This window comes from Pseudoalteromonas sp. 23_GOM-1509m (assembly GCF_000518425.1).
GTDB classification, from domain to species: Bacteria; Pseudomonadota; Gammaproteobacteria; order Enterobacterales; family Alteromonadaceae; genus Pseudoalteromonas; species Pseudoalteromonas tetraodonis.
The window spans coordinates 517,134-574,804 of the sequence record NZ_KI912432.1; the positions used below are offsets into that span (position 1 = coordinate 517,134).

Annotated in this window: 52 protein-coding genes and 1 tRNA gene (2 of these 53 cut by a window edge); 17 read left to right on the forward strand and 36 right to left on the reverse strand. The window is 39.6% G+C overall.

The window, feature by feature from the left end; all coding sequences use genetic code 11:
• The 4 genes from N523_RS0112975 to yfaE all read left to right on the forward strand — a co-directional run.
• A protein-coding gene (locus tag N523_RS0112975; protein ID WP_028835281.1) for an HAD family hydrolase crosses the window boundary here: on the forward strand, positions 1 to 449 show its 3' portion. 232 nt of this gene lie to the left of the window's left edge; 449 of the gene's 681 nt are visible here — the last part of the coding sequence; its start codon lies off the left edge, out of view; the stop codon is at positions 447 to 449.
• 1,064 nt (positions 450 to 1,513) lie between these two features.
• Entirely contained in the window at positions 1,514 to 3,796 is a 2,283-nt protein-coding gene (gene nrdA, locus N523_RS0112980) for a class 1a ribonucleoside-diphosphate reductase subunit alpha (protein ID WP_028835282.1), read from the forward strand.
• A 73-nt stretch (positions 3,797 to 3,869) separates the two neighbouring features.
• Positions 3,870 to 5,000 carry a class Ia ribonucleoside-diphosphate reductase subunit beta gene (gene nrdB, locus N523_RS0112985; protein ID WP_013464873.1) on the forward strand — a complete coding sequence of 377 codons (1,131 nt, stop codon included), beginning with the start codon at positions 3,870 to 3,872 and terminating at the stop codon, positions 4,998 to 5,000.
• A complete protein-coding gene (gene yfaE, locus N523_RS0112990) occupies positions 5,000 to 5,272 on the forward strand; it encodes a class I ribonucleotide reductase maintenance protein YfaE (RefSeq protein ID WP_008112475.1) in 273 nt (90 codons plus the stop codon). Before nrdB ends, yfaE begins: the two co-directional genes overlap by 1 nt.
• Before the next feature lie 97 nt (positions 5,273 to 5,369).
• On the opposite strand, the gene N523_RS0112995 is transcribed toward yfaE, so the two are convergent.
• The 3 genes from N523_RS0112995 to N523_RS0113005 all read right to left on the reverse strand — a co-directional run bounded on the left by N523_RS0112995 (position 5,370) and on the right by N523_RS0113005 (position 7,028).
• Entirely contained in the window at positions 5,370 to 5,966 is a 597-nt protein-coding gene (locus N523_RS0112995) for a DUF1287 domain-containing protein (protein WP_028835283.1), read from the reverse strand.
• Positions 5,967 to 5,993: 27 nt separating this feature from the next.
• On the reverse strand, positions 5,994 to 6,467 hold the full coding sequence (locus N523_RS0113000; protein WP_028835284.1) for a hypothetical protein: 474 nt from the start codon (positions 6,465 to 6,467) through the stop codon (positions 5,994 to 5,996).
• A 135-nt stretch (positions 6,468 to 6,602) separates the two neighbouring features.
• Positions 6,603 to 7,028: a tetratricopeptide repeat protein gene (locus tag N523_RS0113005; RefSeq protein WP_008112472.1), complete on the reverse strand. Its 426-nt coding sequence runs from the start codon at positions 7,026 to 7,028 to the stop codon at positions 6,603 to 6,605.
• 208 nt (positions 7,029 to 7,236) lie between these two features.
• On the opposite strand from N523_RS0113005, the gene N523_RS0113010 reads away from it, so the two are divergent.
• Positions 7,237 to 7,626 carry a YkgJ family cysteine cluster protein gene (locus N523_RS0113010; protein WP_008465669.1) on the forward strand — a complete coding sequence of 130 codons (390 nt, stop codon included), beginning with the start codon at positions 7,237 to 7,239 and terminating at the stop codon, positions 7,624 to 7,626.
• A 173-nt stretch (positions 7,627 to 7,799) separates the two neighbouring features.
• Positions 7,800 to 10,190, forward strand: coding sequence for a TonB-dependent receptor (locus N523_RS0113015; protein ID WP_028835285.1), 2,391 nt, complete (start codon positions 7,800 to 7,802; stop codon positions 10,188 to 10,190).
• Between the two features lie 78 nt (positions 10,191 to 10,268).
• Here N523_RS0113015 and N523_RS0113020 read toward each other — a convergent pair whose 3' ends face one another.
• The 6 genes from N523_RS0113020 to N523_RS0113045 all read right to left on the reverse strand — a co-directional run bounded on the left by N523_RS0113020 (position 10,269) and on the right by N523_RS0113045 (position 15,069).
• Positions 10,269 to 10,886: an FKBP-type peptidyl-prolyl cis-trans isomerase gene (locus tag N523_RS0113020; RefSeq protein ID WP_028835286.1), complete on the reverse strand. Its 618-nt coding sequence runs from the start codon at positions 10,884 to 10,886 to the stop codon at positions 10,269 to 10,271.
• A gap of 69 nt (positions 10,887 to 10,955) precedes the next feature.
• Positions 10,956 to 11,279: a hypothetical protein gene (locus N523_RS0113025; protein ID WP_036950527.1), complete on the reverse strand. Its 324-nt coding sequence runs from the start codon at positions 11,277 to 11,279 to the stop codon at positions 10,956 to 10,958.
• Between the two features lie 114 nt (positions 11,280 to 11,393).
• A tRNA-Ser gene (locus N523_RS0113030) sits at positions 11,394 to 11,484 on the reverse strand.
• Positions 11,485 to 11,582: 98 nt separating this feature from the next.
• Complete coding sequence (locus N523_RS0113035) at positions 11,583 to 11,960, reverse strand: hypothetical protein (protein WP_024601029.1); 378 nt, start codon at positions 11,958 to 11,960, stop codon at positions 11,583 to 11,585.
• A 203-nt stretch (positions 11,961 to 12,163) separates the two neighbouring features.
• On the reverse strand, positions 12,164 to 12,712 hold the full coding sequence (locus N523_RS0113040; protein WP_013464866.1) for an NAD(P)H nitroreductase: 549 nt from the start codon (positions 12,710 to 12,712) through the stop codon (positions 12,164 to 12,166).
• Positions 12,713 to 13,107: 395 nt separating this feature from the next.
• Positions 13,108 to 15,069 (reverse strand): oxidoreductase, encoded by a 1,962-nt coding sequence (locus N523_RS0113045; protein ID WP_028835288.1) that lies wholly within the window; start codon positions 15,067 to 15,069, stop codon positions 13,108 to 13,110.
• A 322-nt stretch (positions 15,070 to 15,391) separates the two neighbouring features.
• On the opposite strand from N523_RS0113045, the gene sppA reads away from it, so the two are divergent.
• Entirely contained in the window at positions 15,392 to 17,257 is a 1,866-nt protein-coding gene (gene sppA / locus N523_RS0113050) for a signal peptide peptidase SppA (protein WP_008112457.1), read from the forward strand.
• Positions 17,258 to 17,327: 70 nt separating this feature from the next.
• Positions 17,328 to 18,338: an asparaginase gene (gene ansA / locus N523_RS0113055; RefSeq protein ID WP_028835289.1), complete on the forward strand. Its 1,011-nt coding sequence runs from the start codon at positions 17,328 to 17,330 to the stop codon at positions 18,336 to 18,338.
• 66 nt (positions 18,339 to 18,404) lie between these two features.
• On the opposite strand, the gene gndA is transcribed toward ansA, so the two are convergent.
• Positions 18,405 to 19,778 (reverse strand): NADP-dependent phosphogluconate dehydrogenase, encoded by a 1,374-nt coding sequence (gndA, locus tag N523_RS0113060; RefSeq protein ID WP_013464864.1) that lies wholly within the window; start codon positions 19,776 to 19,778, stop codon positions 18,405 to 18,407.
• A 350-nt stretch (positions 19,779 to 20,128) separates the two neighbouring features.
• On the opposite strand from gndA, the gene pyk reads away from it, so the two are divergent.
• Complete coding sequence (gene pyk / locus N523_RS0113065; protein ID WP_008112452.1) at positions 20,129 to 21,565, forward strand: pyruvate kinase; 1,437 nt, start codon at positions 20,129 to 20,131, stop codon at positions 21,563 to 21,565.
• A 62-nt stretch (positions 21,566 to 21,627) separates the two neighbouring features.
• Here pyk and N523_RS0113070 read toward each other — a convergent pair whose 3' ends face one another.
• The 10 genes from N523_RS0113070 to thrS all read right to left on the reverse strand — a co-directional run bounded on the left by N523_RS0113070 (position 21,628) and on the right by thrS (position 32,064).
• Positions 21,628 to 22,452 carry a LytR/AlgR family response regulator transcription factor gene (locus N523_RS0113070; protein WP_008110464.1) on the reverse strand — a complete coding sequence of 275 codons (825 nt, stop codon included), beginning with the start codon at positions 22,450 to 22,452 and terminating at the stop codon, positions 21,628 to 21,630.
• Positions 22,449 to 23,522, reverse strand: a complete 1,074-nt coding sequence (locus tag N523_RS0113075; RefSeq protein WP_008110465.1) for a sensor histidine kinase — start codon at positions 23,520 to 23,522, stop codon at positions 22,449 to 22,451. Before N523_RS0113075 ends, N523_RS0113070 begins: the two co-directional genes overlap by 4 nt.
• Before the next feature lie 258 nt (positions 23,523 to 23,780).
• Positions 23,781 to 25,337: a SulP family inorganic anion transporter gene (locus tag N523_RS0113085; RefSeq protein WP_008110467.1), complete on the reverse strand. Its 1,557-nt coding sequence runs from the start codon at positions 25,335 to 25,337 to the stop codon at positions 23,781 to 23,783.
• A gap of 114 nt (positions 25,338 to 25,451) precedes the next feature.
• Positions 25,452 to 25,910 carry an Lrp/AsnC family transcriptional regulator gene (locus N523_RS0113090; RefSeq protein ID WP_008110469.1) on the reverse strand — a complete coding sequence of 153 codons (459 nt, stop codon included), beginning with the start codon at positions 25,908 to 25,910 and terminating at the stop codon, positions 25,452 to 25,454.
• A gap of 84 nt (positions 25,911 to 25,994) precedes the next feature.
• Positions 25,995 to 26,636 (reverse strand): MBL fold metallo-hydrolase, encoded by a 642-nt coding sequence (locus tag N523_RS0113095; protein ID WP_028835290.1) that lies wholly within the window; start codon positions 26,634 to 26,636, stop codon positions 25,995 to 25,997.
• 1 nt (position 26,637) lies between these two features.
• Positions 26,638 to 28,455: a M14 family metallopeptidase gene (locus tag N523_RS0113100; protein ID WP_028835291.1), complete on the reverse strand. Its 1,818-nt coding sequence runs from the start codon at positions 28,453 to 28,455 to the stop codon at positions 26,638 to 26,640.
• Between the two features lie 287 nt (positions 28,456 to 28,742).
• Positions 28,743 to 29,105: a 50S ribosomal protein L20 gene (gene rplT / locus N523_RS0113105; RefSeq protein WP_008110477.1), complete on the reverse strand. Its 363-nt coding sequence runs from the start codon at positions 29,103 to 29,105 to the stop codon at positions 28,743 to 28,745.
• Positions 29,106 to 29,120: 15 nt separating this feature from the next.
• Positions 29,121 to 29,321, reverse strand: a complete 201-nt coding sequence (gene rpmI / locus N523_RS0113110) for a 50S ribosomal protein L35 (RefSeq protein WP_004587840.1) — start codon at positions 29,319 to 29,321, stop codon at positions 29,121 to 29,123.
• Positions 29,322 to 29,533: 212 nt separating this feature from the next.
• A complete protein-coding gene (infC, locus tag N523_RS0113115) occupies positions 29,534 to 30,094 on the reverse strand; it encodes a translation initiation factor IF-3 (RefSeq protein ID WP_008110479.1) in 561 nt (186 codons plus the stop codon).
• A gap of 59 nt (positions 30,095 to 30,153) precedes the next feature.
• A complete protein-coding gene (gene thrS, locus N523_RS0113120) occupies positions 30,154 to 32,064 on the reverse strand; it encodes a threonine--tRNA ligase (RefSeq protein WP_028835292.1) in 1,911 nt (636 codons plus the stop codon).
• 565 nt (positions 32,065 to 32,629) lie between these two features.
• Between thrS and N523_RS0113125 the strand changes: the two genes are divergently transcribed.
• Complete coding sequence (locus N523_RS0113125) at positions 32,630 to 33,076, forward strand: DUF3010 family protein (protein WP_008110482.1); 447 nt, start codon at positions 32,630 to 32,632, stop codon at positions 33,074 to 33,076.
• 331 nt (positions 33,077 to 33,407) lie between these two features.
• Positions 33,408 to 35,141, forward strand: a complete 1,734-nt coding sequence (locus tag N523_RS0113130) for an AMP-binding protein (protein WP_028835293.1) — start codon at positions 33,408 to 33,410, stop codon at positions 35,139 to 35,141.
• A 45-nt stretch (positions 35,142 to 35,186) separates the two neighbouring features.
• On the opposite strand, the gene N523_RS0113135 is transcribed toward N523_RS0113130, so the two are convergent.
• From N523_RS0113135 to N523_RS0113165, 7 genes are all read right to left on the reverse strand, one after another.
• Positions 35,187 to 36,293, reverse strand: a complete 1,107-nt coding sequence (locus N523_RS0113135) for a GGDEF domain-containing protein (protein ID WP_028835294.1) — start codon at positions 36,291 to 36,293, stop codon at positions 35,187 to 35,189.
• A gap of 180 nt (positions 36,294 to 36,473) precedes the next feature.
• Entirely contained in the window at positions 36,474 to 37,826 is a 1,353-nt protein-coding gene (gene gdhA, locus N523_RS0113140) for an NADP-specific glutamate dehydrogenase (RefSeq protein WP_028835295.1), read from the reverse strand.
• A gap of 386 nt (positions 37,827 to 38,212) precedes the next feature.
• Entirely contained in the window at positions 38,213 to 38,686 is a 474-nt protein-coding gene (locus N523_RS0113145) for a DUF1456 family protein (protein ID WP_024601041.1), read from the reverse strand.
• A gap of 98 nt (positions 38,687 to 38,784) precedes the next feature.
• Positions 38,785 to 40,029, reverse strand: a complete 1,245-nt coding sequence (locus N523_RS0113150) for a lipoprotein-releasing ABC transporter permease subunit (protein ID WP_028835296.1) — start codon at positions 40,027 to 40,029, stop codon at positions 38,785 to 38,787.
• Entirely contained in the window at positions 40,019 to 40,717 is a 699-nt protein-coding gene (gene lolD, locus N523_RS0113155) for a lipoprotein-releasing ABC transporter ATP-binding protein LolD (protein WP_028835297.1), read from the reverse strand. The genes N523_RS0113150 and lolD overlap by 11 nt, the downstream gene beginning before the upstream one ends.
• Positions 40,710 to 41,927: a lipoprotein-releasing ABC transporter permease subunit gene (locus N523_RS0113160; protein ID WP_028835298.1), complete on the reverse strand. Its 1,218-nt coding sequence runs from the start codon at positions 41,925 to 41,927 to the stop codon at positions 40,710 to 40,712. Before N523_RS0113160 ends, lolD begins: the two co-directional genes overlap by 8 nt.
• A gap of 136 nt (positions 41,928 to 42,063) precedes the next feature.
• Positions 42,064 to 42,936, reverse strand: coding sequence for a LysR family transcriptional regulator (locus tag N523_RS0113165; RefSeq protein ID WP_028835299.1), 873 nt, complete (start codon positions 42,934 to 42,936; stop codon positions 42,064 to 42,066).
• Between the two features lie 130 nt (positions 42,937 to 43,066).
• Here N523_RS0113165 and N523_RS0113170 point away from each other — a divergent pair, with 130 nt between their 5' ends.
• On the forward strand, positions 43,067 to 44,188 hold the full coding sequence (locus N523_RS0113170; protein ID WP_028835300.1) for an S-(hydroxymethyl)glutathione dehydrogenase/class III alcohol dehydrogenase: 1,122 nt from the start codon (positions 43,067 to 43,069) through the stop codon (positions 44,186 to 44,188).
• A 66-nt stretch (positions 44,189 to 44,254) separates the two neighbouring features.
• Entirely contained in the window at positions 44,255 to 45,097 is an 843-nt protein-coding gene (gene fghA / locus N523_RS0113175; protein WP_028835301.1) for an S-formylglutathione hydrolase, read from the forward strand.
• On the opposite strand, the gene N523_RS0113180 is transcribed toward fghA, so the two are convergent.
• A complete protein-coding gene (locus N523_RS0113180; protein WP_028835302.1) occupies positions 45,051 to 45,425 on the reverse strand; it encodes a hypothetical protein in 375 nt (124 codons plus the stop codon). The genes fghA and N523_RS0113180 overlap by 47 nt on opposite strands.
• A gap of 220 nt (positions 45,426 to 45,645) precedes the next feature.
• Between N523_RS0113180 and N523_RS0113185 the strand changes: the two genes are divergently transcribed.
• Positions 45,646 to 46,830, forward strand: coding sequence for a DUF1624 domain-containing protein (locus N523_RS0113185; RefSeq protein ID WP_028835303.1), 1,185 nt, complete (start codon positions 45,646 to 45,648; stop codon positions 46,828 to 46,830).
• Positions 46,831 to 46,899: 69 nt separating this feature from the next.
• On the opposite strand, the gene N523_RS0113190 is transcribed toward N523_RS0113185, so the two are convergent.
• Positions 46,900 to 48,807 (reverse strand): beta-ketoacyl synthase, encoded by a 1,908-nt coding sequence (locus tag N523_RS0113190; RefSeq protein ID WP_028835304.1) that lies wholly within the window; start codon positions 48,805 to 48,807, stop codon positions 46,900 to 46,902.
• Positions 48,808 to 48,935: 128 nt separating this feature from the next.
• On the opposite strand from N523_RS0113190, the gene N523_RS0113195 reads away from it, so the two are divergent.
• Positions 48,936 to 49,946 (forward strand): GlxA family transcriptional regulator, encoded by a 1,011-nt coding sequence (locus N523_RS0113195; protein WP_008110511.1) that lies wholly within the window; start codon positions 48,936 to 48,938, stop codon positions 49,944 to 49,946.
• Here N523_RS0113195 and N523_RS19680 read toward each other — a convergent pair.
• Positions 49,935 to 50,981, reverse strand: coding sequence for a GGDEF domain-containing protein (locus tag N523_RS19680; protein ID WP_028835305.1), 1,047 nt, complete (start codon positions 50,979 to 50,981; stop codon positions 49,935 to 49,937). The genes N523_RS0113195 and N523_RS19680 overlap by 12 nt on opposite strands.
• A 232-nt stretch (positions 50,982 to 51,213) precedes the next feature.
• On the opposite strand from N523_RS19680, the gene N523_RS0113205 reads away from it, so the two are divergent.
• Positions 51,214 to 52,443 carry a sensor domain-containing phosphodiesterase gene (locus N523_RS0113205; RefSeq protein WP_028835306.1) on the forward strand — a complete coding sequence of 410 codons (1,230 nt, stop codon included), beginning with the start codon at positions 51,214 to 51,216 and terminating at the stop codon, positions 52,441 to 52,443.
• 12 nt (positions 52,444 to 52,455) lie between these two features.
• On the opposite strand, the gene N523_RS0113210 is transcribed toward N523_RS0113205, so the two are convergent.
• The 3 genes from N523_RS0113210 to N523_RS0113220 are packed head-to-tail and all read right to left on the reverse strand — an operon-like array spanning position 52,456 to position 55,524.
• Positions 52,456 to 52,968, reverse strand: a complete 513-nt coding sequence (locus N523_RS0113210; protein WP_013464839.1) for an MgtC/SapB family protein — start codon at positions 52,966 to 52,968, stop codon at positions 52,456 to 52,458.
• 16 nt (positions 52,969 to 52,984) lie between these two features.
• Positions 52,985 to 54,130, reverse strand: a complete 1,146-nt coding sequence (locus N523_RS0113215) for a GNAT family N-acetyltransferase/peptidase C39 family protein (RefSeq protein ID WP_036950535.1) — start codon at positions 54,128 to 54,130, stop codon at positions 52,985 to 52,987.
• Positions 54,130 to 55,524 carry a RimK family protein gene (locus tag N523_RS0113220; protein ID WP_028835308.1) on the reverse strand — a complete coding sequence of 465 codons (1,395 nt, stop codon included), beginning with the start codon at positions 55,522 to 55,524 and terminating at the stop codon, positions 54,130 to 54,132. Before N523_RS0113220 ends, N523_RS0113215 begins: the two co-directional genes overlap by 1 nt.
• Positions 55,525 to 55,839: 315 nt before the next feature.
• Between N523_RS0113220 and N523_RS0113225 the strand changes: the two genes are divergently transcribed.
• A complete protein-coding gene (locus tag N523_RS0113225; RefSeq protein ID WP_013464836.1) occupies positions 55,840 to 56,175 on the forward strand; it encodes a zinc ribbon domain-containing protein YjdM in 336 nt (111 codons plus the stop codon).
• Between the two features lie 148 nt (positions 56,176 to 56,323).
• Here N523_RS0113225 and N523_RS19685 read toward each other — a convergent pair whose 3' ends face one another.
• The 3 genes from N523_RS19685 to N523_RS0113240 form a co-directional block, all read right to left on the reverse strand.
• The gene (locus N523_RS19685; protein ID WP_231485830.1) at positions 56,324 to 56,665 is read right to left on the reverse strand and encodes a hypothetical protein; all 342 of its coding nucleotides are present in this window, start codon (positions 56,663 to 56,665) and stop codon (positions 56,324 to 56,326) included.
• Positions 56,666 to 56,893: 228 nt separating this feature from the next.
• A complete protein-coding gene (locus tag N523_RS19090; protein ID WP_231485832.1) occupies positions 56,894 to 57,274 on the reverse strand; it encodes a hypothetical protein in 381 nt (126 codons plus the stop codon).
• Between the two features lie 104 nt (positions 57,275 to 57,378).
• On the reverse strand, positions 57,379 to 57,671 hold the 3' portion of the coding sequence (locus N523_RS0113240; protein WP_013464833.1) for a GreA/GreB family elongation factor. It continues 184 nt past the right edge of the window; 293 of the gene's 477 nt are visible here — the last part of the coding sequence; the start codon falls outside the window, past its right edge; it ends in the stop codon at positions 57,379 to 57,381.

Sequence of the window (57,671 nt, forward strand, 5' to 3'; positions counted from 1 at the left end):
AGCAACTTTTACAAGCGCTAGTTACGCAATACGCTGCCAATATTGCCACCCATACCCGATGTTTTGTAGGAATAGAGCAATTACTAATCGCACTTGATAACAAAGCAATACCCTGGGGAATTATGACTAATAAGCCCGGATTTTTAACTGATCCTTTAGTCAAGGCGATTCCTGCATTAAAAAATGCACGTATTGTGGTGAGCGGCGATACTTTAGCGCAATCCAAACCCTCACCCCTTCCTTTACTGTATTGCGCTGAGCAAATGAGTGTAGATCCTTCGCGTTGCTTATATATAGGTGATGCGCAGCGTGACATTCAAGCAGGTAAAGCAGCCAATATGCACACCGCAACCGCACTATGGGGATATGTACCGAGTGTTGACAAGGCATTGGCTTGGAATGCGGATTTTAATTGGCACAGTCCCATAGATGCATTTAACCACATATAGTGTCATGTTAATTAATAAACACTACATATTGTGATTGTGTTAGTTTTTACGCAAAGCTTGATGATAAAAAAGCAGACAAAATTTATTTTTAAAAAGCGTAAATTTAATCTTTCCTTAGTTGGTTTTTACAAATTTCAACTTAACCGAATGATCAAAGGTTAATGCCTACTAACACAATTGCGTTATCCCAACGTTATCCACAATGAGAGCGGTTTCTGTGCCTTGCAAAAGAATTCTTACCACATTAAGCTTTCTATTAACACTTTGATGGAATAGATATTTCAACTAGGTGGAGGGACTAGCATCATACTCAAGACTTGAATATGATGCTAGTAAAGACACTTGCTAAAATATTAGGAAAGCGTCCAAGTTTGGAAAGTTGAGCGTATCTTATTCTGATAATATCGGCAAGTGATAGGATAAAATATAGGATGACTAAAATTGAAGGTCAATATTTCTATAGAGATTTCAGACAATGTAATAATGATTGTTTCTAAAGTTATTATAACGTTGAGTGGTTTATTTATAATCTAAATTTACATGGGCTAGTTAATAGCCCATTTTTAGATTTTACATCTCAGTGCCAGTTTGTTCGGGATAAGGGTCTTATCTTAATCATATCAGTTTGACTAAACAGCTAGTGCCAACAATCAAACTAAACCACATATAGTGTCATGTTAATTAATAAACACTACATATTGTGATTGTGTTAGTTTTTACGCAAAGCTTGATGATAAAAAAAGCAGACAAAATTTATTTTTAAAAAGCGTAAATTTAATCTTTCCTTAGTTGAACCGCCAGATGATCAAAGGTTAATGCCTACTAACACAATTGCGTTATCCCAACGTTATCCACAATGAGAGCGGTTTCTGTCCCTTGCAAAAGATCCCAGACCACACTATCTTGTGATCTCTAATTTGAACAACACCAGATATTGTGGCTAAATGTTATTCAATTAAATTCACCAAACCGGTGAAAATAACAATAAACGAATAGGCACTGCGCTTTTTTAGGTGCACGCATTGGTCAAAAATATTTAATTCCCAAGGAATACAGGCAAAGCTATGAACCAACAGTTATCTGTAAGCAAACGTGACGGTCGTAAAGAGCCACTCGATCTTGATAAGATCCATCGCGTTATTGAATGGGCCGCCGAAGGTTTAAATAACGTTTCGGTTTCACAAGTTGAACTTAAATCGCATATTCAATTTTATGACGGTATTCGTACTAAAGACATCCACGAAACGATTATTAAAGCCGCTGCGGATCAGATCTCAAAAGAATCACCTGATTATCAGTATCTTGCTGCTCGTTTAGCTGTATTCCATTTACGTAAAAAAGCCTATGGCCAGTTTGAGCCACCGCGTCTTTTTGACCACGTTACTAACATGGTTGAACAAAAACGCTACGATGCACATTTACTTGTTGATTACACAGAGCAAGAATTAGATGAGCTAGATGCGTACTTAGATCATTCTCGCGATCTTAACTTTAGCTACGCAGCAGTAAAACAGCTTGAAGGTAAATACCTAGTTCAAAACCGTGTAACGGGTGAAATTTACGAAAGCGCGCAGTTTTTATATATCTTAGTGGCTGCAAGCTTATTCTCTGATTACCCTCGTGATACACGTATTGATTACATCAAACGTTTTTATGATGCGGTTTCATTATTTAAAATTTCTTTACCTACGCCAATTATGTCGGGTGTACGTACGCCAACGCGTCAGTTTAGCTCATGTGTACTTATTGAGTGTGGCGATAGCTTAGACTCAATTAACGCTACATCATCAGCAATTGTTAAATACGTTTCTCAACGTGCTGGTATTGGTATTAATGCAGGTCGTATTCGTGCACTAGGTAGCCCTATTCGTAACGGTGAAGCGTATCACACTGGCTGTATTCCGTTTTATAAGCACTTTCAAACAGCGGTTAAAAGCTGTTCGCAAGGCGGTGTACGTGGTGGCGCAGCAACCCTTTTCTACCCGCTTTGGCATTTAGAAGTTGAAAACTTATTAGTACTTAAAAACAACCGTGGTGTTGATGATAACCGCGTACGTCACTTAGATTACGGCGTACAGTTTAATAAACTCATGTACTCACGTTTAATTAAAGACGATTACATTACGTTATTCAGCCCCTCTGACGTGCCTGGCCTTTACGATGCATTTTTTGAAGACCAAGACGAGTTTGACACGCTATATGTAAAATATGAGCAAGACGAGTCAATTCGTAAAAAACGAATTAAAGCAATTGAGCTGTTCTCTATGTTTGCTCAAGAACGTGCTAGCACGGGTCGTATTTACTTACAAAACGTTGACCACTGTAATACACACAGTCCGTTTATCTCAAAAGTGGCTCCAATCCGTCAATCTAACTTATGTTTAGAAATTGCCTTACCGACTAAGCCTCTTAGCAACGTGAATGATGAAGAAGGTGAAATTGCACTTTGTACATTATCTGCGTTTAACTTAGGTGCCATTGAGTCTTTAGATGAACTAGAAGAGTTAGCTGAGCTTGCAGTACGCGCACTTGATAACCTACTTGATTTCCAAGACTACCCAGTACCTGCAGCTAAAAATGCAACTATGGGACGTCGTACGCTAGGCATAGGCGTTATTAACTACGCATACTACCTAGCTAAAAACGGTAAGCGTTATTCAGATGGCAGCGCAAATGCGCTTACGCACAGAACATTTGAAGCAATTCAGTACTACCTAATGAAAGCGTCTAATGAGCTGGCAAAAGAACGTGGTGCCTGTCCTAAATTTAACGAAACAACGTACTCACAAGGTATTATGCCAACGGATACGTACAAGCGTGATTTAGATAAAATTTGTGATGAACCACTTCATCTTGATTGGGACGCGTTACGTGCCAGCATTAAAGAGCACGGTATGCGTAACTCAACACTGAGCGCATTAATGCCCTCAGAAACATCATCGCAAATATCTAATGCAACCAACGGCATTGAGCCACCGCGTGGCCATATTAGTGTTAAAGCAAGTAAAGACGGTATTTTAAAGCAAGTTGTCCCTGAGTACGAACGCCTTAAAGATAGCTATGAGTTACTGTGGGATATCCCATCAAACGATGGTTACTTACAATTAGTAGGAATAATGCAGAAATTTATCGACCAAACGATTTCAGCAAATACTAATTATGATCCAAATAAATACGAAGGCGGTAGAGTACCTATGAAAGTCTTATTAAAAGACTTACTTGGTGCCTACAAGCTAGGTGTTAAAACGCTGTACTACCATAACACCCGTGATGGCGCATCAGATGCACAAGAAGACGCTCCAGAAGTGGAAGATGACGATTGTGCAGGCGGCGCGTGTAAAATTTAATAGTTAAACTTAAAGCGGGCGCCTTGCCCGCTTTGTCCTGATAGTTTTAGTGATAGTTTTTTGAGTGATAAACATGTCTTATACTACTTTTAGCAGAAATCATAATAACCAAATGCAAGAGCCAATGTTTTTTGGTCAAACCGTTAACGTGTCACGTTACGATCAACAAAAATACCCTATTTTTGAAAAGCTGATTGAAAAACAATTGTCTTTCTTTTGGCGTCCTGAAGAAGTTGACGTAAGTAAAGACCGTTTAGACTTTCAAGCGCTTCCTGATCACGAAAAGCATATCTTTTTAAGTAACTTAAAATACCAAACTTTGCTTGATAGTGTTCAAGGCCGTTCGCCTAACGTTGCACTATTGCCAATTGTGTCAATTCCTGAGCTTGAAACATGGATTGAAACATGGGCGTTTAGTGAAACCATTCACAGCCGTTCATACACACATATTATTCGTAATGTAACTCAAGCCCCTGAACTCATTTTTGACGACATTGTTAGCAATGACAAAATTAGTGAACGTGCCGATGCCGTAACCACTTATTACGACGATTTAATTAACTCGGTGTCGCTTTACAACCTGTACGGTGAAGGCAAACATGACATTAATGGTGAAACCGTGGTGGTTAATTTATTTGAGCTGAAAAAGAAATTGTATCTGGCGATGATGTCAGTGAACATTCTTGAAGCTATTCGCTTTTATGTCAGCTTTGCGTGTTCATTTGCGTTTGCCGAGCGTGAGCTAATGGAAGGCAATGCTAAAATTATTAAGCTTATTGCCCGTGATGAAGCGCTTCACCTTTCAGGCACTCAGCATATTTTAAATATTATGCAAGATGGCAAAGACGACCCTGAAATGGCAATCGTGGCTGCACAGTGCCGTGAAGAAGCAATCAAGATGTTTGTTGACGCTGCAGAGCAAGAAAAAGAATGGGCCGAGTACCTGTTTAAAGATGGTTCTATGATTGGCTTAAATAAACATATTTTATGTCAGTATGTTGAATACATTACCAATGCACGCATGACTGCTATTGGTTTACCAGCACAGTTTGATAATAACAGTAACCCTATTCCATGGATCAACTCATGGCTTGTTTCTGATAACGTGCAAGTTGCTCCACAAGAAGCGGAAATTAGCTCATACCTTGTAGGTCAAATTGATTCACAGGTTGATGCTGCTGAATTCGGTGACTTTGATTTATAATGACTGATAGAACCACTGCAAGTGTCACGCTTGCAGATAACAGCCAGTGTTTAGATTTTACCGCTGGCTGCCCTTCTCTTTTACACTGCTTAGAATCGAATAAAATTGATGTTGCTTACCAGTGCCGTGAGGGATATTGTGGTGCGTGTCGTGCTACGCTTGTCTCTGGTGAAGTCAATTACAATGAAGAACCGTTAGCCTTTGTGCGTGATGGTGAAATACTATTGTGTTGCTGCAAGCCCAATGGTGATATCAGTATTAATTTAAAGTAACTAGCAAACCACACAGTATAATGCCTAACAGCTCGCTTTATTCACTTACCTGTTTCTGCAATTATTACTCAAGTAATCGCGATTATAGCCGTGTTATTTACTCTGAATAAGCAGCAGGTACAAATCGGTAATGACCCGTAATTGTATAAGCAAAAAGCATATCGCTCATTTCAGGTCCGCGACCAATATTGTGCACAATAAGCGGGTGACCACTGTCCTGCGCTATTTGATTAACAACCATACCTATGTGCGGTAAATTGCCTGGCAGCATCCAAGTGACTATGTCACCGGTTTTATAATCTGCTGCATTAAGCGATTTAGTTAACACTTGAGCATGGCGCTCAAAGTAAACCTGTAAGTTAGGTACACGTCGATGATCAATGTTTTTATCTGGCTTGGTTAATCCCCAAATACGCTTAGAAGGATATGCGCGAAAATTGGCCTGCATGTCTTCATGTACTAACTTTTGTAAATCAATACCAAGCTGTCGATACGACCTAATTATAACATCGGTACATACACCAATATTATCGGGCACATCGCCACCAGGGTATTCAAGCCTATGATAGGCGCCATCGTAAGTTACTTGTTGCGTTGTTCTGTGGATCAATGCATTGACGATATCGTCATCAAAAGAGCTCGCCTGCACATTAAAGGCAGATAAAACTAGTACATAGAGCATAAAGCGCGACATATAAATTCCTTTTATAATATTTATTAACTAAAGCTGTTGAGTAATATAGTCAGGAATATTAAATTTATTTCCATTGCTGGTAAAGTGCGCATCAAGTGCATAGGCCATTTTTTCAAGCGGAGCATCATTGTAACCACAGGTTTGGATTTCATTGATGTAGCGCATAATAAAAGCGTGAGCACCGAGCTCGCGCCATTGAACTACATGAGCTAGCTCATGAAAATGCACTCTTAAATTACGCGCAACATGAGGTAATATGTAATAAGTGTTTTTATAGGTGATCCCTGCTACATCCATGTCAATAAAATCGCTTAAACCAATTTCACGTAAACCAGTAAAGTCAGGCTTGGGAATGTGTTCAACAACCACATAAAATGCAGTTTTCAAAAATTCATGCGGGTAAAAGCCAGCAAATTCGCTAACAAATATATCACAGCATATTCTTTGATGAACATACTCGCTATTCGTTTTATCAATCCATTGTTCTATTTGCGCTAGCATTTTTTCTCCAAAAAATTTGCTTAGAGACTTAATTTAAGCATAAACATTTAATGACGCAGAATTTGCTTTTATCAATAAAAAAGCGCCAATGGTATTATTACTGACGCTTATTATTAATAATGGCTATAAAGTTGCCTAGCCTTCTTCTTCAACCAATGATTCTAATAACTCATGGATCTCTGATTTTAATTCTTTGTCTTCAATTTTATTCGCACTGATTTTAGCATCTTGCAGATTTTTAATTGCCGCTTCTTTATCACCCAGCTCAAGCTGTAAAGTAGCCATAGAAAAGGCAACAGACGACATATGATCTTTGTTATTAATTTCTATCGACTTCTGTAACGCTTTTTCGTAAGTCTCGATAGCTTCTTCTAGCTCTTCGGTGAAATCAGCCAATGTTTCCCACTGAACAGGGTGATCTTTCGCTGTATTTTCGTTTTCAATACAAATAGCTTTTAGCTCAGCATATAAAGATTCAAACTGTTTAGTATCATTTTTATTAGCCGCTGCCATCAGCTTTTCCGCCAAATCGTGAACCGCTTTGTATACTTTAGTATTCATAATTACTCGCTACCTTATTAACGCGCCTTTTTTGACTTATTAAAGGCATCGTATTCGAAATATATTCCCTAATAGTACATTATTATTAAGCGCTGCGTTGTTACAAAAGTATTATAAGCGATAAAAACAGAGGTTTAATTTAAAAACCTGGATATTACAGTGCTACACTTAATGCTTAATTTAAGTCGCAATAGTAAATACCTACCCTATGCAAAATTGCAATCAATGCGGTAAATGCTGCACTAAATATGGTGCGGCAGATTTAGATACAAATCAGGATGAAATTGAAATGTGGGCGTTATTCAACCCAGAAATATTTCAATATGTTAAAAACGATCAGTTATGGTTTGATCCCAAAACAGGCGAGCAATTAACGCAATGCCCATTTTTAGTACTTAGCAGTAAAAAATATCCACAAGAAAAAGATAAATATACATGCAGTATTTACCATGACCGTCCTCAAGATTGCCGACACTACCCAAGCTTAATTTCAGAAATGATAAACGATGACTGTGAAATGCTTGAACCAATCGATAAACAAAATCCTTTCAAAGCACAAAAAAAATTAGACATACTAATGATAGACAGCCGCTCTTAAGCGAATAAATATAACAAATGCACTGATCTGTAATAATGAGCTGGTAATGTAAATTTAACGCGATTATTTTGCCATTCAACGCAAAATTAAAAGTTATAGTATAACATTGTTGATGATGCCATTTTGTAGTGTTATATTATATCACAACATAACAACCACGATTCGAAGTAATTATGACAAAGTTAACACTCATATCCTCAGCGCTACTGTCTGTTTTGTGTTCTCACTCTGCCCTAGCAGCAACGATTAACGGCACAGTAACAGATTCAAAAAAACAACCTATTGCTAATGCAACTATCCATGTTCATGGAAAGTCACAAAGCGTGAAAAGCAATGAACAAGGTCAGTTTACCATCGACATAGATGCTAAAAGCCAATTACATATTAGTAAAGATAACTACATCGATTCACGTATATCGCTTGAGAATGTAGACGATACCATTACTGTTACATTAAAGCCGTCTTCGGTTGAAACTGTGGTTGTGTATGCCTCGGCACTGCATAAAAATAGCTTAGAAATGATTTCACCTGTAAGCGTACTATCAGGGGATGAACTAAAAAATAAAGCGAAACCGACCCTAGGTGAAACACTTAAAGGAATACCAGGAGTAAACGCTAGCTACTTCGGTCCTGTGTCTTCAAGTCCGATTATTCGTGGCCTAGGTGGTCCTCGTGTTAAAATTACTCAAAACGGTTTAGATAGCAGTGATGCATCACGTATCGGTCCAGATCACGCAACATCAAGTGATAGCTTAGCCGCTGAACAAATTGAAGTACTACGAGGCCCAAGCACCCTACTATATGGCTCTGGTGCTATTGGCGGTGTAGTAAATGTGGTTGATAACCGTATTCCAACCAATAATATTGACGCACTCTCGGGAGCGGCACAATACACACACGATACCGTTTCAAATGCGAACACCTATGCGGCAAAATTAGAAACAGGCAGCAATAACTTTAATTTTCATTTTGATGGCACCAAACGCAGTGGTGATGACTATCAAACGCCTCGCTTTAACCTACCAGATGAACATGAAGAAGGTGAAGTACACATTGAGGGCGATGAAGAAACAGCCACTTCAGTTGAAAATACTTTTATCGACAGTGAAACAGTGAACTTTGGTACCAGCTATGTCGGTGAGCATTTAACCGTTGGCTTTTCATACGGCAATATTGAAACAGACTATGGCATTCCAGGGCATTCACATGATCACGGTCATGCCCATGAAGAAGAAGGCGATCATGAAGATCATGCGGATGAAGAACATATAGAAACTCCCGTTTATGCTCATTTAGAGCAAGATCGTTGGCAAGGACTGGTAAATTATGCATTTCATGATAACTGGATTGAATCGATTAATCTTCGTCTTGGCTACACCGACTACACTCACAGTGAAATTGAAGATGGCGCGATTGGCACCACGTTTAGTAACGAAACCACTGAAGCACGTTTAAATGTAGAGCATCAGTTAGGCCAATGGCATGGCATGATTGGCTATCACTATAGTGAATCTGATTACGATGCAATTGGCGAAGAAGCGTTTACGCCTGCAAGTGTCACTACCACTCATGCGTTATATTTACTTGAAGAACGCACATTTGGCGATGTCACCGTAGAGCTTGGCGCCCGCCTAGAAGATTATGATATCAAAAGTGATGTAGATACACATCAGCACAGCCATGATGAACAACCTGTATCGGCAGATGAGACCATTAACTACACCCAAAGCTTTACTAATGTAAGTGCCTCAGCAGGTGCGATTTGGGAGTATATGCCAAGTCACAATCTAGCCGTTAGCTTGTCACATTCAGAGCGTGCGCCACTTTCAGCTGAGTTACTCTCTAATGGTGTGCATGTTGCCACAGGTACTTATGAGCTTGGTTTGGGCTATCATATTGAAGGGGCAGAAGCGCATTTTGAACCTGAAGAAATTAAACAAGAGACCTCAACCAATCTTGATATTAGTTTACGTCGTTTTAGCGGTGACTTTGGCTACACCGTCAACTTTTTCTATAACGATATTAAAAACTTTTATTATCAACAAAACACCGGATTAGTGTTTGATGAGATGGATGGCTTTGAGTCTGCTGCCAATGGACACAGCGATGCAATTGATGTTTATCAATTTACCAGTAAAGATGCGCAGCTTTATGGTTTTGAATTTGATGCACATTATCAAATAAACCCCAGCGCCATGGTAAAAGTATTTGGTGACTCTACTCGCGCCAAACTAAAAGATAATGAAGGTAATTTACCACGTATCCCTGCCAATAAATTGGGCTCAGAACTACAATATACCCTAGGTAATGCGCAATTTACCTTAACAGGAACCCATTACTTTGAGCAAAATGATATTAGTGCTTACGAAACGGCAACGGATGGCTATACATTAATTGATTTACAAGCCAATTATCAACTTGATTTAGGCGCAGTTGACACGCAGCTATACCTAAGTGTTGATAACATTACTGATGAACTTGGTTTTGTACATAGTTCATTTATTAAAGATACGGCACCTCTTCCTGGACGTAACTTCCAATTTGGCGTTAGAGGCTACTTTTAAAACGCGCTCATTTTTAATCAGACAATAAAAAACCGCATTCGTAATAATGAATGCGGTTTTTTTATAACTAAATTCTAATTAAAGAATTGCGTGTAACTCAACATCAAATACAAGTGTTGAGTAAGGTGCGATTGCAGCACCGGCACCACGTTCACCATAAGCAAGCTCATGAGGAACGTATAAACGCCATTTAGTACCTACTGGCATCATTTGTAATGCTTCAGTCCAACCTTTGATCACGCCACCTACTGGGAATTCAGCAGGTTGACCGCGCTCGTATGAGCTATCAAAAACAGTACCGTTTACTAAAGTACCGTGGTAATCAACACGTACTGTAGACTCTGCAGTTGGCTTTTCGCCTTCACCTGTTGAAAGTACTTCGTACTGAAGACCTGACTCAGTAACTGTAATTTCAGGACGTTTTGCGTTTTCTTCTAAAAATGCAATACCTTCAGCAGCCAATACTTTAGCTTCTTCTTCACGACGAGCTTGGATCTCTTCGTTGATTTTCTCAAATGCAGCTTGGATCTCAGGGATCTCTACTTGAAAAGCACTGCCTGCATACGCATCTTTCATGCCTTCAAATACTGAATTTAAGTTTAAACCTTCAAAAGGGTTAGCCTTAAGTTGCTCACCCATTTGTAAGCCAATACCGTAACTTGCTTTTTCAGCATCTGTAGTAAAATTATCTGACATAATGTGTTATTCACGTTTTGTTAGTTAAAAGACCCGTATATGCTATCACAAAATAAAAGCCGTTTGGGGCTAGTTTTTATTGAGTTTTTCTTTAATTAAACCAATAGCAAAGGTACATAAAGGTAAACTGAGCAAAATTCCAACAAGTAAGCTCATCGGCAACAATTCGACCACGCCGATCAACAAAAGAGGCACAGCCACCAAACCGATAATGCCAATGTAAAACGCGCCCCACACTGGCCAAAAATGATCGTATTTTGTGATTAAATGCCCGGATAAAAGATGAAACCCGATGCCATATAAGAAAGTCATCATCAGCGCATTATCTGGGTATGCATCAATGGCCATTTTTTGTAATAACGATATGGCACTTTGGTAACAATAACCAAACACAGTCCATAGCAGGATGTGCTTGAGTAAACGTTTAGAAAAGGATAACTCCGGGGACTGTGACATAATAAAGCTCCAGATAGCAAAAAACCGCCAATAAGGCGGTTTTTTAAATAATGGTGGAGAGATAGGGATTTGAACCCTAGAGGGGCTATAAACCCCTGCCGGTTTTCAAGACCGGTGCATTCGACCACTCTGCCATCTCTCCGTACGGCGCGCATAATAATATCATACGCTTAGCTTGTAAAGCCCTATTTTACTAAAACCGGTTAAATAGTTAAATATTAATCAGGATAGTCATAAACCCTAGTAATATTGTTTAGGTCTGCGGGCAATCCAAGAACATACTAAACACACCAATAAGCTGGCAGTTAAAAATGCAATACTTTGAAATATTAAATCGAAGCGGTTTAAATCATCACTTGGGATCACAACTAACACAAACGAAGGTAGTACGGTGAATAATAGAACATAGCAGCATATTTTAAAGGCCCTGCCAAAATCAAATCGTCGAGACTGTTGCATCCACCATGTTAGCAGTACTAGGACACCCATCGCAGTTGCAGCAATAAAGTGAGCTGCTTGTGTATTCATTGCAACATAAAATGTCGCAAGCGCGCCAACAACACCCCAGATTGACCAAGCAAACCAGTTTTCTTTTTCACGTAAAAATAAATTTCCCATCATTTTCGTCTTCTTTATCGTTATTATTGGTAAGACTTTCCATACATTACCAAAAAACAACCGATTAAAAAACAAACTGAAGAAGATTTATTGCGTATGGTGCTTCCGTGCGCTTCTCGCAGCTACAATATTAACCGCGGTAGTGTAACACGATTAACTTAATGAATTATGACTATATTGAATATAAAAAGTTCATCCTATTGCTACAAAAAACTAAAATAGTTTTCTGGTTTATGGCGCGGTGACTTTTTACACTCAACTGCTGGCGTCCCTAAATACAAATAACCCACTATTTCATCATCATTGTTTAAGTTAAGCGCGTGTTTAACACTGGGGCTTTGTGCAAAGTAACCTGTGCGCCAAATACCGCCAAGCCCTTGTGCAAATGCGGCTTGTTGCATAGCCAGCACGCCACAGCCTGCACTTTGAACTTGTTCTATTCTTGGTACTTTTGGATGTTGTTGATATTTTGCAATGGCAATAATGATCATGGGTGCTCTAAGGGGTAACTCTTTAGCACGATTAATTACTTTTTCAGCTTGCTGCTCGGCCAAAGCGCTTTGATAATAAATTTCACCCAACTTATGACGTGCATCCCCTTGAACAATGATATATTGCCAAGGCGCAATACAGCCATGATCGGGAACTCTGAGCCCAGCCTGCTGAATAATGTTTAGTTGTTCTTCATTAGGGCCTGGCTCTGTCAGTTTTGCATCTGACTGGCGGGTTAATAAAAGCTCAATAGCATCCATTATAATTACTCAAAAGACAAAACAATAGCATACCATTGAAACCCTTAGGTTAAAATATAATGGGCACCCCGCTGTTATTATTTGCTTATCAAGAAAGTACCTAGGTTAAAAAAGCACACAAATAATATCGCAACCCAAATAGCCGTGTATTTGTGCCATTACAAAGTGGCGCTCGCCTTTTGCGTGTAAATAATTAGGTCGAACTAATGAGAGGCTTTATAGATTTAATTTTGCCAGTTAAGCGTTGTAGCCGAGGCACCATTGAAAATCGTAATAGCGTATTTATTAGCTATACAAGGAATGGGGTAAGGTAAAAAACAACAATATAAGGGTCTGATTATAAGTTAACTATCTTTAAAAAATAATCAGACCCGTGTACTTACTTAAATTGCATATTAGATACTGCGTGCAACTTGTAAGGCTTCGAATATAGCGCGCTTGGCATCAATAGCCGCTGCTAGTTTAGCGCCACCAATAACATGAACCTTGGCATTCTCTGCTTGCGCCTTAAATAGTTCGTCATTAGACACTTGGCCAATACAAGCAATCACAGTATCAACTGGCAATACTTGTGTTTCGCCAGCAACACTGATAGTTAAGCCGTTTTTATCAAAACGATGGTACTGGCAATTGGCAATTTGCTTAACGCCATGTTGTTTAGCAACTTGACGATGTATCCAACCGGTTGTTTTGCCTAAATCACCACCAAAGCGCCCTTCACTGCGTTTAAGCATATAAAGTTGACGATCATCTTTGTGAGGCTGAGCCTCGCACTCTATTCCCCACTGGGTTTTAAAGTCGCTGATACTTTGTGATTTATGTTCACTTAAAAATGCCACCATATCAAAACCAATACCGCCTGCGCCTAAAATCGCAATCGAATTACCAAGTTCAACCTCACCGCGAATGACTTCATCGTAGGCAAAAACACGTTTGTCATCACTACATTCTATAGAGGCTTCACGTGGCCTTACACCCGTGGCAAAAACCACATCGTCAAACTGGCTCAGCATACCGTCATCAAATGCTTTGCCTAATTCAATGGTGACGTTTAAACGCTTAAGTTCATTGGTAAAGTAAGCCAATGTATGGTTAAAGTCTTCTTTACCTGGTATTTGCATGGCTAAATTAAACTGCCCACCCATATGCTGCTTTTGGTCAATAAGCGTTACATTGTGACCTTTTTGCGCTAAGTAACAACTTGAAGAAAGCCCAGCAGGACCCGCTCCAACCACTAATACATTTTTAGCTGTTGCGGCTTTTTCTAGAGGGTAATCAAGTTCAAAACCCGCTTGTGGGTTAACTAAGCAAGTGGCACGTTTACCTTTAAATACGTGGTCTAAACAGCCCTGATTACATCCAATACAAATATTAATATGGTCAGAGCGCTTGGCTTGGTATTTATTAAAAAACTCAGGATCGGCAAGTAAAGGGCGCGCCATAGAGATTAAATCAGCTTCACCCGCCGTTAAAATATCATTAGCAATCTCTGGTGTATTAATGCGGTTTACGGCAATAACAGGCACGCTAATAACATCTTTCAAACGCTTTGACGCTTCTTTAAATGCGCCTGGGGGTACCATGCTTGCAATTGTCGGTACCCGTGCTTCATGCCAACCAATGCCAGTATTGAAAATATCAACACCTGCTTTTTCAAGTGCAATAGCTTGTTGTGTTACTTCCTCAGGAGTTGAGCCATTCGGAATTAAATCGATAACAGACAGTCTAAAAATAATTAGAAATTTATCTGAAACTTTAGCTCTTACTGCTTTTACAATCTCAACAGCTAAACGCATTCTGTTTTCAAGACTGCCACCAAACTCATCGTCTCGTTTGTTTGTATGCGGTGCCATAAACTCATTGATTAAGTAACCTTCAGAGCCCATCACCTCAACGCCATCGTAACCTGCTTTTTCTGCTAAATATGCAGAGTGAGCAAAATCTTTAATGGTTTTTTTAATTGAACTTAAAGACATAGCCTTAGGTTTATAGGGATTGATCGGTGCTTTTATCGCACTTGGGGCTTGATTGAATGGATGATAGGCATAGCGCCCAGCATGCAATAACTGCAGGCAAATTTTACCACCATGTTGATGAACAGCTTGCGTATAAGCACGGTGTTTAAAAACATCATAATAACTATTAAATGATGATGAAATAGGCGTTAACTTGCCGCGAAGATTAGGGCTATATCCCCCCGTAATGAGCATTGCTGTGCCACCTTTAGCACGTGCTTCATAAAAAGCACGAAGGCGTTTACGATTATGCCATCCCTCTTCGAGGCCGGTATGCATTGATCCCATTACTAAACGGTTGCGTAATTGTGTGTGTTTTAGTTCTAATTTTTGTTCTAACATCCTGTGCCCCAATAACTGGTCTAACCTGTGTGCATTTAGTCAATTCTGCTTTAATGACCAACAATAAGCAATATATGAGCAGATTAAACTTAATAATTTTTTAACTTAAAACCTGTTGACTGCGTTTATCTTGACCAATAGCGTGAGTTAAAAGTAGTGACTACAGCCATAATTTCAGTAATTATTTATTAAATAAACACGTGTTTAATCTCAAGTGTAATTGAATTTATAAATGTTTCGTTACGATTTAGCAGTTAAATTTATTTATATTCTACGCTAAGATGGCAATAACGTTTTAGCTGTACCAATTTAAGGAGCTATTTTGATAGCAAAGGTATTTAAAGGTATATGGACGGGGATCAACTTCTCACGTCGTTTAATACTCAACGTATTGTTTTTATTTTTGGTCGTCATTTTTATCGTATCGGTATCAAGTGACGGTGATAAAATTATTGTCGAAGAGGGCTCTGTTCTTAGACTTAACCTTAATGGCCCTATTGTCGAAGAAAAAACCTATATAGACCCTGTTGAAGCCGCTATTAATGATGCAACGGCCAGTGCTGACTCACCCAGTGAAATATTGCTCGACGATGTAGTTGAAGTAATTAATGAAGCAGCACAAGACTCGCGTATAAGCGCTATTTTGCTTGATTTACAAGAAATGCCAAAAGCACATTTAAATAAGCTCAAACAAATTACGCAGGCACTTGAAACATTTAAAGCAACTGGTAAAAAAGTGATTGCCTCAGGGTATTACTACACCCAAGCACAATATTACATTGCCGCGCATGCAGACGAAATTGCGATGCATCCTTATGGTAGTGTGCTTATTGAAGGCTACGGTATGTACCCGCTTTACTTCAAAGACGCATTAGAAAAATTAGAAGTCACTCAGCATATATTCCGTGTAGGTACCTTTAAATCGGCCGTTGAACCGTTTATCAGAAATGATATGTCAGAGGCAGCTAAAGAAGCAAACCGCGTATGGCTTGGTGCTTTATGGAATGAATATAAGCAAGACGTTAGTGCTGTACGTCCTTTTGATGAGTCAAACTTTGATGAAACAATGGATGTTTATTTAGCTAAAATGCAAGCCGCTAATGGTGATGCCGGTAAATATGCACTGGATAACCAATGGGTTGACTCATTAAAAACCAATCAGCAAATTCGCCAACAATTAATTGAATTGGTTGGAGAAAATGAAGATGGAAAAACATTTAAACAAGTCTCTTTTGGTGAATACTTAAGTTTAGTAAAACCGCCTATTGAGTTTGATAACCCTATGACTGAAAAAGTCGCTGTTGTGGTTGCTAAAGGCACTATTGTTGATGGTGAACGCCGTGCTGGTGAAATTGGTGGTGATTCAACTGCAGCCCTCCTTCGCAAAGCCCGACTTGATGACAAGGTTAAAGCGGTGGTTTTACGAATAGATTCAGGCGGTGGCAGCATGTTTGCCTCAGAAGTAATTCGTGCTGAAGTACTTGCACTTAAAGCTGCTGGTAAACCCGTTATTGCATCAATGAGCTCAGTAGCTGCATCAGGCGGTTATTGGATTGCATCGGCGGCCAATGAAATTTGGGCAGCGCCGAGTACAATTACCGGTTCAATTGGCGTATTTGGTACCTTTATGACATTTGAAGATACCTTAGCTAAAATAGGCGTGTATTCAGATGGCGTAGCGACCACCGAATTGGCAGGTTTTTCAATCACTCGCCCACTTAACGAGAAAATGGCTAAAGTTATTCAAATGAGTGTTGAAGAAGCGTATGGACGCTTTTTAGATGTGGTTGCTGAGGCACGTAATATGACTCCAGAGCAAGTTGATAAAATTGCCCAAGGTCGGGTATGGATTGCCTCTCAAGCTCAAGAGCTTGGTTTAGTTGATAAACTTGGTAATAAACAAGATGCGATTAAAGCAGCTGCAGAGCTTGCAAAGCTTAACTACTATGACGTTAAAACAATTAAGCAATCGCTTAGCCCACAAGAAAAAATGCTTCAAGATATTTTCGGCAGTGCCGCCGTTAAATCAGTACTTGGGCTTGAAACACAAAAAACAGCAGTATTAGCCAGCCAAGCTAATCTGCAAAGTGTTATTAAACAATTAAGCAGTGAAGTAGAAAACCTAAAAGATTATAACGATCCACAAGGTGTTTATGCCCGCTGTTTAGAGTGTACAGTTGCACAATAGTGCCTTAACAGGCTGTATTGATTAGCAGTTAGCGTTATACTAAGCCCAGTTTTTTTACTGGGCTTTTTTTATGAAACGTAAACGCATTTATATCGCTTACACTGGCGGTACCATAGGAATGAAAAAATCAATTCGCGGCTATATTCCTGCTGAAGGGTTTTTAACCGAAACCGTGGTTAATAACGCAGAGTTTAATCGTGAAGAAATGCCATTATTTGATATTCATGAATACTGCCCGCTTATAGATTCTTCAGATATGTCACCTGCTCATTGGCAACTCATCGCCGATGACATAAAAAGTAAATACAAAGATTACGATGGCTTTGTGGTACTGCATGGCACCGATACTATGGCCTATACTGCATCAGCTCTGTCGTTTATGTTTGAAAACTTAACTAAACCTATTATTGTGACCGGTTCACAAATTCCGCTGTCTCAATTACGCTCAGATGGCCAAGTTAACCTACTTAATGCCATGTATTTAGCGGCTAACTACCCCATTGCAGAAGTCAGCTTATTTTTTAATAATCAGTTGTTCAGAGGTAATCGTGCCACTAAAGCCCATGCAGATGGGTTTGATGCATTCGCCTCACCTAACTTAGAGCCGCTTGCACTTTCAGGTATTAATATTCAGCTGATCAAAGGGCAATTAAGCCCGTATGTAGAAAATGAACTCCAAGTTACCCCTATTACACCGCAAGCTATTGGCGTGCTGTATTTATACCCAGGGATCAGCAAAGAAGTTGTAAAAAGCTTAGTTAATGGCAATATTAAAGCCCTTGTACTGCTAAGCTTTGGTGTAGGCAATGCGCCACAAGACCCTGAGTTTTTAGCGATTCTGGATGAAGCAAGTAAACGGGGTGTTATTATTACTAATTTAACCCAATGTTTAAAAGGCCAAGTGAACATGGGCGGTTATGCCACGGGTAATGCGCTGTTAAACATAGGCGTGATCAGCGGTTACGATATGACCTTAGAAGCATGCTTAACTAAGCTGCATTACTTGTTTAGTCAAAACCTAGAAATTGAAACAATTCGCCATTTAATGCAAGATAACCTGCGTGGTGAGCTGACCCGTTAAGTAATCAGTTAAGCGAATAACAAAAAAGGACGCTACTTAGCGTCCTTTTTGATTACTTAGATTTTATTAACGAACTTTTGCGTCAATATCAACTAAGTCAGTTAAATGACACGTTTCACCACTGTGGGTTTTAATGCCATGCTCACCAAAGTAATCACGCTGGGCTTGAACTAAGTGCCCATTACTTGGTGTTGTTAGCGTTGCTAAGTAGGTTTGTGTTGCACTAAGCACAGGAAACGCCAGACCCGTCATAACGGCTTGGCCAGTCACTTTACGCATCGCTAATGACTCTTTTTCAAGCGTGTCAATAAACTCAACGCCTTGCGCTACACTATCAAGGTAATCAGCACGGATAATACACCCTGCACGCCATGTTTGTAGCGTTTTCGCTAAATCAACTTTCCATTGATGAGTTCGTGAAGCGCCTTTAATTAATGCAAGTCCTTGACGGTATGCCAACAGGCTCGCAAGGGTAAACGCATCTTTTAATTCATCTAAATCAATATCAACTTGCGTGGTATTTTGTGCGCTGTATGTCATTTCTTGTGCGGCAGTGGTATTACACGCATTGGTTAAATGACGAGCTTGTACAGCAGCCACTAGCGACGGTACCGCAATACCTAATTCAAGGGCGTTTTGTGCTGTCCATAAACCGGTGCCTTTTGCGCCTACTTTATTGTCAATTAAATCTACAAGCGGCACATTATGCGAATTCTCAAGTGATAAAATATGGCTTGAGATTGACAGTAAATAGCTATTTAGCTGCCCTTGAGACCATTCGTTAAATATCTCTGCAATTTCTTTAGGTGAGCGATTAGTGCCGTGACGCAATAGCTGATACATTTCTGCAATCAGTTGCATGAGTGCGTATTCAATTCCATTGTGAACCATTTTTACAAAATGGCCGCTGGCTGACTGGCCCACACGCGCAAAACACGACTCACCTTTATAGCTTGCAGCAACCTTTGTAAACCATGGCTCGACACGCTCCCAGCCACCTTCAGAACCACTGGCCATCATAGCTGGACCGTGACGTGCACCCTCGGCACCGCCTGAAATACCCATAGTGGCAAATTCAAACTTATCTTGGTATTTGAGCTTACGGTTAATACCGTCTTTATAATTACTGTTACCACAATCAACAATAATATCACTACACTGAACACCCGCTTCAATAAGCTCGTTGCAAACCGCATCAACTAACTCACCAGCAGGCACAAGTAATAAAATAGAACGCGGTGCTTCTAAACGCCTAACCATATCCCCTAGATCAGAGACAATGTGAAGTTTATCAGCCATGCCTTGTGATTTAGCACAACTTAGTAATTCTTCACCCGCATTTGGGTTTTTGTCATAAGCGACAAGCGTTATCCCTTTTTCAATCAAGTTCAGGGCAAGATTTTTCCCCATAACGCCTAACCCTACTAATGCAACTTGCATTTAGTGCCCTCCTCGGTAACAACTATTTGGTTAGTAAATTAAAATAATACCGCGTGCATTATACTCAGACCGCAGCCATGAGCAAAGCTACATGCATTTATTACAGTTAAAATAAACGCCGCAATTATATCAAACAACCGCCCTCTCAGGGGAAGAAATAGCAGTGCTATTTAAATTTTTAGATCATTGACGCCCTGTGACACCGGTGTCATAATGATGACATATTCATTTTGTATATAATAGTCGCAATGTTATAAAAATTGCATAAAACTAAAGATTGCTCTTTATTAGTAATCACTAAAAACAAAATAACCGTCAACTTGCTTAAAAAAAGCACACAGGAGAATTTAATGTTAAGACGTACAAAAATAGTCGCGACACTTGGACCTGCAACAGATAGAGATAATAACTTAGAAAAAATTATTCGTGCAGGCGCAAATGTCGTTCGATTAAATTTCTCACACGGTGTTGCACAAGATCACAAAGACCGTGCACAAGCTGTTCGAGATATTGCAACTAAACTTGGTAAGCACATCGCGATTCTCGCTGACTTACAAGGCCCAAAAATTCGCGTTTCAACCTTCAAAGAAGGCAAAGTGACCTTATCTGTTGGTGCAAAATTTATTCTTGATGCCAAAATGGAAAAAGGCCAAGGCGATATTAACGCCGTCGGTATTGACTACAAAGAGCTACCACAAGATGTTGCCCCTGGTGATTTATTGCTATTAAACGATGGCTTAATTCAACTCACCGTAGAAAGTGTTGAAGGTCACTTAGTTCATACCATTGTGACTGTTGGCGGCGTACTTTCTAATAATAAAGGGATTAACCGTTTAGGTGGAGGCTTAACAGCACCTGCATTTACGGAAAAAGATAAAGAAGATTTAATCACCGCTGCTGAAATTGGCGTTGATTACATTGCCGTTTCTTTTCCTCGCAGTGGCGATGATATGCGTTATGTACGTTCATTAGCGGAGGCTGCAGGCTCTAATGCACAGCTTTTAGCTAAAATTGAGCGTGCTGAAGCAGTAGAAACACAAGAAGCAGTTGATGACATTATTTTAGCGTCTGACGCTGTTATGGTTGCCCGTGGCGACTTAGGTGTTGAAATTGGTGATGCTGCACTGATGGGTAAACAAAAACTTATTATTCGTCGTGCTCGTTCATTAAATCGTACCGTAGTAACCGCTACGCAAATGATGGAATCGATGATCGATAACCCTATGCCAACACGTGCAGAAGTTATGGATGTTGCCAATGCAGTACTTGATGGCACAGATGCAGTGATGCTTTCTGCTGAAACAGCCGCTGGTGATTACCCGGAAGAAACCGTTGCTACTATGGCGCGTGTTTGTTTAGGTGCTGAATCCCAAAAAGAAACACACGTTTCTAAACATCGTTTAGACAGCCGTTTTTCTTCTAATGCCGAATCAATTGCCTTATCAGCTATGTATGCAGCTAACCACTTAGACTCTGTTAAAGCGATTATTACCCTTACTGAGTCAGGTAGTACGGCAAAATTGATGTCGCGTATTAGCTCTGGACTGCCTATTTATTCACTTTCACGTCATGCAAGTACATTAGGTCAAACAGCACTGTATCGTGGTGTTTACCCTGTATTTTTTGACTCTACAAAATGTGAAAAAGATAGCATGGTTAAAGATGCATTAAGCACACTTGTAGCCGCAGGCTCTTTACAAGCAGGCGATACCGTGATTATTACCCACGGTGATGCGATGGAAACGATTGGTGCAACCAACACGATGAAAATAGTCACGGTTTCGTAACTGTAACGCGCATAAAAAAACGCGAGCTAAAAGCTCGCGTTTTTTTATGTTATTTATTAAAGTTAGCTAGCCAGTGCTGCTTTTACTTTATCACGGTAACTTCTACTTACTTTAAGCTCTTGTCCGTTATCTAACACTAATAAATATTCACCACTAACCTGAGTTACCAGCTTGCTAATTTGTTTGGTGTTAACAATCGCGCTGCGATGAACACGTACAAATAAGCTTGGATCTAATTCTTGTTCAAGCTCTTTCATGGTTTTACGTAATATATGCGTTTGCCCATCTTGGCAATGCAGACACATGTAATCACCTGCCGCATCTACCCACTGTATAGTAGCAACGGGTACTCTGACAATTTCGCCCTGCTCTTTTACGGCCAATGATTCAGGATAACGACGATCTGTAAGGGTATCGCCAGTGGCTAATTTCTTTAAAATTTCTTCGCAGTTATTGCCTGTTATCCCTGCTACGAAACTCGCTAGTTTTTTCTTATGGGCGTTATCCTGCTGAGTTTTTAAATAGGTATGCACTTTTTCTACCGCCTGTTTTAATCTGTTATCATCAACGGGTTTTAAAATGTAATCTAAAGCATGAATTTCAAATGCTTTAACAGCAAAGTGATCAAACGCCGTAACAAACACAATGGCAGGTAAATCTTTACTGCTTTCACTTAAAGCACGTGCGACTTCAAAACCGTTCATACCAGGCATTTGAATATCAAGAAAGACAAGATCAATTTTTTCGTTTTTACAACTTTCAATCGCATCAAAACCTGAGCTACACAGTTTGATCACTTCAATATCAGAAAACTCTTCAAGCCTGACGGCTAAACCTTTACGTGCTAATGGTTCATCATCAACAATAAGCGTTTTTATTCTTGTCATTTCTTCACAGCCTTCTCAAACGGGACTCGCAGATTAACTTTTAATCCACTTGGCGTATTATGTGATAATACAAACGAGTAATTATTTTCGTAGAGCGTTTTTAATCTGTCTCGGGTGTTTGCCACCCCTACGCCTTGTGCATTAACTAACTGACCATTTTCAATATCAGTGCCAGGCCCATTATCGCCCACTTCAAGTAATAATTCATTAGCAAAAACTTGCGCTTTTATATCAATAACACCACCTTCTGACATATGGGCAATGGCGTACTTAATGGCATTTTCGATGATCGGTTGTAATATTAAGCTTGGCACTAATGCTTGTTTGGCCTGCTCACTCACGTCCACATTAACTTGTAAGCGCTCATCAAAACGTACACGTTCAATTTCTAAATAGAGCATTAATGCATGTAACTCTTGCTCCAGCGGCACTTTTTTAATTGGATCAGTATTAAGCGTATAGCGTAAAAAGTCACTCAATTTAGATACCATCAAGTTAGCATCTTTATTTTCTTTTACCAAAACTAAGGTTGATATTGCATTGAGCGTATTAAACAAAAAATGAGGATTTAGCTGGTATCTAAGCATTTTTAACTGCGCTTCGTGCGCCATTGTGGTTGCTTTTAAGGCTTTTTGACGTTCACTTTGTAATAACTGGTAATACTTAACACCAAAGTACAAACCACTCCAACACAAAATAATATAAACAGAATCAAGTCCTTGTTGTAAATAATAAAACCATTCTTCAGGACGGTATCCGTGGCGATAAATTTCCCACAGGTTAAACTTTTGCACCACGGCCCATAATGTACCGGTTATATAAGAGGCGCCAAATACAACAATAATTAATACCCAAGGTGAGGCATTCCAAATTTTTCGATAAATATAACGCAGAGGCACAGTCATTAAACAGCCCGCATAGGCGTTTAGTAAAATAACGAATACGTAAATATCACGCATTTCGAATACTTTAGAACCAATATAGTTAACTAACGCATAACCTATCCAGCCTGCAATTTGCAAAAGCCAGAAAAAACGTTGTCTGTTATCAATTAAAGACTGCCAATTCAAAATTAATTATTACCTTGTAAATTTGTCACTATTATATCGATTTATCGTCGGGTATAGCACTACCAACTGTCTTACTTTTTAATAGCCCTATCGCAAACAATAAATTAAATAAATACAGGATGGATGTTCAGTTTTGGTTTAGTTGTTACGTTAAACAGGCTAAAACTCGTGTTGCAATTACCCCTTGCGGATGGTTTAAAACGCATAAAAAAAGCGAAAGGCATCCACCTTTCGCTTATCAATGTTTACTTTTATTTTTTAAGCAAGCTTATCTGAAGCAACTTTATAAGTCGGATCTTCAATTACGTTCACTTCAACTAAGTCACGTGCTTTATGAAGTAGTTCTGTACAGTCTTTACTTAAGTGACGCAAGTGCAGCTTTTTACCCGCTTTATTGTATTTGTCAGCTAAGCTGTCGATGGCCTCAATCGCACTATGATCCGCAACGCGACTGTATTTAAACTCAACAATCACATCTTTAGGGTCATTCTTAACATCAAATAAATCAGCAAAGTTTTTAACCGAACCAAAAAATAAAGGCCCATGTAGCTCGTACACTTTTGAACCTTCTTTATCAATATAGTTAGTTGTGTAAATATGTTTTGCATGCTGCCATGCAAACACTAACGCAGAGACAATAACACCTACACACACCGCAATCGCAAGGTCGGTAATAACCGTTACACCCGAAACTAATACAATTACAAAAGCATCAGATAAAGGCACGCGTTTCATCATTTTGAAACTCGCCCATTCAAACGTACCCAGCACCACCATAAACATAACCCCAACTAATGCGGCCAGTGGGATCATTTCGATTAAGCTTGAAGCGAAGATAATAAATGCAAGTAACATCAATGCGGCACTAATACCTGATAAACGCGAACGTCCACCTGAATTAATGTTGATCATAGATTGGCCAATCATGGCACAGCCACCCATTGCACCAAAGAAACCACATGTGACATTGGCCGCACCTTGGCCAATACATTCTTTATTAGAATGGCCACGGGTTTCTGTAATTTCGTCAATCAAGCTTAGCGTTAACAGCGATTCAATTAAGCCAATTGCTGCAAGAATAAGCGCATATGGAAAGATAATTTGTAGTGTTTCTAGGTTAAAAGGGACCATAGGAATATGAAACTGTGGTAAGCCACCGGCAATGGTTGCAGCTTCATTTCCTGTCATGCCTTTTAAGAAATCAAGTACCGTACGTGCTTCTAAATCAAGACCAATCACTAAACCCGTTACAGTAACAATAGCAACCAGTGATGAAGGCACTGCGGTAGTTAATTTTGGTAAAAAGTGAATAATTGCCATCGTTAGCGCCACTAAACCTAACATGATGTAAAGCGCACTGCCCGTCATCCACATTTGGCCGCCAGCACCATCAGGCACTTTAAACTGTCCAAGCTGGGCTAAAAATATAACAATCGCTAAACCGTTAACGAAACCGAGCATAACAGGATGCGGAACCATACGAATAAATTTACCGAGCTTAAATACCCCAGCCAATATTTGTAGTAGTCCCATCAGCAACACAGTGGCAAATAGGTATTCCACTCCGTGATCAAGTACTAAACTTACCATCACAACCGCTAATGCACCGGTTGCACCCGAAATCATACCCGGACGACCACCAAAAATAGCCGTAATTAAGCCCACAATAAATGCGGCGTATAAACCAACAAGAGGTTCTACATTTGCAACAAAGGCAAATGCAACAGCTTCTGGGATCAAGGCAAGTGCCACTGTCAATCCAGAGAGAATATCGTTTTTAGCAGAGCTTGGCGCTCTGCTGAGTAAGTTAAACATTGAGTTCCTCAGTTTTATTTCGCTAACAAAAAAAGCGCTAGATTTTATCAAATTAGCGCTCATTTCACAATTATAGTTAATTCAGCCTGTGTGTTTTTAGCTGCTTAGTAAAGTTTAAAGTGGCAGTGCCGTGCTTCGTTTAACACACGTCATGGTCACATTAGAATGAACCTCTTGTACATATTCTAAGCTAAGCAAGTTATCGCGTACAAAGTGCTCATAACCTTCTATGCCTTGAGAAATAATACGCAACATAAAGTCCATAGTGCCAGCCATGGTGTAACATTCAGTCACTTCATCATAGCTAAGTATTAATTTTTCAAACTCAGCTAAATTCTTTTTACCATGGTTTGATAAACGTACATGGGCGTAAACCAACATATCAAAGCCCAGCTTTTTTTCATCAAGCAATGCGACTTTACTTTTGATGTAGCCATCTTGTTCTAATTTAGCAATACGACGCCAACAAGGAGACTGAGAAAGTCCGACTTTGTCTGCAATCTCAGCAGTTGATAAACTTGCATCTTGTTGTAAAAGTGCCAATATTTGGCGATCTACGTGATTTAGAGACATTTTATTTCTTATTTATCTAATAAATTGGTTAAATTATACAGCCTTTTTAAAAAGCAGTCTGCTTATTTTTAACAAATATGCACATCAACCAAACTGGCCACTTACAAATGGGTTAGTAGCCTGTTCATGAGCAACATGGGTGTTGTCACCATGGCCACTTAAAATTGCAGTGTTCGGTGGTAATGTCATGATATGTTGCATTATAGAGTCGATTAGCTGCTTGCTGTCGCCTTTAGGAAAGTCGGTACGCCCTATTGAACCTTTGAAAATAACATCCCCGACGATAACCGTATTGTGTGCTTGTTGATAAAACACAACATGCCCTGGCGTATGCCCTGGGCAATGAAGTACTTTAAATTCAAGCTGCCCAACCTTGATACTATCACCATGGGCTAACCATTCATCAGGATAGAAGGAGTTGATCGGTTTAAAGCCAAACATAGTGGCTTGCATCGGTAAATTGTCGAACCAAAAACGTTCATCCTCATGAGGCCCAATCATCTTTACCTTGTGTTGCTCGCGTAAATTATGCGCAGCGCCTACATGATCTAAATGCCCATGGGTTAACCAAATCGCTGCTAATGATAAATTATGCTGCTTAAGTGATGCATTAATTTTGTCAGCATCACCGCCAGGGTCGACCACGACAGCTTGCTGGGTTTGTTCACATACTATAATGCGGCAATTTTGCATAAACGGGGTTACGGGAATAGTGATTATTTTCATCTTATATTTCTTTATCTTTTTGTGCTGGAATAACTATATTCTCTTCGTATGACATTAAAACTGGGTATTTCAAATAAGCTTGATCATAAAATGGGCTATGCTCATATAACCAATTTAAACGTGCTTCAGCGTTCTTAGCAAAGTCTTTATCCTGGTTTACTTTTTTATCAAATTCTTGGGCTAATTTGGGGTCATCAGCAAGCATTTTTTCAGCAAACGGTATCAAAGCATAATTTTCCATATATTCAGTGCGCTGAAAAATAGTATTAAACTCCCCCCAAGCAAAAAATGAATCTGGTGCTTCAGGATGTAGCAAGTGGACAGCTAACTCTCCTGCCTTTTGCTGCGTACTCACTTCAAACCAACCATCTAAATCCACATTTGTAGCTGGTACATAATCAAAACTAGCCGACACTCTAAAACGCCCTTCAAATGGCGCTTTATCAAAACTATATTGCGCTACTTTTGCCATTTTTAATGGCTGAGTGTTGGCACCACTGAGCTTATTAACTGACACCCCATGCAGGGCTAATTTCTCAATAATATCGGTGTAAACAGGTGGAATAAAAAATGATTTTGGTACTTCAACCGTGTGCTGCACCTCTTTTTGCCAAAAAATAGGCAGCTTGTCATAATCCTGTTTTTTACCCAAATAGCTTACTTCTTGTTGATTTGACAATGGGCTCAGGCTTTTAGAATAAGCAATACCTTTAAACGCGATATGATCAGGCTGCTCAGAATAACCACGCTTAACAATTAATTGCTTAGGAACAAATTCTTGTTCTTTTTTTACTGCATTAGCGAGTTTATCTTTATGCGCTGATAATGCTTCAATAGCACCATCTATAAACACATAAGTCCCTAACACGCGTTGTTTGTATGGCTTTAAAGAATGGTTTTCAACTAAAATGGTAGGCAATGACTTTAAATCACCCCACCCGTTTGAAAACCGCGGTGTGGCAACCCAACCGGCCAGCCCTGATTTAAATTCTTGCTTATCCATAACAAACACTAAAGGGCCCGGAATATGGCCTTGCTCAGTGAGGGTTTGATCAATCATTGGTTTAAAATAACGGTTAAGCGCATCTGAAATGGCAGGCGACTCGCTAGCAAATACTGGGTTATAGCCATAGGTTACATCGTATTGGTAATCAGCCCCATCAGTCACGTGTACGTCAATATACAAATTCGGATTATAATCATTAATTACTTGAAGGACGCTTTTAACCTCTGGCGTATCAAGCTTAGTGTAATCACGATTTAAATTAAGATTATTTGCGTTTGTTCTAAAACCCATTTTTACAGGGCCACGCTGATTAATACGATTAAACGCACTACTACGCTCGTGACCATCAACGTTTAATATTGGGATAAATAAAATGTTTACCTTTTTTAATATATCGCGTCGTTTACCCGTAGCAATATCTCTAAGCAGCATAAACATCGCATCTTTACCATCAATCTCACCAGCGTGAATACCAGCCTGAATAAGCACGGTTGGTTTGGTGCTATTGGCCATTTGACCCGCATTAAAAAAACCTTGTTCGCTGGCAATCAACATTTTTATTTCTCGTTTACTATTACTATAGCCAATCGTTTTTGATTTAAATTGAGTGGGATTCGCCGCCACTAATCTATCAACAAATGCCATGGTATTAACATAATTGGGAGACGAGACTCCTGCAGAAATTTCAAAGTCTGTGGTTAAGGGTCCCTGTTGTTGCAATAGTGAGGTACTACTACCTTCCCATGGTAATAATGGCGGTAAATGATTGCTATTTGCCATACTTGCAGATAAAACCAATAAACTTATAAACATATACTTCTCTAACAAACCCATTAATTAAGAAAAATTATAGCAATTAAACTTTTCTAGTTGCCAAAACTGCGGTGGTTCAACAAAAAAATACAGCCAACGGCATTTTTAGTTGCAGCCCAGCCACGCTATCAACATCTACTGAATAAAAAGGGCTAATAAGTACCTAAAAAAACGAACACACAACGGTAATAAATAAAGGAAAAAGCCTACAAGCGCATAAAAAAGATAATAAATTACAGGCACAAAAAAAGGAGCCATGGGCTCCTTTTCATTACTTATACAAAAACTTAAGCTGCCGCTAGGCCTTCTTTTGCTTTTGCTACAAGCGCTGCGAATGCAACTTGGTCGTAAACAGCGATATCTGCAAGGATCTTACGATCGATTTCTACAGATGTCTTTTTAAGACCATTGATAAAACGGCTGTAAGACAGACCATTTTGACGTGAAGCAGCATTGATACGTGCAATCCATAGTTGACGGAAAGTACGTTTCTTAGCACGGCGGTCACGGTAAGCGTATTGGCCCGCTTTAGTAACAGCCTGGAAAGCTACGCGGTAAACACGTGAACGTGCTCCGTAGTAACCTTTCGCTTGTTTTAAAACTTTTTTGTGACGTGCACGTGCGACAACGCCGCGTTTAACTCTTGCCATTTCTAAAAACCCCTATTAAGCGAATGGTAACATACGTGAAACTAGACCATGGTCATTTTTATGAACCATCATCTTAGGACGTAGGTGTAACTTACGCTTAGAAGTTTTCTTAGTCAGAATGTGACGAAGATGCGCTTGTTTACGCTTGAAACCGCCAGAAGCAGTCTTTTTGAAACGCTTAGCTGCGCCTCTGTGACTTTTTAGCTTGTAAGCCATTGCAATAACTCCAATTGTATTGCTTTAAAATTAGTAAGAAGGCGTGAGATATATTGCTATAGCTCCACTTTAAAGGCCTAACTTACTGCTATGTTCCGGTGAAAACCCGATATAAATACCGCAGTTTTACTTTAAAACCGGTTAACTCAGGTGGACATTTTCACATCACTTGCAAACCTGAGCTAAATTCGGTGCGTATTATCGCCTAATTATTACTTTTTAGCAACCGGTGCCATCATCATAACCATTTGACGACCTTCAACACGATTTGGGAAAGACTCAACAACTGCTAACTCTTCTAAATCGGTTTTAATACGGTTTAATAATTCGATACCAATTTCTTGGTGAGCCATTTCACGACCACGGAAGCGGATAGTTATCTTAGCTTTATCGCCAGCTTCTAAGAACTTACGTAAGTTGCGCAGCTTAACCTGATAATCGCCTTCATCCGTTCCCGGACGGAATTTGATTTCTTTAATCTGGATTTGCTTTTGCTTCTTCTTCTGCTCTTTTAGTTCTTTGCTTTTTTCAAAGATGAACTTACCGTAGTCCATAACCTTACAAACAGGCGGCTCAGCGTTTGGACTGATCTCTACAAGATCAACACCCGCTGCATCAGCCATAGCTTGCGCGTCTTTTAATGACTGAATTCCAGCTTGTTCGCCGTCGATGTCGATTAAACGAACTTCTAGCGCTGTAATTTCTTCGTTAATACGATTTTTTTGAGCTGTTTGTTGCCCTTTCTTGCCGCCTCTAATGGTACGTTCCTCCAAGAATATCAATAATATAAGCGTGTAGTTGGCCGTTTGTGATTGCCCTACACGCTCGATTTTTACTGTCGATTTTTGATTTCTTCACTGATTTTAGCGATAAAATCATCGACATTAAATTTGCCTAGGTCTTCACCTGTGCGAGTTCGTACTGCTACTTCTTGTTGTTCAACTTCTTTATCGCCAACAACCAGTAAGTAAGGAATACGCTTAAGTGTATGTTCTCGGATTTTAAAGCCAATCTTCTCATTTCTCAAGTCAGCAGCGGCTCTAATTCCAAGTTTATTTAATTTTTGTACAATTTCCTGCACATAAGGTGCTTGTTTATCGGTGATATTCATAATCACCACTTGCTTAGGCGCAAGCCACGTTGGGAATAAACCAGCGTACTCTTCTGTTAAGATACCGATAAAGCGCTCAATAGACCCTAAAATAGCGCGGTGTATCATAACAGGTGTGCGACGTTCGTTATTTTCAGCTACATAAGTAGCGCCCAAACGACCCGGTAATGCAAAATCTAGTTGCACTGTACCACACTGCCACGCTCTGTCTAAGCAATCGTACAAAGTAAATTCAATTTTAGGGCCATAAAACGCCCCTTCACCTGGTAAATAATCAAATTCAATGTCATTTGCTTTAAGTGCGTCAGCAAGTGCAAGCTCTGCTTTGTCCCACATTTCATCTTCGCCAATACGTTGCTCTGGGCGAGTTGAAAGTTTAACTACAATTTTTTCGAAACCAAATGTTTCATAGGTATCGTAAACCATTTTAATACAGGCCGATACTTCATCCATGATTTGCTCTTCAGTACAGAATACATGCGCATCATCTTGAGTAAAGCCACGCACACGCATTAAACCGTGAAGTGCGCCTGATGGCTCATTACGGTGACAACAACCAAACTCAGCCATACGCAGTGGTAAATCACGGTATGATTTTAAACCTTGGTTAAATATTTGTACGTGACCTGGACAGTTCATTGGCTTGATTGCGTATTCACGCTTTTCAGATTCCGTGGTAAACATGGCTTCTGAATACTTTTCCCAATGCCCTGATTTTTCCCACAAAGAGCGATCCATCATCATTGGACCTTTCACTTCTTCGTATTGGTACTCACGTAATTTTTCACGCACAAACTCTTCTAGCTCGCGGTAAATGCTCCAACCATCGTTGTGCCAAAACACCATACCAGGCGCTTCTTCTTGCCAGTGCCATAAATCGAGTGCTTTACCGATACGACGGTGATCGCGCTTCTCAGCCTCTTCTAAACGCTTTAAATACGCTTTAAGTTGCTTTTTATCGCCCCATGCTGTGCCGTAAATACGCTGTAGCATTTTGTTTTCAGAATCACCGCGCCAGTATGCGCCGGCCACTTTCATAATTTTGAAGTTTTGACAAAATTTCATGTTTGGCACATGAGGACCACGACACATATCGATGTATTCTTCGTGATGATATAAACCTGGACGGTCATCTTGTGCGATATTTTCGTCTAGTATTTCAATTTTGTATGTTTCGCCACGCGCTGCAAAAGTGTCGCGCGCTTCTTGCCAGCTAACGGTTTTTTTCACTACGTCGTAGTTTGTTTTTGCAAGCTGTAGCATACGTTTTTCAATGGCATCAAGATCATCTTGAGATAACGAATGTTCCATATCAATATCGTAGTAAAAACCGTTATCAATTGTTGGACCAATCGCCATTTTTGCATCAGGAAAAAGTTGTTTAACAGCATGACCAATTAAGTGCGCACACGAGTGGCGAATAATCTCTAGGCCATCGTCGTCTTTTGCGGTAATGATCTCAAGACGAGAATCGTCACTAATTAAATCACACGCATCTACGCGTTCGCCATTAACACGACCCGCAATGGTGGCTTTAGCAAGACCAGGGCCTATATCGTTTGCTACATCAAGAGTGCTTACAGGGTTTTCAAAACTACGCTGACTACCGTCAGGAAGAGTAATAACTGGCATTATAAATCCTTACATACAGTGGTGACACCTACAATGTATCACGTGTATTTTTAATTAATTAAATGAGAATGACTCGACAACGCTTTTACGAATAAGCATTGACTATTTTTCGCCAAAAATGGCTAATGTAGATGCTGAGTCTGCTCAACTACAAGAGAGTTATTGTCGCGTGCTGCAGCATTAATTACAAGTTTTAAGCTATTAAAAACCACCCAATTTTACCATAAAAGTGCAATTAATAACGTTTAATAGGAGTCTGTTGGCTTTCTATATTAGGATTTGTTCAATCTAGGGGCGATTTAGTTAAAGCCCGGGAGCTATCACCTGGCGCTAAGTAAAAAATTGAGCAACGCTCACACCTATTTAAAGTAAACAAACCATAGCGCTGTCTTGGCTAAAAAAAGGAGGGCTGCACATTTAGCCGCAAAGATAAACAGACCTTGTTACATCAAAATGACGAATGGACGTTAAGCGCTAACAAAAACACCACTGTAAGTGCTTAAACTCGCATTTTAATGCGTGTTGCGTATAATAACGGGTAATTAAGTTATAGTAGAGATTAGCAATGAGAACATGTGGTGTAGAAATTACCGGTAGTGATGTACTACTTTGTATTTTAAGTAAAGATAATGACGTTTTTGATATTCGTGATGTGCGCCAAACACGCTTTACCTTAGGTAACGGTAACGACACTGAAGTAATGCGTAAGTTTCAGTTTGATTTTGCCAAGTTAATGCAAGATTACCAAATTGATTCGGTTGCCATTCGCGAACGCCAACCTAAAGGTAAGTTTGCTGGCAGCGCTAAAGGATTCAAAATGGAAACCGCTATTCAGTTAATCGATAATCTCGATGTACGCGTGTTTTCAACCACCGAAATAAAAGAACAAGTAAAACGTAATCCGATACCTATCGCGTTTGAAGACACCGGTCTTAAAAAGTATCAAGAAAATGCATTTGTTAATGCTTACGTTTACATCATGAAAAAAACGTATCGCAGCGACGAAATGTAAATTAATTACATCCTTATAAAAACGCGTATTCGCTAGAGAGTACGCGTTTTTTTGTCTTTAAATTCTACATAAAAACAGTAATACCAATTCGCTTAACTAAGTGATCTAATTTGAGGGAGGAAAATCGTGTCGATATCAAAGCAAAAATTTCGTTAGTTAGTTGTTCTAAATGAGAAATTTTTAACACAGCTAGCGTCTGATTTGCCCCCTCAAAATGATTTAGTATTATTGCCGATTGGTATAATACATTAGTCTAACCCTCTTCCTTTTGTCGACAATTCGTGTTTATTTAAACAGCAGGCCTCTCAAAAATAAAAACATGGAGTATGTCATGAAAGCGACACAAAAAGTGATAAAAGAAGTAGAGCAAATAAACACTATACCGCTATCAAGCAGCTATTTTAAAGGAATTCAGAGCACACCATTAGTAGAACAAACCATAGGCGATTACTTTGACGCCATTGTCGACAATAACCCAGACGCTCTGGCCGTAGTCGTTGCCCATCAAAATATACGTTTAAGCTATAAGCAATTTCAACAGCAGATTAATCAACTTGCTATGGGGTTACTGGCTTTAGGGGTAAAACCTGGTGAACGGGTCGGTATTTGGTCACCGAACAATATACAGTGGTGCTTAACACAATTTGCCACCGCTAAAATAGGTGCCATTATGGTATGCATTAACCCAGCTTACCGCCCTAGTGAACTGCAATATGCACTAAACAGTGTGGAATGCTCTACGCTTATAACCGCCACTGAATTTAAAGGCAGCCAGTATATTAATATGCTGCAAAGTTTAGCTCCTGAGCTTAGCGGTTGTAACAAAGGTGAGTTAACCGCAGTCAAATTACCCACTTTAAAAAATGTAATTTGTATTGGTGATGAACCCGTCGATGGGATGTTTTCCTTTAATGAGGTTATGAGCATGCCCACCGATGCACATAAATTAGAACTGCAAGCGGTGGCCAAAACCCTCGATTGCAATCAAGATATCAATATTCAATTTACCTCTGGCACAACAGGAAACCCTAAAGGGGCTACGTTGACGCATAAAAATATATTGAATAATGCGCTTTTAGTCGCACAAGCTATGCACTTTACTGAGCGCGATAAGCTCTGTATTCCTGTTCCGCTATATCACTGCTTTGGCATGGTATTAGGCAGTTTATTGTGTGTCAGTAAAGGGGCCGCTGCAATTTATCCAAGTGATTCTTTTGATCCAAAAACTACATTAGAGGTGGTACAACAAGAAAAATGCACCGGCCTTCATGGTGTACCCACTATGTTTATAAGCGAGTTAGAGCTTAATAACTTTAACGAGTATGACTTAAGTACACTGCGAACGGGTGTTATGGCCGGCTCAACTTGTCCTGAACAGGTGATGCGTAAAGTACAAACACTCATGAATATGAATCAGGTGGTAATTGCCTATGGGCAAACAGAATGCAGCCCAATTAATAACATTACCGAAACCGACTCTTCTATTGAGCGTCAAGTCACTACGGTTGGCCGAGCACTTGCACACACCGAAGTAAAAATTATTGATGAGGTTGGTGACATTCAAAAAATCGGGCAGCCTGGTGAAGTATGTAGCCGTGGGGCCGGCATTATGCGTTGCTACTGGAATGATGAAGAGAAAACCAAAGCCACTATCGACAATGACGGCTGGCTGCACTCGGGCGATTTAGGGGTAATGGACAGTGAGGGCTTTGTCAGCATTGTTGGCAGAATTAAAGACATGATTATTCGTGGTGGTGAAAACATTTATCCGCGTGAAATTGAAGAAGTGCTTTACACCTATCCGGCTATACAAGACGCCGCTATTTTTGGCATTAGTGATGAAAAATTTGGCGAAGAAGTCTGTGCTTGGATCCAGCCTAAAGAAGGTGAAGTGCTTGATGAGCAAGCAATTCGTCTGTTTTTAAAGGACAAACTCGCCTACTTTAAACAACCTAAATACATTCGCTTTGTTGAAAATTACCCGATGACGGTAACCGGCAAATTGCAAAAATTTAAAATGCGTGAACAAATGCAAGAAGAGCTCGCCGAATCTGCATTTTCGTAAACCGATTCAATGCGAAGCACTATCAGCTTAGTGCTTTGCATTGTCTTACTCAATTTCAGGTTGTTTAGGGTCAACAAAATCGGTAATACTGATATTTCGTCCTGCATTTTTAGCTTTATAAACCCCTACATCAGCTGTTGCTAACAATGATTTTATTGAAGGTCTATATGTCGTGTATTGATCAATTGCAATACCGGCAGAGACAGTAATACGGTTAAAAGGTGAATATTGGTGTGCAATGGGGTCGTCTGCGAAGCACTTAGGTAAGTCACTTAACCAATCTAGCTCATTCGCTTGCAATGTTTTTACCAATATGAATTCTTCACCACCAAAACGCACCACAATATCAGCGTCACAATGCTTTAATCGGTTTGCTACTGCTATTAGTACGTTATCTCCCTCTAAGTGGCCGTAGTTATCGTTATATTTTTTAAAATAGTCGACATCAATCATGGCTAACCCTAAATATTGTGATGGCGCTAACTTGTTAATTAATGCTTTACAGCGCCGATCAAAACTATGCCGATTATGCATACCTGTTAACTGATCGGTGTTGGCTTTTTCCGTTTCAAATAACTCCGCTTTATATTGCTTTCTTAATAAGGTATCTAGTTGATATTGCACAATAGCCAATACAATCACCATGCTAAAATAAAAATAAAGTGTCCATACAATCGAAGTAGAAGAAAAAAGCTCAATAAGTATCAAGGCAATGCCGATTATTGACCATAAAACCAGTTTATGTCCTAAGTGCAGCATCGGTATGGCTATAAATGCAGCCGCTACAAGCATAGGCCCTCCCTCTTTCAACTCACCGTAACGCTGAACATATACCCAGAAGAAATAACTAAATAAAAAACAAAATAAAACCGCATAACTAAAAAAGCGCGAATGTAAGTACTCTGAACTTAGTTTTTTATTTATAATAATCAGAACTATCGATAGCAATACCATAACTACACGTAAAATTGTTATGGTTGAATTTGTAGGCTCTTGTTGATTAAACCAAGACATAAAAATAAAAGATAATAAAAAAAGTGTTACAAGGTAGAGTGATGCATCAGCAAGACGCATTGAGCTTTTATTAAGTTGATTTTGGAAGTCGTGCTCTGTCGCACTTGAAAAATAAAAAATTGCGGGAATAAGTCGCACCTGCACTCTCCTTAATAAGCTCACTGATCCTTATCCACACTATAGTTTATTGTTATTAATTAGCGAGTTAAATTTACCTTATTAAATAATATTATACGTTATTTTTGCTATATCCTGAACAATTCTTATTCAGGATATAACGAATAAAAGTAGAGAGTTAATTAAATAGCCGAGGCGCTACTATACAACGCCTTGTTCAATCATTGCATCGGCTACACGTCTAAAACCAGCGATGTTAGCGCCTAGTAATAGATTACCGGGCTGATCAAATTCTTTTGCGGTATCGCTTGCTGTTGTGAAAATATCTTTCATTATTTGCTTGAGCTTTTCATCAACTTCTTCAAACGTCCAGCTTTGCATACTGGCATTTTGCGCCATTTCTAGTTGGCTGGTTGCCACGCCACCGGCATTAGCCGCTTTACCCGGGCCATAGGCTATTTTTGCTTCAATAAAGCAATCAATCGCTTCTTTGGTTGAGGGCATATTGGCTCCTTCACATACTAATTTACAGCCATTATCAAGTAGCGCTTTTGCATCCGCTTCGGTCAATTCATTTTGCGTGGCGCAAGGGAATGCCGCATCCGCACTGTAGCGCCATACCGTATGACCATCCTCTGGGTAGTCATCGCGAGGCGTATACTTGGCTTGTGAATGACTATCTAAATAGTCACTTAAACACCCTCTTGATTGCTCTTTGAGCTGTTTTATCAGCTTTAAATCAATACCATTCTCATCATATAAAGTGCCTTTAGAGTCACTACAGGTAATTGGCGTTGCACCAAGTTGATATAACTTTTCCATGGCATAAATAGCCACATTACCAGAGCCTGAAATTAAACAGCGCTTACCTGATAAACTATCGTTACGCTCTTCAAGCATATTATTAGCAAAATAGGCAGCGCCATAGCCTGTGGCCTCTTTACGGGCAAGCGATCCACCCCAAAGTAAACTCTTACCCGTTAGCACCCCTTCATAACGCCCTGTTAAGCGTTTGTATTGACCAAACATATAGCCAATCTCTCTGGCGCCTACGCCAATATCGCCGGCAGGTACATCGGTAGTCGGGCCAATATGGCGGTATAGCTCGTTCATAAAGGATTGGCAAAAACGCATAATTTCGCCATCAGAGCGTCCTTTAGGATCAAAGTTCGCACCGCCTTTTCCCCCACCAATAGGCAAACCTGTTAGTGCATTTTTAAAAATTTGTTCAAAGCCTAAAAACTTTATAATGCTGGCATTTACACTCGGGTGAAAACGTAAGCCGCCTTTGTAAGGCCCTAACGCCGAATTAAATTCAATACGGTAGCCTTTATTCACTTGAATATTGCCCTCATCGTCAACCCAAGGCACACGAAACATTAGTTGGCGCTCTGGCTCTACCATTCTTTGAATAATTGCTTGTTGTTGGTAATGACTTGTTTGCGCAAATACAGGTTCAAGTGAGTCAAGCACTTCTTCCACTGCTTGATAAAACTCACATTGCGCAGGGCTCGTTTGTTTTAACTGCGCAATGGTTGTGTGTATATAATTCATATTTATTCTTCCATGTAGGTATTTTTTAATTTGAAATAGGAAAAATGATCAATGCTATTGTTAGTGAAGAAATTAATTATCCGATCATTATTTTCACACTTTAACATCATAGATAAACTGGATGCACGTGTTTGATGTTGAATTAAATTGTTGTTTCTTTTGTATAAAAACTCATTAAAAAAGAATTTATATGCTAAAAACACCCATTTGAATGAATAACACGTTAAAAGTATTAAAAAATAGTAAAACAAAATACGACTCTACATTTTTACGAGAGCGACAAAATAAACTGCTTTATGAGACTGAAGTTGTAGAAGGATAGACTGATAATTGAGTAAATGTGGAGAGGTCAAAATGGAGGTTGTATTCAACCTCCATAAAATGCATTAAGCTTTTTCGCCATCTGGGCGAAAAGTACGCTGTACACCAGTTAAAAATAAACGCAATATTTGATCGTTACACACACGGTAATGCTTGTTTTCAACTTTACGTGAAAATGCGCTTAGCTCATGTTTACTTAAATCAAAATCAACCAACGCCAAGGTCGCGATCACGTCTTCTGCTTTCATATTTAAAGCAATACGTAGCTTCATAAAAATAATATTGTTGTTCAATTTACTTTCAGGCTCTGGCTGCTCACCTTCACGCTTGCCGCGCTTGGTGTTTATAAAGCCATTTAAAAATACCGCAAATTCAGTGTCACTTATTGGGGTATACCCAGGCTCGCCCTCTTTAGTTAACCATGCAATCACCTGCTCAGTGCTTACGCTCTGCGCTGCTGCGGCGAAAACATCAACCATAGCTGAATCAGTTAAATCAAAGGTGTAGCGAATACGGCGTAAAATATCGTTATTTGTCAAAGTAAATCCCAAGGTAAATAAGCGCTCAGCAAACAAAAGCTGTTTAGTAGCGGCGCAGTTTATCAGAGTTACACTAAGCACCCTATTAAATACTGTGTTTAATTACCCAATACCTTTGCCGGATCTACGCGTGTTGCTTGCCATGCTGGATATAGCGTCGCCAATATCGCAAGCACAAAGGTGGCTATAACGGTCAACACAATATCTTGCCAAACTAATTTACTGGGCAAAAATTCGATAAAGTACACACCTTCTAGCGGGTTTTCACCCAGTAACAAGCTCAGCCAAGTAAATAGCTCACTAATATTAACTGCTAAAATCACGCCAACAATTGAGCCTAAAAGTACACCAACAAATGCTTGGGTTAAGCCTTGCATGACAAAAGTAGCCAATATGGTACTGTCTTTGGCACCCATGGTTTTTAAAATAGCAATATTGCCTTCTTTTTCACGCACTTCCATTACCAGTGAAGACACAATATTGAAACTCGCCACCGCGATAATTAAAAACACCACAATATAAACAATCGTGCGCACCATTTGAATATCTTGATACAAGCTACCTTGCGTTCTAAGCCAACTCGAAATATACACATAATCGGTAATAGTCTGGCCAACACGAAGCGCTATTTGATGCGCCGAAAACACATCATCAACACGCAAGCGTAACCCTGTTACTTGGCTTTGATCATAGCCTAAGGTTTGTTGTGCTTTGTTAAGATGAATAAAAGCAGCGCTGCTGTCGATTGGTCCGCCCATTTCTATAATGCCCGCAAGCGTGAGGGTAACACGTTTTGGGGCGAGTAATGACTGGCCTTTTTCACTAATTTGCGGGATTAACAAAGTCACATTATCACCTAATGCGATATTAAGTTGCTTAACAATTTGCTTGCCTAAAATAACATCATCACCTGTTAACTGGCTGACTAATTTACCTTGTGTAAATTGGTTAATGGCTGACACATCACCTTCCAACGAAGGCTCAACACCTCGGATCTCAACCGCTTTTAATTGGCTTTTAAATTGCGCCATACCATTAACGGCAATAAATGGGGCTGCGCCTGTTACGTGTGGTTGCTGTTTTAACTTTTCGACTTTAGTGGGCCAATCGGCAATTGGCCTACTTGGGGCAACATATTCAACTTGCGGCACTACACTTAATAAACGATGCACTAATTGCTGCTCAAACCCATTAATCACCGATAACGCCACAATTAACACGGCAACACCAAGTAAAATACCAATAGTGGATGCTTTGGCTATAAAACTTACGAAGGCATTTTTTTCATCTTTATGGCCTGAATAGGCTCTAAAGCGTTTACTAATAAAGGCACTAAGCAACATGGCTAGACTCTTTTATTGATAGTTTACCATCATCTAAGTACGCTATTTTACCCAGCTTATCTGCCAGTTCTAAATCATGAGTAACCACCACAAAGCTGGTGTTTAAACTTTTATTTAACTCATTAATTAAATCGTAAATTTTAATCGCATTTTGCTTATCTAAATTACCCGTTGGCTCATCAGCAAGCACCAGCGCAGGCTCTGTCACTAAAGCGCGTGCAATGGCAACACGCTGACGTTCACCACCAGAAAGAGCCGAAGGCTTATGGCTACTTCTATGTGCAAGGCCTACCTTATCTAGCATGTTAAGTGCTTTCGTTTTGGCTTCTTTCGCGCTCAACCCTTTTATGAGTAATGGCATGGCAACGTTTTCAACCGCACTAAATTCCATTAATAAATGGTGGAACTGATAAATAAACCCTAAGTTTTTATTTCTGAAAGCCGCTTGCTGCGAGCGAGATAACTTAGCAACGTCTTGGTTTTTTATTTTTGCACTACCCGCACTGGCCGTGTCTAAGGTGCCTAAAATATGTAACAAGGTGCTTTTACCTGAACCTGAGCTGCCAACAATTGCCAGCATTTCACCTTGCGTTAGGGCTAAATCAACCCCTTTTAATACCTCAACCTGATTTTGCCCGTCTTGGTACACCTTACTTATTTTTTCACAACTAATTACTAAATCATTCATAACGTAATACCTCTGCTGGGTTTACTTTAGCGGCTTGGCGCGCTGGATATAAAGTCGCTAAAAAGCTCATTGCTAAGCTTAAAACGGCAATAACACTTAAACTAACCACATCAAATTTGACGGGGAGTGAAATTCCCGATAGTAAATTTAAACCAACCAAAGCCAGCAGTTCATTTATATATAAGCTTAATAAAATACCTAAAAACGCACCCACGGCCGTGCCAATTACCCCGTTATAGAGCCCTTGTACCATAAATACGGTTTGCACTTGGCTTGGTGTGAGTCCTAATGTTTGCAAAATTGCTACTTCACTTTGTTTTTCACTGACCATCATGGTCAGTGCCGATACAATATTAAATACCGCCACCAGCACAATTAAGCCAAGGAGCATAGACATAATGCGTTTTTCCATCGCAACGGCGGCAAATAAGGTGCCTTGACTGCTTCGCCAGTCGTTGAGTTTAAAGTCATTGAGTATGTGTTGGCTGTCTTGCATAAACTGGTCAAGTGCAAACGGCTCATGCAGTGACACACTTAAATTAGGTACTGTATTGTTGCTAAGTTTTAAAACCCGTTGGAGTGATACGCCACTGGTAAATGCCAACCCCATGTCTATTTCAGAGCCAGTTTCATAAATAGCAGCAATTTTAAATAAACGTTGGCTTGGCATGCGCCCAAGTGGGGTGTACGTAGATGCGTTAGGCATAATTACACGTAACTTATCACCTAAGCCAACGCCAAGTTTGCGGCTTAAATAACGACTTATTGCAATATTATAATTATTGTTTAGTACATTTTGCCAATTGCCTTGGACTATTTTGTCGGTGATTTTATATAGCGAGCCGTTGTTGTCGTAAAGGCCTTGTAATAACACCCCGTGAAGATCTTTATTGGTTTGCAATATGGCTTCACCGTGGCGGTACAAACTAACATGATCAACATACGGTGATTGCTCAAGCGCAGATTTTAACGAATTCATTTGCGCTTTGGAGTGATCTTTGGCTTGCACTTCAACGTGTGGAATAAGCCCCAACATATTTGATTTTAAACTACTCTCAAAGCCGTTCATTACACTACTGACCGTAAAAAGCGCCATTAAACCAATCGCTATACCTGCAATAGAAAAAAACGAAATGAACGAAATAAACGCATTGCCTTTAGAGGAGCGGCTATATCTGAGTCCAATAAATAGGCTAACAGGTTGAAACATATTAATTAAAACATTAATGCCAAAAGTGTGGCGTTATAGTAGCACGAACTCAGCGCAATTGAATATCACCATAAATGTAAGAAATAATTTATAAATCTGATACTTGGCTATATTTTAAACAAGCCAGTAAATCCTGCTAAACTTTCAGCCCTTTTACTAAGTAATCAAGTAATACCCGCACATTAGTAGCCACAAATTGCCGTGGCGGATATAGACCCCACACGCCTTCTTGTTGTGGTTGGTATGCAGTTAATATAGGCACTAACTGACCGGATTTAATTTCATTTTCAATATAATAATCAGGCAACTGAACAATACCCAAACCTTTTTTAGCGCCGTCAACCAGTGCCCAGCCGCTATTACAATGCAATCGCCCTGCTACCTTAATATGTTTATCACGATTATTTTCATTTACTCGCCAATAACTACTATTGCCAATTAAACATTGATGATTATTAAGCTCCCCCAAAGTGTGAGGCTCACCAAAACGCGCTAAATATGCAGGTGAAGCACACATAATAAATCGTCGCGAGCTCAAGCGCCGCGCTTTTAAGCTTGAATCTTTTAAATGGCCTAGTCGAATGGCTAAATCAAAGCCCCCCTCTAATAAGTTTTCTTGCTCGTTAGAGAGCGTTGCGATTACTTCTACCTCTGGGTGATCATGCATAAATGAATGCACAATGGGCATAATAAAACTTTCACCATACATAACCGGTGCTGTTAATTTAATTTTACCTTTAGGTGAGGTTTGTACCGATGCTAAGCCTTGAGTGGCCTCGTCCATTGCGTGCTGTAAATGTTTAACTTGGTGTAAAAACTGCTCGCCCTCTTTGGTTAACACAACCTTTCGAGTGGTACGTGTTAATAATTGCGTATTTAACCGTTGTTCTAGCTTTGTAACATGGCGGCTAATATGAGCAACCGATAAACCTAACGTCTGTGCAGCTTGGGTAAAACTTCCCTCTTCGCCAACAGCAATAAACTCATCAATACCTTCCCAACGCATAATTATTACCATACTGTAAAAGTGTTTTATTAAATTGAAGATTATCATCTTCTGAGAAACAAATACAATAACCTCATCACCCAAACAGTATGGGTCTACAATTCATATTCGAACCACTACAAAGGATATACACATGTCTGAATTTATAAAATCAAAAGCAGCGATTGCCTGGGGCCCTAATCAGCCTTTAAGCATTGAAGAAGTTGATGTGATGATGCCTAAAAAAGGCGAAGTAATGGTAAAAATCACTGCCACTGGTGTATGCCATACAGACGCTTTTACTTTATCAGGTGAAGATCCTGAAGGTATTTTCCCCGCTATTTTAGGTCATGAAGGCGCTGGGGTGGTTTACGCTGTGGGCGAAGGCGTTTCAAGTGTAGAAGTTGGCGATCACGTTATTCCTTTATACACCGCAGAATGTGGTGAATGTAAAATGTGTACTTCAGGTAAAACAAACTTGTGTTCAGCAGTTCGCGAAACGCAAGGTAAAGGCTTAATGCCAGATGGCACCACTCGCTTTTTCAAAGATGGCGAGCCTATTTACCACTATATGGGTACATCTACATTTTCTGAATACACAGTATTGCCAGAAATCTCATTGGCTAAAGTAAACAAAGAAGCGTCGTTAGAAGAAATTTGTTTATTAGGCTGTGGTGTTACTACCGGTATGGGCGCTGTAACAAATACGGCTAAAGTAAAAGCGGGCGATACGGTGGCTATTTTTGGTTTAGGCGGTATTGGTTTATCTGCCATTATTGGCGCTAAAATGGCTGGTGCAAGCCGTATTATTGGTATTGATATTAATACCTCTAAATTTGACTTGGCGACCAAACTAGGTGCTACCGACTTAATTAATCCAAAAGACTTTGACAAGCCAATTCAAGAAGTCATTGTTGAGATGACCGATGGCGGTGTTGATTACTCATTTGAATGTATTGGTAATGTTGATGTAATGCGCTCTGCGCTTGAGTGTTGTCATAAGGGTTGGGGAGAGTCTGTGATTATTGGTGTAGCCGGTGCTGGCCAAGAAATTTCAACTCGTCCGTTCCAACTTGTTACTGGCCGTGTATGGCGTGGTAGCGCATTTGGTGGTGTTAAAGGCCGCTCACAACTTCCTGAAATTGTAGAGCGTTACATGGCGGGTGAATTTGCGCTAAACGACTTTATCACTCATACCATGAGCCTAGAAGAAATTAACGATGCCTTTGATTTAATGCATGAAGGTAAAAGTATTCGTACTGTAATTCATTACTAATACGCTCATTTCACTTAATTACCATCACAAGCCGTTGCTATTAAGTAACGGCTTTTAAGGATTGTTATGTTAGAAAATATTTCAACAGCGAAAGTCGCTGGCGGATGGCATAAGCAATACAGCCATAGCGCTTCAAGCACTCGTTGCACTATGCGTTTTGCAGTTTTTTTACCGCCAGGCGCCAGTGAAACCAATAAGGTGCCGGTACTGTACTGGTTATCAGGTTTAACCTGTACCGATGAAAACTTTATGCAGAAAGCAGGCGCATTTAAAAAAGCAGCGGAGCTGGGTATCGCCATTGTAGCGCCAGATACGAGCCCACGTGGTGATAACGTGCCAAACGAAGACAGCTATGATTTTGCACAAGGTGCTGGGTTTTACCTTAATGCCACAAAAGCGCCCTACAACACCCATTTTAATATGTATGATTACGTTGTTAATGAGTTACCGGCACTAATTGAGCAACACTTTCCTGTTACAGATAAAAAAGCAATTAGTGGTCATTCAATGGGCGGGCACGGCGCATTGATGATTGCACTTAAAAACCCACAATCGTACACCAGCGCTTCGGCATTTAGTCCTATTGTTAATCCTATGGCGTGTCCGTGGGGTGTAAAAGCATTTACAGGCTACTTAGGCGACGACAAAACAACGTGGGCACACTACGATACTTGCGAATTAATGCAACAAGCCGAGCAAGCTAACTATTTACCTGTGCTGGTAAGCCAAGGTGATGCTGATAACTTTTTAGAAGAGCAGCTTAAGCCGCAAAATTTGGTCGATATCGCTAATAAAAAAGCGTATCCGCTGCAGCTCGAAATGCACGCTGGCTACGATCATAGTTACTTTTTTATTAGTAGCTTTATAGACCAACACTTATTATTTCATCATCAGTTTTTATCGGCTTAGATTCATTACTGTGTAGAGTAGATTTATCTACTTCTACACATTCTTTAAGATTTTTTGTGATCTGTCGGCATTTTCTAATGGTGCCGTCATCTCCTTTTACTAAATCAAATACTGCAGAGTCTATTTTTAAACCAAGCTCGGTAAAAGAAAATCCCTCTTTGTTTACAGGAACAGGCTCTAGTGGGTTTTTATAAGGAGTGGAACGAGCAGGATTATTCATGCTTTGGTTATCATCTGCATTTGAAACAGCTTGCCCATCCAATACAGCACCAAAAAAGGTACAACCATTGAGCATAGTTAATACCGATAAAATGAGTGTTTTTTGCATTTTTAGCCTTTTAATACTGTGTACATCATTACGTTCTTGATGTGCTGTTCTGTAAGTGAATATAGTAACCTATCAAAAAAACTAAACTGTAAAAATATGTTAGCAACCGAAATTATAAACAGTGATAGCTCACGCAAAATTACTGCCTTAACATCCTCGCAAATTGATATAATATAACATATAATCAAGTTCATTTTTTCATTCTTGTTAATTGTATTTTATGTCATTATCTTTATCGCAAAGTCGCTTGCATCATATTGATCTATTACGCGGCATTATCATCATATTTATGGTGATAGATCACGGCATGTATTATTGTCTAAATTATTCAGTAACTGATCCCATGACCATACCCGGAACAGATGCGCTTACTTTTTTCACACGCTTCATATCGCATTTTTGTGCGCCATTATTTGTATTTTTAGCAGGCCTCTCTGCCGCTATTACAGAGCATAAATACGCGTGTACTCGTCAGTTTGCTAACGCTTTAATAGTTCGAGGCTTAGTGCTTATTTTATTTGAGTTTACAATTGTGTCATGGTCATGGAGTTTTAATCCTCTTTTCCCGATGTTATATGCTCAAGTAATTTGGGCGATTGGCTGGGGCTTTGTGGTGCTTGGCTTGCTTCGCTTAATAGGTATATACCCTGTATTTATAGCTGGGTTATTACTGGTATTTGGTCATAACTTATTAGATGGTATTACCTTTGAAAGTAACACCATCGCGCATACACTGTGGTCTATCGTTCATCAAAAAAATGTATTAGCACTGCCGTTTGGTTTTTCTATTAGAACGACCTACCCCGTTGCGCCTATTGTTGGACTCATGTGTTTGGCTTATTGTGCAGGTGTATATTATAAATCTCAGCATTATAGTAAAAAAGTGATGAATTACGCGTTTATTATGGGTATGAGCTGCCTAGCACTTTATTCAATACTACGCGGCTTTAATTTATACGGTGATATGTCACAGTTTTCTACACATACAGATCCACTGCTGACTATTATGTCGTTTTTAAATCCGACTAAATATCCGTTGTCGTTACAATTTATGTTACTTACTGTAGGGCTTGGTTTAATTGCGCTAAAACTGTTGAGCCACTTAAAGGCTAGTTTTTCGCAAAATTTTCTGCAAGTACTAGGTAAAACCAGCATGTTTTCCTACCTCACTCACTTGTATTTGCTGCATGCTATCAGTTGGCTTTTAATACCTGCTCTTGGATTTAACTTTAGTGATATGACCTATGGTGAAACCCTTGTTGGCTTACCATCAGGGTATGGTATGAGTTATATTGCAACCATGGCGATGATAGCTGTAGTGGTTGTGCTTACCGCCTTACTCGCTAAGCGCTACTTAAACTGGAAATATCGTAATAAAAACAGCCTGATTGCTAAATATATTTAGTTATTACGCTGTTGTTTTTAGTCATTAAAAAAGGCGCTTAAAAAGCGCCTTGCTAACAAGTATGTGTGCTTAGAACATATCTTGATAGGAATTTGTTGTATTGAATATAATTGCTTTTTCAAAGCCTGGCAGCTGAATGCTGTGCTCATCAATAACAATGTCATTTTCATCAATCAGCCCATCACCAAAACGATAAACTAGCGCGTATTGACCTAAATCTGCTTGTTGTTGATAGTGCTGTTGCGCTTCATTTACCGCTGCATGCTTGCTGGTATAAAGCCCCATCATTTCATCGCCATATCGCTTAGCAAGCATCTGCATCGTTACTTTTGCTGAAAGCACTGTGGCTGTTGCATTATTACCACCAAACCCTTTAGAATTTATAAATGCAATATCCATATCACCACAATCATAGTGACTGTTACGAATATCTAAATGATCTGCATAAACATCATCAGCCACTTTATCTATAGTGGTAATACCCGGCATAATATTATGACTAAATACACCTAAGGCAATGGCAAGCTGATCGCCACTGGCAGGTGCTATAGTATGGCCAACATACGCTTTAGGGGCGGTTACTTTCCAATTATCTATTGCAAATGTTTGCGCTACTTTATGATAAATTAACGACTCAGTTACGCGGTTTTGTGGTGTGCTTGAACCATGGGCTAAAATAAAGCTACGTTGCTGTAATGCCTCTTTACCTAGTAAGCTACTGGCAAGTGCAGCCGATTTTGCCATGGTAATGTAGTTACCAGGCCCAGGTGAAGTAATTGATTTTTTTACTCCATCGGCGTTAACAAATACATCAGGCACACAGCCCATAATGTCTGCACCTAGTTCAAGTGCCAGCGCATCATCCATTAATATAGCCACTTGTGCGCCTTCACCTAAAGTAAAGCCACAGTTTTCGCCAAATGGGCGGCTGCTTCTACGATAATCAGGTTCATCGTCATTACTTAAATCATCTAAGCGGCGCAAACCTTCAATATTAGCCAGCGCACTCATATTGCCAAAGCCTTCAACCACTTCAGGGGTAATCGCACATTCTACACTTGCCACAATTGCAACACGTGTGCGCCCTGCTTGTATATCATTTACTGCTGCGCGCAAGTTATATAAAAAAGTAGCACACGCACCCGATGTAGAAAAAGTAGTCCCTACATTGCCCGTAACATAGGCATTGATAAAATCGGTCGACATTGTATTTAAACCCAGTGCTAGCTGCTTAGTGCTGACGCGATCACCCTGCTGGCGCGCTTTGACTAACCCACCTAAGCCTTTATCGTCCATTTGGCCAATAACCGATGCTGAATAGGTACCAATTTTATCAGGCTCAACACTATTCATAATGTATTGCCAATCAAGTCCGGTTGATTTTATTGCATCGGTGGCAGCAAAAATAGTGGCTTGTAAACCACGAGGTTGGTAGCGGCTATTGTACATAATTGACGGATCAAACCCTGTGGGTAGTTGCCCAGCAGATTTAATTGGGTTATCACGAGTAGAATCATGTTTAATATCAAATTGAGCAGCAATAGTTACTTTCACTTTTTTATTTTCAAGCTCTTCTACGTGCCAACTTTCAGGAACTGGCGAAGGTAAATCACGACGGCGTGTTTCAAACACAATCGCGTTTTCATCCGATGCGGTTAACGTCATTTTTTGCTGCCATAGCGTGGCATCTACATCAAAATGTTGTTTTTCAATTTTGCGAATTAATGTACCTGCAATAATTTGCTCACCAAAACGTGCTTCTATGTCGCTTTGCTCAACATTATTGCCTTGCATGTCTTGTAGTTGTCCATTCACAACACTCACTAAATTCATTAATGTGGCGAGGCCTAAAAATGTTTCTTGGCGAGCTTGAGACTCTAAGCTATCTAACACGATACGACGATAACCTTGATGAAAAGAAGTACGGCCAGCGGCATTAATGCCTCCCATGCCGACAATGACGGGTAATGCGGTCATAATTTACCTTTAAAAAAACGTGTTATAAGAATATGGAGTTAGTTTAAATGGATTACGCACATATCTTTGTGCTTTAATAGCCAAATATTAAGCACAAAAGGCCAGAAACAACTGGTCGGAGCATTTAAATGAGCAATAATCCAACAAATCCACCATTAAATATAGCCATTGCTGTTTACTCGCATCTACTGGTAACTAGTTTAACCCTGCCAATTGAAATGCTCCGAGCAGGTGAAGCGTTTGCCAAGGGGCACACTAGTAAACAACACTTTAGGGCGCTGAATATTCATTTAATTGCTAAAAATATGGCTCCTATTGCAACCAGAACAGGTTTAGCCATCGTGCCTGATTGCAGCAGTGATAACGCCCCCTATTGCGATTTAATCATTGTTCCGGGTATTTGGCGTAATCCACGGCCTGTTGTTAAAACGAATCAACCAATAGTTAATTGGCTCAATGAGAGTTTTACCATGGGAAGCCATATTATTGGTGTTGGTACCGGCAATTGTTTGCTCGCAGAAGCCGGTTTACTTGATGGTCACCCTGCAACCACTCACTGGCATTATGCCAAGCAATTTTCTCAAGATTATCCAAACGTTAGCTTAAAACCTGATTTTTTTATTACCCAATCAGAGCGTATGTATACGGTAGCCAGTTTAAATGCCTTAGCTGACGTTATTGTTCATATTATTAGCCAATACTATGGTAAAGAAGCGGCGCAGCATGTTGAGCGGAACTTTTCACATGAAATACGTAAACCCTACGAAGATCAACGCTATTTAGAAGGCGCCGTTAACCGACATGCTGATGAACTTATTGCACAAATACAATTTTGGTTAAAAACTAATTTATCTAGTGAGTTAGATTTACAAGAAGTCGCGGCACAATTTAGCTTAAGCTACCGCACGTTTACACGCAGGTTTCGACTTGCTACAAATCAAAGCCCTATAGAGTACTGGCAGCAGCTACGTGTTGAAGGTGCAAAAGAATTACTGGCCTCATCGAACTTATCAATTCAGGAAGTCGCGTTAGAAGTTGGTTATAACGATCAAGGGCATTTAACCCGTGTGTTTAAAAAGGTATTGAGCCAAACCCCGAGCGAATACAGAAAAGTAGTCAGACGAAAGTTATTTGGTTAATGTTTCTTTGCCCTTGTTTGATATTTTAGTCAGGCCGTTGACAACGCAGTTTCGACCGTTGTTTTTAGCTAAATATAAATAATTATCGGCTAATCTTAAAATTTCACTCAGGTGAGTATGCTCATGTGCATCAATACCGACCAAGCCAATACTGATAGTGATGTTTAACGTGCTCTGCATATAAGTAAATTGATGATTTTGTATGTCAGTTCTTAGCTTATCCATTGTGATTATAGCGACCTCTATGTCGTCATTTACCACCAATGTAAATTCTTCACCGCCAAAACGATAAACATGTTCATCGCCTAAATGTTTTTTAAATAACTGTGTTAAATGTACCAGCACTGCATCACCGGCATCGTGCCCATATTTATCGTTTACTTTTTTAAAAAAATCCAAATCAGCTAAGGCAAAACAATAGGGGTTAGAAAAGTCGATATGGTTATGAAAATGGCTTTTAAAAGCACGCCGGTTATAAGCCTGCGTTAAGCTGTCGCGTAATGCTAAATTAATAATTTCCTCTTGATTAGAGGCTCTCATCGATTCAAAAACATGTGAAACACCCCATACAATAATATACGTCAGAGAAAGATTAATGATGAGCTTAAAATTTATTTCAACTGACCGTTTGTCGATCACATAAAACAGCAGTAACAACGTAATCAAAAAGCTAAAGCTGCTTATAAAGCCATGCTTTTTTCCAAACAATAAGTAAACCAATACAGGAAGAGTACACACCCAATGCGATATGCCAGTCTCTAAGTTAATTGCGGTGATAGCAAGCAACACAACTGCAAAGTAAGTATAAATAACAGCATAGCGATGCCATAATTTAGAGCGGTTTGTTCTCGTTTGGTGATACGTATAAATACAAAAAAAAGCTAATGCGAGTTCAATAAAGCCCAAAACATAATTTTTACTCATAAACACATTAACGTAAGCGACAACTAAAGCAACTAATGTAATTATTAAGCTTATATTTTTGAATACGGTTAATCTGACTGATTCTGTTTTATCAAATGAATGCTGATGCATTAATATCCCTCTAAATTATTACCTCCCATAAACTTCAGGCATATCAGCCTAGCATTAAAAAATAGATAATAACTACAACTTATATGTAAGCCTACTTACTATAACAGCTAATATTAGCCTAAATTTAAATATGCGTGAACAAAGATTGATAGGCCTTGATTAGATCTTTTTATATATATAAATTATAGTATTACTCATTAGGTGTAGTGGTATTAACATAGGGAGATAGCCGATGGATGAATTAACCAATTTGCTTGTCGAACAACACAACAATGCATCCATTAAGGCTAAACTAGCTAACTTACTCACTTTGGTCCGTAAACATTTAGATATGGATGTTGCTTTTATATCTGAATTTATTAACGATGAGCGTGTTTTTAAAGTGGTCGATAACCCCTCTGAAAACCAAATTGTTAAAGTGGGTAATGCCGATCCGATTAATGAAACGTATTGCCAACAAATCACCGACAACAAGCTTAGCCCTATTATTACTAATACCAAAGCAAACCCAATAACCAAAGCGATGCCGGTTACAAAAAAATTAGGTATAGGGGCATATATAGGTGTACCTATCAACCTGTCGAACGGTAAATTATATGGTACGTTTTGTTGTTATAAATCACACCATGATGAGAGCTTAAATGAGCGCGATTTATCTTTTTTAAATATTATTTCAGAAATAGCGACCGGATTAATTGAAAAGAGTTTAGATAAAAGCGTACCGTACAACCACACAAAATCAACTATTGAGCAAATTATTAGCGATAATGATATTAGTATCTATTTTCAGCCTATTTATAGTCAACTAAATAATAAAGTTGTAGGTTTTGAATCACTTGCTCGGTTTTTTACCACCCCTTATAAAACCCCTGATATCTGGTTTGAAGAAGCGAGTAAGGTGGGTTTAAGTGAATCATTAGAAATGCTGGCCATTAAAAATGCAGTAGCCAATATGGCAAAGTTTAATAATACAACTTACATTGCCATTAATTGCTCGCCTTCGCACATTCTTAGCGGTGCACTTGAACGAACATTACAACAGATTGACTGCACTAGGCTGGTATTAGAAATTACTGAACATTCGCCAATTTCTAATTACGAAAAAATGCGAGCTGCACTTAGGCCTCTCAGAAACAAAGGTCTGCGCTTGGCCATTGACGATGTAGGCGCTGGCTTTTCCTCATTTCAGCACATACTAGAGCTTGAGGCCGATATTATAAAATTAGATATTAGCCTGACTCAAAATATAAACACAGACGATCGTAAATTTTTACTGGCAAAAGCACTGTGTGGATTTGCAAAAGCAATCGACTGCACCATTGTTGCCGAAGGGATCGAAACCGCAGAAGAACTAAACTCGTTAAGAATACTCAATGTAGACAGTGTACAAGGTTATTTTATTGGCCGCCCCGCACCAATTGAAGATGCGCTTAGCTTCCAAAACAAAGCACTACCCGCATAAAAACGCCACTAATTAGTGGCGCTCGGTATCAATACTGTCTTTTCGATAATAGCGTTTATGATAACTTTTCACTTTAGCATGCACGCCTTTACTTAAGCTTTTAAACTTAGCTTCTAGCACGTCAACGCCGTATAAAATACCCACCACAAGCACCGAGAGCTTAATAGCAGCCCCGAGGTTTTCGGTTGCTATCATCACGCCAATGGAAGCCAGCACCCAAATGGTGGCAGCAGAGGTAACCCCGACTACCGCACCGTCTTTTGCGAGCATTACGCCTGCGCCTAAAAAGCCGATGCCGGTAATTATTTGCCCGACTACGCGAGAATGATCAATCACATCCCCTTGTAAATTAAACGCAGTCGATAAAAACAAGTAAGTACCTAAGGTGATCAGCGCAGAGGTACGGATCCCTACAGGTTTGCCACGCAATTGTCGTTCTATACCAATAATAGCGCCACAAAAAGCCGCCGTACCAATGGCTGCCCACGAGTATGGGGCTACATCGATAAAATCTAAAAATGTCACTTAAAATCCTAATCTATTATTTTTTACCAATAGCAACTGCCGTTCTAAGCCTTTGACTACCAAAAGCCGACATTTTACTAAAATCGCTGCGTGCAATTGGCACATATTGACAGTCAATCGCTAATTGATTGTCGTTACCTGGTTCGCAAAACGGGTCATGTACGTACACACAGTGCGCATCTAGATGAGTAACACATACCCAATGCGGTGATTTTTTTCCATCAAACCGATAAGTACTTATTAACAGCAACACACTAAAACCTTGGTTTAACCACGTTTCTATATCGGTTAGTTCAACATCTTTGTAGGTAACAGAAATATTAGCCGAGGCTATGCCTTCAACAAATTGCTGATGTACTGTCGCCAGCACCGTTTTTTTATTATCACTGCGTACCCCATCTAAAAATAATGGCTCTGAGGTATTAACAATAACCTCACTTTTAAATCCCCGTTTATTTGCAGCCAATGCCAAGCCAAACGGATGACAACCGCCATGTCCCGAGGTCATAAAAATAGTGGTGCCTTCACGCCATAAAACTAATTCATGTGACTGACTCAGCTCTGTGCTGTTATCAAGCGAGCCCATTGCCATTAATAATGCCGCAGGCCCACAGGTAAACTCAGTAGTTTGCTGATACCATGGCGTTAAACGCTCAACTTGCAACTCGCTGGTTTGGCGAATGTTTTTTTGCATGCGCAAGGCATCACTGTGATCATCGTAATAATCACTGTACTGACCAAAAACACGATATCCTACACTTTTATAAAGCCCTATGGCGCTGTCGTTATTTACTGCCACTTCTAAACGCAAATAAATACGCCCACGCTCACTAGTGGCTTTTTCAAGGGCTTTAAGCAGCGTTTTAGCGATTCCTTTGCCCTGCATCGTCGGTAATACGGCTAACGAATACAAACGCGCTAACCGCGTGCCTTTGTGGCACCACACCAAACCGTAACCACATAATTGCGCATTATGCTCGGCGACTAATAAAATCCCATGTTTAGCACTAAGCCAACGCTTTAAACTTCGCGCACTAAGCTTATCGTTACTAAAGCAGGCACTTTCAAGCGCCACTAAGGCTTTTAAATCACTCGCGCTTGCAGGGCGAATACTAATACCCGCTCCTGCCAAAATCGTTATATCAGACAATGCGTTAAGCATTAGCCGCGACCTCGTGCTTCAAGGCGCTGTTTAAACTCATCCATAATGATCATGTATAACTCATCACCTAAGTAACCATCTTCTACTTTGTGATCAATACTTGGGTTATCGTTTACTTCCAACACATACGCACGGCCTTGATGCTCTTTTACATCCACACCGTATAAACCCTTACCCACGGTTTTACATGCTTTTAAAGCAGCATCCAGTACAGCTTTAGGTAATTCAAACGTCGGCAATGTTTCAAAGCCACCCGAGAAAAACCGTTTCGCGTCATGGTTATATATTTGCCAATGGTTACGCGCCATTAAATAACGACACGCATAAATAGCACGGCCATTAAGTACCCCTACACGCCAATCATATTCTGTGTACATGTACTCTTGCGCCAGAACTAACGCACTTAAAGCAAATAATTCACTAAGCTTAGCTTCTAATTCATCACGATTAGCAACTTTATACACGCCTTTTGAAAACGACCCTTCTGGCATTTTTAATACCAGCGGATAAGTAAACGACGCTTCTAGTTGCTCAATTGTGTCTTTTGATTGATCTGCCACCACCACGGTTTTTAAACTCGGTACTTTTTGATAATTGAATGCATCATGTAAGTACACTTTATTACAGCATCGTAAAATAGACTCCGCATCATCAATCACCACTAAACCTAAGCTTTGCGCTTTACTTGCAAGACGGTAGGTTGGGTGATCAATCGCTGTTGTTTGGCGAATAAACAACGCATCAAATTGGGCAATATTGTCTATTTCCTCAAAGCTGAGTGCTTTTGCGTTAATACCATGTTTCGCTGCTGCTTTTATAAAACGGGCTATTGCATCTTTATCACTTGGCGGTACTTTTTCGTTATGATCAACCAATATCGCCATATCCCAACGAAAACGGCGCTCTACTTTACCAATACGCCATTGCGTTTGGGTAAACTCATTTAGCTTTTCAATAAACGCAGCATATTGCTGCTCGCTTAGGGACGCTAATGATCCTTGTTGTAATAGGCCTTGCTCATCAACAAATAAAATAGGTGCCGGATATTGTTTAAATACCGATTTAGCGGCTTTAGCTTGTTGATCATTTCCCGCATGACCAAAATAAACAGCACCATCAATATGGCCAATATTTTGTAATGACGCTTGATTGCTTCGAAGCGCGTTAATTGTTTTTACACTCGGTAATACTTGGTGCTTGCGCGCCTCAGCAAGTAACGAACAGTAATAGCCTTTACTTAAATACTGGCTAGCATCACATAGATTTATTATGCGGGTTTTTGGTTCGTTGCGTTTTGGGTAGTCACGCAAATAGGTGTTAAAGGTAATGACATTTTCAAATGAAAGAGCAAGCGTTTGCTCATTGTTATCAACCACAATTAAGGTTTTAAACACGACTTTTCCTAGTTAAGTCAAAATATACAAAGCAGCCTTGCTAATCAGTTAGCTCAGCGAATAAAACAGCAAATAGAAACACCCATCGCACTAAGTGCAGCATTTAGCAAATCACTTAATACGATAGGTGCTTTAACGAATATCTACTATAAACGTTAGCGCTTAAATTGCTTAAGCGACAGGTGATTTATATGCCCTTTTTTAGATGCGCACAAACGAGATATTTTTAGCGTAAAGATAAAAATTTTTGATGAACTTTTTTATTGCTAATTTGTGTTTTAAAATAGCCAAAATTTAATACTAAAAGTGATCATCATGTCTCTTCCCGCTTGTCCTAAATGCCAATGTGAATACGTTTACGAAGACCAGCAGCTGCTTATTTGCCCAGAATGTGCCTATGAGTGGAACCCGAATGTTACTAATGACGAAGACGCTATTTTAGTGAAAGACGCAAACGGCACTTTACTTGCTGATGGCGACAAAGTAACCGTAGCTAAAGATTTAAAAATTAAAGGTAGCTCACAAGTTATTAAAATTGGCACCAAGGCCTTAGTAAGACGTGTACTTGATAAAAAAGATCATGAGCTTGACTGTAAAGTAGATGGCATAGGTGAAATGATGGTGACGGCTAAATTTGTTAAAAAAGCCTAAACCCATTGAGATAAACAATTAAATACAGCAATAACCTGCGTAATCTTGGCGCTTTATTACATTAACAAACTGACATCCACTTTAACTGATTGATTTTAATTGCCTTTTAAAAATTTTAAAATCTATATTCAGTTCTCATAGTGGTGTGTTAGTTGTCTAGTATTACTACTTCTGCTTTGTGAAAGTGTGTTTTTGCGCTTTGCAAAACATCGGCAGTAAACTTTGAGTTTGGCACTGGTATATCAATAACATTGCCACTTTTACAAAATAAAGTAACGGTATTTGACGCTAGCTGTATTTTAATTATCGCCCCTTTAGGAATAAGCTGCATTCTACTTTTATTATTATTGAACCAGTGAGGTTTTTTGCAAAGTAGAACGTTTTCTCCAATATCAGAAAAAACACGCTCAGGCCTAAACGTTAAGTACTTTATAATTAAAGCCGTGAGTAAAACACCCGTAATTGTGACGGTAAAAATCCCTATCTCCATAATATTCCTTTAAATTTATGTCCTTTATTTAACTGCTTATCCGTTAATGATTATCAGACTCAAGCAAATCTTATAAGTTCACGCTATAAATGCCTTAGTTGTGATTGAGTGAAACCGGCTAACATCGAGTTATAAACACTCCTTAACTAGTTTATTATATTAGCTTATTAGATAACACAGTTAATGTTTCATCGTAAGCGCGTTGATTAAAATTATTCGAATGCGGGTTCATAAAACCATGCAAATAATCAACACACTTAGCGGAAACATTAGGCTTTGTTGCCTAATTTGCGAGCTGTAAAAACAAATGCCCTTAGCTATCGTTTTAATCGCCGGATGTGCAGACATTGACCAAATTGCCGATGCGCCAACACTAAAACCAATCAATATGATGTTACCAGCGAGTGGTTTAATCGTTTTTTGTAAAATAGCTACATACTCATCAAGGCCAGTATGCTGACTAAAATACTCATAGGCCTGCTGTTCACTGTTAAATGCCATATCAACCCCGCCATAGGGATCGACAATAAACTGAGCGTTTAGTTCTTCAGCTAATGCTTTTAAAGCCGCTGTTTTACCAAATATATCACTAACCAAAACTAAGTTCATAAACGGCTCATCTTTAATTTTATTCTTTAAGTTTCAGGCAATTATTTAACAAAGAGGCCTACGAGATGCTGCGTCTCAGCGTAAGAGACAAATAAATACTACATTCAAAGCACTTTAACCACATCGTAACTATGTTTTACATCACCGAGTGTTAAACTAACTTCATCATCGACTTGTTTACCTAATAACTGTTGGCCTAATGGTGCACCAGAGGTAAGTACTTGAATAGTTGTGCCTTTAATATCAACGGTTAATCCACCAGCTGCAGGGCCTAAATAAAACCATTTTTGTGTGCCTGCATCATCTTCTAAACACACCAATGAACTGACTGCTATTGTGCCTGTAACGACGTCGTTGTAGATGGCTTCAAATAGTTGTATTTCTTTATAACACTCAT

Coding starts and splice junctions, on each gene's coding strand:
- N523_RS0113225 (WP_013464836.1), top strand. CDS start 55,840: ATGTCTCTTCCCGCTTGTCCTAAATGCCAATGTGAATACGTTTACGAA.
- N523_RS0113005 (WP_008112472.1), bottom strand. CDS start 7,028: ATGAATACTAAAGTATACAAAGCGGTTCACGATTTGGCGGAAAAGCTG.
- N523_RS0112995 (WP_028835283.1), bottom strand. CDS start 5,966: ATGTCGCGCTTTATGCTCTATGTACTAGTTTTATCTGCCTTTAATGTG.
- yfaE (WP_008112475.1), top strand. CDS start 5,000: ATGACTGATAGAACCACTGCAAGTGTCACGCTTGCAGATAACAGCCAG.
- N523_RS0113160 (WP_028835298.1), bottom strand. CDS start 41,927: ATGTTTCAACCTGTTAGCCTATTTATTGGACTCAGATATAGCCGCTCC.
- N523_RS0113205 (WP_028835306.1), top strand. CDS start 51,214: ATGGATGAATTAACCAATTTGCTTGTCGAACAACACAACAATGCATCC.
- fghA (WP_028835301.1), top strand. CDS start 44,255: ATGTTAGAAAATATTTCAACAGCGAAAGTCGCTGGCGGATGGCATAAG.
- pyk (WP_008112452.1), top strand. CDS start 20,129: ATGTTAAGACGTACAAAAATAGTCGCGACACTTGGACCTGCAACAGAT.
- N523_RS0113070 (WP_008110464.1), bottom strand. CDS start 22,452: ATGACAAGAATAAAAACGCTTATTGTTGATGATGAACCATTAGCACGT.
- rpmI (WP_004587840.1), bottom strand. CDS start 29,321: ATGGCTTACAAGCTAAAAAGTCACAGAGGCGCAGCTAAGCGTTTCAAA.
- N523_RS0113100 (WP_028835291.1), bottom strand. CDS start 28,455: ATGTTTATAAGTTTATTGGTTTTATCTGCAAGTATGGCAAATAGCAAT.
- N523_RS0113015 (WP_028835285.1), top strand. CDS start 7,800: ATGACAAAGTTAACACTCATATCCTCAGCGCTACTGTCTGTTTTGTGT.
- gdhA (WP_028835295.1), bottom strand. CDS start 37,826: ATGAATTATATACACACAACCATTGCGCAGTTAAAACAAACGAGCCCT.
- N523_RS0113130 (WP_028835293.1), top strand. CDS start 33,408: ATGAAAGCGACACAAAAAGTGATAAAAGAAGTAGAGCAAATAAACACT.
- N523_RS0113020 (WP_028835286.1), bottom strand. CDS start 10,886: ATGTCAGATAATTTTACTACAGATGCTGAAAAAGCAAGTTACGGTATT.
- thrS (WP_028835292.1), bottom strand. CDS start 32,064: ATGCCAGTTATTACTCTTCCTGACGGTAGTCAGCGTAGTTTTGAAAAC.
- N523_RS0113010 (WP_008465669.1), top strand. CDS start 7,237: ATGCAAAATTGCAATCAATGCGGTAAATGCTGCACTAAATATGGTGCG.
- N523_RS0113215 (WP_036950535.1), bottom strand. CDS start 54,130: ATGCTTAACGCATTGTCTGATATAACGATTTTGGCAGGAGCGGGTATT.
- N523_RS0113190 (WP_028835304.1), bottom strand. CDS start 48,807: ATGACCGCATTACCCGTCATTGTCGGCATGGGAGGCATTAATGCCGCT.
- N523_RS19680 (WP_028835305.1), bottom strand. CDS start 50,981: ATGCATCAGCATTCATTTGATAAAACAGAATCAGTCAGATTAACCGTA.
- nrdA (WP_028835282.1), top strand. CDS start 1,514: ATGAACCAACAGTTATCTGTAAGCAAACGTGACGGTCGTAAAGAGCCA.
- N523_RS0113180 (WP_028835302.1), bottom strand. CDS start 45,425: ATGCAAAAAACACTCATTTTATCGGTATTAACTATGCTCAATGGTTGT.
- N523_RS0113045 (WP_028835288.1), bottom strand. CDS start 15,069: ATGTTAGAACAAAAATTAGAACTAAAACACACACAATTACGCAACCGT.
- N523_RS0113095 (WP_028835290.1), bottom strand. CDS start 26,636: ATGAAAATAATCACTATTCCCGTAACCCCGTTTATGCAAAATTGCCGC.
- N523_RS0113195 (WP_008110511.1), top strand. CDS start 48,936: ATGAGCAATAATCCAACAAATCCACCATTAAATATAGCCATTGCTGTT.
- rplT (WP_008110477.1), bottom strand. CDS start 29,105: ATGGCAAGAGTTAAACGCGGCGTTGTCGCACGTGCACGTCACAAAAAA.
- gndA (WP_013464864.1), bottom strand. CDS start 19,778: ATGCAAGTTGCATTAGTAGGGTTAGGCGTTATGGGGAAAAATCTTGCC.
- N523_RS0113170 (WP_028835300.1), top strand. CDS start 43,067: ATGTCTGAATTTATAAAATCAAAAGCAGCGATTGCCTGGGGCCCTAAT.
- N523_RS19090 (WP_231485832.1), bottom strand. CDS start 57,274: ATGAACTTAGTTTTGGTTAGTGATATATTTGGTAAAACAGCGGCTTTA.
- N523_RS0113000 (WP_028835284.1), bottom strand. CDS start 6,467: ATGCTAGCGCAAATAGAACAATGGATTGATAAAACGAATAGCGAGTAT.
- N523_RS19685 (WP_231485830.1), bottom strand. CDS start 56,665: ATGGAGATAGGGATTTTTACCGTCACAATTACGGGTGTTTTACTCACG.
- lolD (WP_028835297.1), bottom strand. CDS start 40,717: ATGAATGATTTAGTAATTAGTTGTGAAAAAATAAGTAAGGTGTACCAA.
- nrdB (WP_013464873.1), top strand. CDS start 3,870: ATGTCTTATACTACTTTTAGCAGAAATCATAATAACCAAATGCAAGAG.
- N523_RS0113040 (WP_013464866.1), bottom strand. CDS start 12,712: ATGGATGCTATTGAGCTTTTATTAACCCGCCAGTCAGATGCAAAACTG.
- N523_RS0113150 (WP_028835296.1), bottom strand. CDS start 40,029: ATGTTGCTTAGTGCCTTTATTAGTAAACGCTTTAGAGCCTATTCAGGC.
- N523_RS0113125 (WP_008110482.1), top strand. CDS start 32,630: ATGAGAACATGTGGTGTAGAAATTACCGGTAGTGATGTACTACTTTGT.
- N523_RS0113185 (WP_028835303.1), top strand. CDS start 45,646: ATGTCATTATCTTTATCGCAAAGTCGCTTGCATCATATTGATCTATTA.
- ansA (WP_028835289.1), top strand. CDS start 17,328: ATGAAACGTAAACGCATTTATATCGCTTACACTGGCGGTACCATAGGA.
- N523_RS0113035 (WP_024601029.1), bottom strand. CDS start 11,960: ATGGGAAATTTATTTTTACGTGAAAAAGAAAACTGGTTTGCTTGGTCA.
- N523_RS0113085 (WP_008110467.1), bottom strand. CDS start 25,337: ATGTTTAACTTACTCAGCAGAGCGCCAAGCTCTGCTAAAAACGATATT.
- N523_RS0113090 (WP_008110469.1), bottom strand. CDS start 25,910: ATGTCTCTAAATCACGTAGATCGCCAAATATTGGCACTTTTACAACAA.